General features: G+C 72.8%; 31 protein-coding genes and 2 pseudogenes (1 of these 33 running past the window's edge). 8 read left to right on the top strand and 25 right to left on the bottom strand.

Translation table 11 applies throughout. The features are described from left to right. From ACZ4VA_RS36310 to ureA, 5 genes and pseudogenes are all read right to left on the bottom strand, one after another. Window positions 1-440: pseudogene (locus tag ACZ4VA_RS36310) on the bottom strand (citramalate synthase); the annotation flags it as partial. A gap of 464 nt (window positions 441-904) precedes the next feature. Next, window positions 905-1465 (bottom strand): TetR/AcrR family transcriptional regulator, encoded by a 561-nt coding sequence (locus tag ACZ4VA_RS36305; protein WP_355780988.1) that lies wholly within the window; start codon window positions 1463-1465, stop codon window positions 905-907. Window positions 1466-1545: 80 nt separating this feature from the next. Next, a complete protein-coding gene (locus tag ACZ4VA_RS36300) occupies window positions 1546-2583 on the bottom strand; it encodes an agmatine deiminase family protein (protein ID WP_356171725.1) in 1038 nt (345 codons plus the stop codon). Window positions 2584-2608: 25 nt separating this feature from the next. After that, window positions 2609-4312 (bottom strand): urease subunit alpha, encoded by a 1704-nt coding sequence (locus ACZ4VA_RS36295; RefSeq protein ID WP_356171722.1) that lies wholly within the window; start codon window positions 4310-4312, stop codon window positions 2609-2611. Further along, complete coding sequence (gene ureA / locus ACZ4VA_RS36290; RefSeq protein ID WP_356243746.1) at window positions 4309-5067, bottom strand: urease subunit gamma; 759 nt, start codon at window positions 5065-5067, stop codon at window positions 4309-4311. Before ureA ends, ACZ4VA_RS36295 begins: the two co-directional genes overlap by 4 nt. A gap of 167 nt (window positions 5068-5234) precedes the next feature. On the opposite strand from ureA, the gene ACZ4VA_RS36285 reads away from it, so the two are divergent. Continuing rightward, window positions 5235-6668: a cytosine permease gene (locus tag ACZ4VA_RS36285; RefSeq protein WP_388904032.1), complete on the top strand. Its 1434-nt coding sequence runs from the start codon at window positions 5235-5237 to the stop codon at window positions 6666-6668. 52 nt (window positions 6669-6720) lie between these two features. On the opposite strand, the gene ACZ4VA_RS36280 is transcribed toward ACZ4VA_RS36285, so the two are convergent. From ACZ4VA_RS36280 to ACZ4VA_RS36270, 3 genes are all read right to left on the bottom strand, one after another. After that, window positions 6721-7317, bottom strand: coding sequence for a hypothetical protein (locus ACZ4VA_RS36280; protein ID WP_356243752.1), 597 nt, complete (start codon window positions 7315-7317; stop codon window positions 6721-6723). 128 nt (window positions 7318-7445) lie between these two features. Continuing rightward, window positions 7446-8534 (bottom strand): branched-chain amino acid aminotransferase, encoded by a 1089-nt coding sequence (locus ACZ4VA_RS36275; protein WP_356171710.1) that lies wholly within the window; start codon window positions 8532-8534, stop codon window positions 7446-7448. A 251-nt stretch (window positions 8535-8785) separates the two neighbouring features. Further along, window positions 8786-9838: a 3-isopropylmalate dehydrogenase gene (locus ACZ4VA_RS36270; protein WP_355782000.1), complete on the bottom strand. Its 1053-nt coding sequence runs from the start codon at window positions 9836-9838 to the stop codon at window positions 8786-8788. A 153-nt stretch (window positions 9839-9991) separates the two neighbouring features. Between ACZ4VA_RS36270 and ACZ4VA_RS36265 the strand changes: the two genes are divergently transcribed. Continuing rightward, window positions 9992-11557 (top strand): purple acid phosphatase family protein, encoded by a 1566-nt coding sequence (locus ACZ4VA_RS36265; protein WP_356171707.1) that lies wholly within the window; start codon window positions 9992-9994, stop codon window positions 11555-11557. A gap of 100 nt (window positions 11558-11657) precedes the next feature. Here ACZ4VA_RS36265 and ACZ4VA_RS36260 read toward each other — a convergent pair whose 3' ends face one another. Both ACZ4VA_RS36260 and ACZ4VA_RS36255 read right to left on the bottom strand, forming a co-directional pair. Next, window positions 11658-11786 (bottom strand): hypothetical protein, encoded by a 129-nt coding sequence (locus tag ACZ4VA_RS36260; protein ID WP_344392558.1) that lies wholly within the window; start codon window positions 11784-11786, stop codon window positions 11658-11660. Window positions 11787-12052: 266 nt separating this feature from the next. Beyond that, a complete protein-coding gene (locus ACZ4VA_RS36255) occupies window positions 12053-12952 on the bottom strand; it encodes a LysR family transcriptional regulator (RefSeq protein ID WP_356171704.1) in 900 nt (299 codons plus the stop codon). Between the two features lie 101 nt (window positions 12953-13053). Between ACZ4VA_RS36255 and ACZ4VA_RS36250 the strand changes: the two genes are divergently transcribed. Next, window positions 13054-14094 carry a zinc-binding dehydrogenase gene (locus ACZ4VA_RS36250; RefSeq protein WP_452924489.1) on the top strand — a complete coding sequence of 347 codons (1041 nt, stop codon included), beginning with the start codon at window positions 13054-13056 and terminating at the stop codon, window positions 14092-14094. Between the two features lie 7 nt (window positions 14095-14101). Here the strand turns inward: ACZ4VA_RS36250 and ACZ4VA_RS36245 are convergent, their stop codons facing one another. From ACZ4VA_RS36245 to ACZ4VA_RS36235, 3 genes are all read right to left on the bottom strand, one after another. Then, the gene (locus ACZ4VA_RS36245; protein WP_452924492.1) at window positions 14102-14641 is read right to left on the bottom strand and encodes a GNAT family N-acetyltransferase; all 540 of its coding nucleotides are present in this window, start codon (window positions 14639-14641) and stop codon (window positions 14102-14104) included. A 106-nt stretch (window positions 14642-14747) separates the two neighbouring features. Then, window positions 14748-16379: an L-glutamate gamma-semialdehyde dehydrogenase gene (gene pruA, locus ACZ4VA_RS36240; RefSeq protein WP_356171700.1), complete on the bottom strand. Its 1632-nt coding sequence runs from the start codon at window positions 16377-16379 to the stop codon at window positions 14748-14750. Window positions 16380-16415: 36 nt separating this feature from the next. Beyond that, complete coding sequence (locus tag ACZ4VA_RS36235; RefSeq protein WP_355792243.1) at window positions 16416-17342, bottom strand: proline dehydrogenase family protein; 927 nt, start codon at window positions 17340-17342, stop codon at window positions 16416-16418. Between the two features lie 169 nt (window positions 17343-17511). Between ACZ4VA_RS36235 and ACZ4VA_RS36230 the strand changes: the two genes are divergently transcribed. Then, window positions 17512-18807, top strand: coding sequence for a PucR family transcriptional regulator (locus ACZ4VA_RS36230; protein WP_388904041.1), 1296 nt, complete (start codon window positions 17512-17514; stop codon window positions 18805-18807). Between the two features lie 45 nt (window positions 18808-18852). Here the strand turns inward: ACZ4VA_RS36230 and ACZ4VA_RS36225 are convergent, their stop codons facing one another. Further along, a complete protein-coding gene (locus ACZ4VA_RS36225; protein WP_355794068.1) occupies window positions 18853-19443 on the bottom strand; it encodes a TetR/AcrR family transcriptional regulator in 591 nt (196 codons plus the stop codon). A 122-nt stretch (window positions 19444-19565) separates the two neighbouring features. Between ACZ4VA_RS36225 and ACZ4VA_RS36220 the strand changes: the two genes are divergently transcribed. Both ACZ4VA_RS36220 and ACZ4VA_RS36215 read left to right on the top strand, forming a co-directional pair. Further along, window positions 19566-21116, top strand: coding sequence for an MFS transporter (locus ACZ4VA_RS36220; RefSeq protein WP_468084111.1), 1551 nt, complete (start codon window positions 19566-19568; stop codon window positions 21114-21116). A gap of 507 nt (window positions 21117-21623) precedes the next feature. Beyond that, complete coding sequence (locus ACZ4VA_RS36215) at window positions 21624-24638, top strand: helix-turn-helix transcriptional regulator (RefSeq protein ID WP_468084109.1); 3015 nt, start codon at window positions 21624-21626, stop codon at window positions 24636-24638. 103 nt (window positions 24639-24741) lie between these two features. Here ACZ4VA_RS36215 and serA read toward each other — a convergent pair whose 3' ends face one another. The 6 genes from serA to ACZ4VA_RS36185 all read right to left on the bottom strand — a co-directional run bounded on the left by serA (window position 24742) and on the right by ACZ4VA_RS36185 (window position 34861). Further along, entirely contained in the window at window positions 24742-26331 is a 1590-nt protein-coding gene (serA, locus tag ACZ4VA_RS36210; protein ID WP_355781018.1) for a phosphoglycerate dehydrogenase, read from the bottom strand. Window positions 26332-26661: 330 nt separating this feature from the next. Then, complete coding sequence (gene ilvC / locus ACZ4VA_RS36205; protein WP_121406125.1) at window positions 26662-27663, bottom strand: ketol-acid reductoisomerase; 1002 nt, start codon at window positions 27661-27663, stop codon at window positions 26662-26664. Window positions 27664-27825: 162 nt separating this feature from the next. Further along, window positions 27826-28350, bottom strand: coding sequence for an acetolactate synthase small subunit (gene ilvN / locus ACZ4VA_RS36200; RefSeq protein WP_355781014.1), 525 nt, complete (start codon window positions 28348-28350; stop codon window positions 27826-27828). A 26-nt stretch (window positions 28351-28376) separates the two neighbouring features. Continuing rightward, complete coding sequence (locus ACZ4VA_RS36195; RefSeq protein ID WP_355781011.1) at window positions 28377-30248, bottom strand: acetolactate synthase large subunit; 1872 nt, start codon at window positions 30246-30248, stop codon at window positions 28377-28379. A gap of 240 nt (window positions 30249-30488) precedes the next feature. After that, on the bottom strand, window positions 30489-33515 hold the full coding sequence (locus ACZ4VA_RS36190) for an EAL domain-containing protein (protein WP_356171687.1): 3027 nt from the start codon (window positions 33513-33515) through the stop codon (window positions 30489-30491). A 404-nt stretch (window positions 33516-33919) separates the two neighbouring features. After that, window positions 33920-34861 carry a 2-hydroxyacid dehydrogenase gene (locus ACZ4VA_RS36185; protein WP_355783438.1) on the bottom strand — a complete coding sequence of 314 codons (942 nt, stop codon included), beginning with the start codon at window positions 34859-34861 and terminating at the stop codon, window positions 33920-33922. A 74-nt stretch (window positions 34862-34935) separates the two neighbouring features. Here ACZ4VA_RS36185 and ACZ4VA_RS36180 point away from each other — a divergent pair, with 74 nt between their 5' ends. Together ACZ4VA_RS36180 and ACZ4VA_RS36175 are read left to right on the top strand one after the other, a co-directional pair. Continuing rightward, complete coding sequence (locus ACZ4VA_RS36180) at window positions 34936-35934, top strand: aldo/keto reductase (RefSeq protein WP_355783435.1); 999 nt, start codon at window positions 34936-34938, stop codon at window positions 35932-35934. 89 nt (window positions 35935-36023) lie between these two features. Further along, window positions 36024-37193, top strand: coding sequence for a PQQ-dependent sugar dehydrogenase (locus tag ACZ4VA_RS36175; RefSeq protein ID WP_355783432.1), 1170 nt, complete (start codon window positions 36024-36026; stop codon window positions 37191-37193). Window positions 37194-37388: 195 nt separating this feature from the next. Here the strand turns inward: ACZ4VA_RS36175 and ACZ4VA_RS36170 are convergent, their stop codons facing one another. The 5 genes and pseudogenes from ACZ4VA_RS36170 to ACZ4VA_RS36150 form a co-directional block, all read right to left on the bottom strand. Continuing rightward, the gene (locus ACZ4VA_RS36170) at window positions 37389-37832 is read right to left on the bottom strand and encodes a DUF6191 domain-containing protein (protein WP_356171731.1); all 444 of its coding nucleotides are present in this window, start codon (window positions 37830-37832) and stop codon (window positions 37389-37391) included. Window positions 37833-37864: 32 nt separating this feature from the next. Then, window positions 37865-40942, bottom strand: a complete 3078-nt coding sequence (locus ACZ4VA_RS36165; protein ID WP_468084104.1) for a helix-turn-helix transcriptional regulator — start codon at window positions 40940-40942, stop codon at window positions 37865-37867. A gap of 191 nt (window positions 40943-41133) precedes the next feature. Beyond that, complete coding sequence (locus ACZ4VA_RS36160; RefSeq protein WP_356171677.1) at window positions 41134-41331, bottom strand: hypothetical protein; 198 nt, start codon at window positions 41329-41331, stop codon at window positions 41134-41136. A 188-nt stretch (window positions 41332-41519) separates the two neighbouring features. Further along, window positions 41520-42107 carry a hypothetical protein gene (locus ACZ4VA_RS36155; protein WP_356171674.1) on the bottom strand — a complete coding sequence of 196 codons (588 nt, stop codon included), beginning with the start codon at window positions 42105-42107 and terminating at the stop codon, window positions 41520-41522. Between the two features lie 98 nt (window positions 42108-42205). Continuing rightward, a pseudogene (locus tag ACZ4VA_RS36150) lies at window positions 42206-44330 on the bottom strand (MMPL family transporter) (it continues 129 nt past the right edge of the window).

Genomic DNA, 44330 nt, shown 5'->3' with positions numbered 1-44330 from the left:
CGCCGCCCCTGCGCGACCAGATGGGAGACGGTGTCGCGCACCATCTCCAGGTTCTCCTCCAGGGTGGTGCGCAGCGCCAGCTCGACATGCCGGTCATGGGACTTCGCGACGAGGGTGATCACCGGGGCGCCGGAGTCGAGCAGCGCCTGGACCTGGGGGTCCTCGGCGGCCTTCGCGTGGGCCCGGCGGGTGGCGCCGAAGGCGACGAGCTGGGCGTGCCGGAAGTCGATCTCCTGGCGGGCGCGGGCGAAGAACTCGGTGTCCCGGGGGTTGGCGCCGGGCCAGCCGCCCTCGATGAAGCCGACGCCGAAGTCGTCCAGGTGCCGTGCGATGGCCAGCTTGTCCGCGACCGTGAGGTTGATGCCCTCACGCTGCGCGCCGTCGCGCAGCGTCGTGTCGAAGACGTGGAACGAATCGTCGAGCTCGCTGGTTTCGGTCATGGTCTGTGGCTCCTGTGAGAAAACTCGGTCTACCGGAATGACCGGCTCCACCGTCCCCCAATGATCCCTCGCGCTCTCTTCCCGGCTTGTGGTGGGCCAGGAAAACGAAAAACCCCTCGCGGGTGCGAGAGGTCTGCGCGCGGGTCGAGACGACGGTGCCCGCCCGTACGTGGTGGTACGTGGCGGTCACTGCGGACCGGCGCGCCTGCTGCCAATAATCATGGCGAACGAGAGCACGGTGGCAGTCTGGCACAACGGGGCCCCTGTGCTCACCGGCGTCTCAGGATGCGAGCCGGGCGTCCCGTCCGGAGGGCGGCTTCCGGCCATCACCGGCCGGCGTCCGGCGCCTGCGCCCAGGCGAGGCCCCGCCTCCCGGCGTCCGCCCTGCCTCCCCGAGACTGCCCTGCCGGGACCCGGCCTGCCGAGAACCGGCCACCCCCTGTCCGCCCTGCCGAGGACCCGCCTCAGGACTCCCGACCGGCCGAGCCGTCCCCGAGGGAGTCGTCCAGGAACTCCCGGACATGGGAAAGGACCTGTCCGCGGTCCGTCCCGCGCAGGCCGATGGCCACGTGGATGGAGAAACCGTCGAGCAGGGACCGCAGCCGGGCGGCGAAGCGGTCCGGGTCGACCCGGCGGAACTCGCCGCGCGAGACACCCTCGGCGAGCAGCGCCACCAGGTCGCGGTGCCAGGCGCCCTCGATGGCGGACTGCCGGTCGCGGGCCTCCTCGTCGGCGTTCTGCGAGCGGTTCCAGACCTCCAGCCAGAGCGTCCAGTGCGGGTCGCGGTGGCCGTCGGGCACGTACAGGTCGACGTACGCGTCCAGGCGCTCGCGGGCCGTCCCGCGCGCGGCGAGCAGCCGGCCGCGCTCGGCGCCGAGCCGCCCCTCGCTCCATTCCAGGGTGCGCAGCAGCAGCTCGTCCTTGGAGTGGAAGTAGTAGAGGAGGTGGCCGCTGCTCATGCCGACCTCGCGGCCGAGCGCCGCCATGGTGAGCTTCTCCAGACCGCGCTCGGCGATCATGTCCATGGCGGCCGCCAGCACGTCCTCGCGCGGAGGGGCGTTCCTCCTCCGCGGTGTGCGGCTCTCGGCCACGCGCGTCTCCCGGGTCAGGTCCTCGGCTGCTGCTGGGTGATGCAGTGGATGCCACCGCCCCCGGAGAAGATCGTACGGGCGTCCACCAGGGTGACCGTCCGCTCGGGGAACAGCCGCCGGAAGATGCCGGCGGCGATCTCGTCGCGCGGGTCGTCGAAGCCGCACAGCACCACGCCGCCGTTGCAGAGGTAGTGGTTGATGTACGAGTAGTCGGCCCAGTGACCGTCGGCCTCCAGCACGGTCGGGGCGGGCACCTCCACGACCTCCAGGCGGCGGCCGCGGGCGTCGGTCTGTCCCCTGAGCAGCCCGATGATCTCCTTGCTGACCTCGTGGTCGGGGTGCGCCGGGTCCGGCTGCGCGTGCGCCACGACGACGCCGGGCCGCGCGAAGGCGGCGACGATGTCGACGTGCCCGAGGGTGCCGAAGCCGTACGGGGGATAGTCGCCGGTCAGGCCGCGCGGCAGCCAGATCGCCTTGCGGGTGCCGAGCAGGGCGTGGATCTCGGCCTCGACCTGCTCGCGCGTCCAGTGCGGATTGCGCTCGGGGCCCAGCTGCACGGTCTCCGTGAGGAGCACGGTCCCCTCGCCGTCGACGTGGATCGCGCCGCCCTCGTTGACCAGTTCCGAGGCGTACGTGCGCGCCCCGGCGAGATCCGAGACGTACGCGGCGATCTTGCCGTCGTGCTCCCAGCGGGCCCAGTCCTGGGCGCCCCAGCCGTTGAACGTCCAGTCCACGGCGGCCAGTCGGCCCTTCCCGTCGGTGAGGAAGGTGGGGCCGATGTCGCGCATCCAGGCGTCGTCGAGGTCCCGCTCGACCAACTCGATCCCGGCTCCCAGGAGTTCGCGCGCCCCGGCCGTCTGGCCCGGTCCGCACACCATCGTCACGGGTTCGAAGCGGCGTACGGCACGCGCCACTTCGGCCCACGCCCGGCGGGCCCCGGCCAGGTCGTCCGGGTCGTCGAAGGTGGGGTTGGGGCCCGGCCACGCCATCCAGGTGCGCTCGTGCGGGGTCCACTCGGCGGGCATGCGGAAGCCGTCGGCGGCAGCAGACATGGGGGGTCCTTAGAGGCTGTGTCGATTACAGGAAGTACAGGCGATTGAGGGAGACGGAGTCGGCCGGTTCGGAGCGCAGCGGGTCCCCGTCGAGGGTGACCAGGCCGGTGCGCTGGTCGACGTCGACGGCTCCGGTACGGGAGTTGAGGCGCAGGTCGGCGGGGCCGATGCCGCGGGTGCCGCGCACGGCGACGCGGCGGCGGCGGGTCGGCATGGTGTCGTGGCCCAGGTCGAGCGCGGCCTGCGCGACGAACGCCACCGAGATCTCCGCGGGCGTCGCGCCGTGCGCCCCGAACTGCGGTCCCAGTACGAGGGGTTCGCAGGTGTCGGTGGCCGCGTTCGGGTCGCCGACGACCCCGTACGCGGGGAACCCGGACTTGAGGACGAGCTGCGGTTTGGCGCCGAAGTACTCGGGCCGCCACAGGACGATGTCGGCGAGCTTGCCGACCTCGATGGAGCCGACCTCGTGGGAGAGACCGTGCGCGATGGCCGGGTTGACGGTCAGCTTGGCCATGTAGCGCAGCACGCGCGCGTTGTCGTCGCCGGTGTCGCCCGAGCCGTCCAGCGGTCCCAGTTCGGCCTTCATCTTCCCGGCCATCGCGAAGGTGCGGCGGACGGTCTCGCCGGCCCGGCCCATGCCCTGCGCGTCGGACGAGGTGATGCCGATCGCGCCGAGGTCGTGCAGGACGTCCTCGGCGCCCATCGTCCCGGCCCTGATCCGGTCGCGGGCCATCGCGGCGTCGCCGGGCAGGTCGGTCTTCAGGTCGTGGACGGAGACGATCATCCCGTAGTGCTCGGCGACCGCGTCCCGGCCGAAGGGCAGGGTCGGGTTGGTGGAGGAGCCGATGACGTTCGGGACGCCCGCCATCTTCAGGACGTTCGGCACGTGGCCGCCGCCGCAGCCCTCGATGTGGAAGGCGTGGATGGTGCGCCCGTCCAGGACGCGCAGGGTGTCCTCGACGGAGAGGCACTCGTTCAGTCCGTCGCTGTGCAGGGCCACCTGGACGTCGTGCTCCTCGGCGACCCGCAGGGCGGTGTCGAGCGCGCGGGTGTGGGCGCCCATGTCCTCGTGGACCTTGAAACCGCTCGCGCCTCCCTCGGCCAGCGCCTCCACGAGCGGGGCCGGGTCGGAGGACGAACCCCGGCCGAGGAAGCCGATGTTCACCGGCCAGGCGTCGAAGGCACCGAAGGCGTGCCGCAGGGCCCAGGGCGAGTTGACGCCGACGCCCCACACCGGCCCGAACTCCTGGCCGATGATCGTGGTGACGCCGGAGGCGAGGGAGGCCTCCATGATGCGCGGCGACAGGAGGTGGACGTGCGTGTCGACGGCGCCGGCGGTGGCGATCAGCCCCTCGCCGGACACGATGGACGTGCCGGTGCCGACGACGACGTCGACCCCGTCGAGGGTGTCCGGGTTGCCCGCGCGCCCGATCGAGCAGATCCGGCCCTCGCGGATGCCGATGGAGACCTTGCGGATCCCCTGGACGGCGTCGATCACGACGACGTTGCTGATCACGACGTCGCAGGTGTCGCGGACGGCGGCGGCCTTCAGGTGCAGTCCGTCGCGGGCGGTCTTGCCGAAGCCGGCCAGGAACTCGTCCCCGTACTTCTGGGCGTCGCTCTCCACCCGGACCGTCAGCCCGGAGTCGCCGAGCCGGATCCGGTCCCCGGCCCGCGGGCCGTGGGTCGCGGCGTACGCGTAGGGGTCGACCCGGGTCGTGTCGCTCATCGTCCGCCTCCGTCGTGCGCGGGGCCCGCCTCGGGGCCGCTGTCGCCGTCCGTGCCGTCACGCGGGGCCGTGCCGGACCCGCCCGCTCCCAGGTAGCCGCAGGCGGCGGCCCTGCGCAGGGCCTCCCGCCTGGCTCCGGGCGCGTCCAGCGGCCCGTCGACCAGCCCGGCGAAGCCGATCGCGATCCGCTCGCCGCCGATCGGCAGCAGCCCGACCTCGACGCTCTCGCCGGGACCGAACCGCACCGAGGAGCCCGCGGGCACCGCGAGCCGCATGCCGTAGGCCGCGGACCGGTCGAAGTCCAGCCGCGGGTTGACCTCGAAGAAGTGGAAGTGCGAGGTGACGGAGACCGGGACCGTCGCGGTGTTGGTGACGGTGAGCCGGACGACGGCCTCGGGGTCGCCGTGCGCGGGTCCCGGGAGCAGCGCGCCCGGGGCGTCCCCGCCGAGTCCTCCGCCGATCGGGTCGCCGACCACCGCGAGCCGGGAGCCGTCGTCGAAGACGGCCTCCACGTGCACCTCGGTGACGACGTCGGCGACCCCCGGCAGGACGTCGTCGGGACCGAGCACCGCGCGGGCCGCCGCGATGGCCTCGGCGAGACGCCGCCCGTCCCGCGCCGCCTCGCAGACGGTGTCGGCGATGAGGGCGGTCGCCTCGGGGACGTTGAGCCTGAGGCCGCGGGCCCGGCGGGCCCGCGCCAGTTCGGCGGCCCCGAAGAGCAGCAGCCGGTCACGCTCGGTGGGAGTCAGTCTCACGACGCGACACCTCCTTGCCTTCCACCAGTTAGAGCAACACTCTAACCACAGCCTAACGGTGAGATTCACGGGACGGAAACATTGACGTGCCCGCCGGGACAGGTCACATTGAACGCCGCTCAAACTTTCAGGTGTGCACGCAGGCGGCCGATCGAAGGAGACCAGCCATGCCGATAGAACAGCGCGGAGTCGACACCGTCCCGGACGAGGAACGCACCAGCGGGCCCCGCGACCTCGTCTCGATCCTGCTCGGGTCCAACCTGTGCCTCGGAGTGATCATCTTCGGCTGGCTGCCGCCGTCCTTCGGCCTGGACTGGTGGGCGTCCGTCAGCTCGATCGTGGCCGGCACCGTCGTCGGCACCGCGGTCACCGCCCCGCTCGCGCTGGTCTCCCTGCGCACCGCGACGAACCTCTCGACCTCCTCCGGCGCCCAGTTCGGCGTCCGCGGCCGGCTGGTCGGCTCGGTCGTCGGCCTGCTGCTCGCCCTCGGCTACACCGCGCTGACCGTCTGGATCGGCGGCGACGTGATGGTGAGCGTGCTGCACCGGCTCCTCGGACTGCCGGCCACGGGAGTCTCGTACGCGGTGGTGTACGCGCTCCTCGCCACGGCGACGGTGGCGGGCGCGGTGTACGGCTACCGCGTACTCCTCGCGATGTCCCGGGTGCTGGCGATCGGCATGACCGCGCTGCTGGTCCTCGGCGTGATCGCGTACGCCCCGCACTTCACCACCTCCGCGCTCCCGGAGACCGGCGGGTACCTGCTCGGCTCGTTCTGGCCGACGTGGCTGCTGGCGGCGGTCGCGGCGGGCCTGTCCGGGCCCATCGCGTTCATCACCCTCCTCGGGGACTACACCCGCTACATCTCCCCCGTCCGCCACAGCTCCCGCTCGGTCCTGCACGCCACCTGGCTCGGCCTGCTCGCCGGCCTCTTGGTCCCGCAGCTCTTCGGCACCTTCACGGCGTACGCGGCCCGCGCCGCCCTCGACTACGCGGGCCCGCTCGTCGCCGCCTCGCCCGGCTGGTACCTCGTCCCGCTGCTGCTCGCCGCGTCCGCCGGCTCGGTCGGCAACGCGGGCCTGATGCTGTACTCCATGGGCCTGGACCTCGACGCGATCCTCCCGCGGGCCTCCCGCGCCCGGGCCACCGTCACGGTCGCCGTCGTCGCCACCGCCTGCGTGTTCGTCGGCCACTACGCGTCCAGCGCCCAGGACGCGATGACGTCCTTCGTCCTGCTGCTCACCGCGATCGGCACGCCGTGGGCGGTGATCACCCTGATCGGCTTCGTCCGCTGCGGCGGGGTCTACGACCCGGACGCGCTCCAGGTCTTCAACCGCCGCGCCAAGGGCGGCGTCTACTGGTACCGCGGCGGCTGGCACGTCCCGGCCACCGTCTCCTGGGCGCTCGGCGCCTGCGTCGGCCTGCTGGCGGTCTCCCTCCCCTCGTACGAGGGCCCGCTGCTGTCCCTGACCGGCGGGGTGGACTGCAGCTTCCTGCTGTCGGGAGCGGTCGGCGGCGCCCTCTACCTCGCCCTGCCCCGGCGCACGTCCGCCGCGCCCGCCCCCGCGGACACGGAGCGCGAGGAGGCCCCACTGTCGTCGTGACGGGCCGGGACCGCGCCCCCGGATCCCGCACCACCGCGTACGGCGGCGACGGTCAGAGCCCCCGGCCGACCCCGCGGGGCTTGCGGGGCGCCTTGCCCCACGGTCCGGCGGGCCGTTCCCGCCGGACCCCGGCCACGAATTCGGCACGGGTCGGAACGGACCGTGCCCCCGGCCGCAGGACCGACTCCGCGTCCCACGGTTCGGCATGCGCCCATCCGAACGCGGAGACGATCTCGGCGAAGACCGGTGCGAAGTCCGCACCGGTCAGGTCCGGCATCCGATGGCGCAGCCCTCGCACCCGGGCGGTGAAGGCGGCGGGCAGCGGCACGTGGTACGCCTCCAGGTAGTGCGCGAAGTCCGCGCGCCACACCCACACGCCGTCGGTCACCAGCGAGGAGCACCCGGACGTGTGCCGGTGGACCTCTCCGGTCAGGACGTCGACGCCCGCCTCCATGACGTGCGTGAGGCCGTGGCCCGTGTCGAGATACTCCACGATCCGCGCTTCGTCCGGCTCGCCGGTCGTCCGCACCTGCGCCCTCAGCGGTCCCGCAGCCACCTCGCCCCGGAAACCGAAGTCGTCGAAGAAGCCGAGCAGCCTCAGCACGCGCGCCCCCTCCGGCGTCTTCGGGCAGATGATCGAGGCGAGCATACGCAGGCTCGGCGGGGGCCGGTGCGGGACCGCGGCCGCCCGGCGGGGCGGGCCGGTGCCTGCCGGCCGGGAGACGCGGGAAGCCCGGCTCGTGACGGGCCGGGCTTCGCGCGGGGGTGGGATCGGGATCAGCCCAGGGGGTGCATCCAGCCGTGCTTGTCCTCGCTGATGCCGCGCTGGATGTCGAGGAGCGCCTCGCGCAGCCGCAGGGTGACCTCGCCCGGCCGGCCGCCCGACTGCTGCCACTCGGTGCCGGTCCGCTTGACCGTGCCGACCGGGGTGATCACGGCGGCGGTGCCGCAGGCGAAGACCTCGGTGAGGGTGCCGTTCTCCGTGTCGCGCTGCCACTGGTCGATGGAGACGCGGCCCTCCTCCGCCCCGTAGCCGAGGTCGCGGGCGACGGTGAGCAGCGAGTCACGGGTGACGCCGGCCAGCAGCGAGCCGGTCAGCTCGGGCGTGACGATCCGGTCGCCGTACACGAAGTACAGGTTCATGCCGCCGAGCTCCTCGACCCACTTGTGCTCCACGGCGTCGAGGTAGGCGACCTGGTCGCAGCCCTTGGCGGCGGCCTCGGCCTGCGCGAGCAGCGACGCGGCGTAGTTGCCGCCGGTCTTGGCGTCGCCCATGCCGCCGGGGACGGCGCGGACGCGGTCCTCGGAGAGCCAGATCGAGACGGGCCGCACGCCGCCGGCGAAGTACGCGCCGGCGGGCGAGGCGATGACCAGGAACAGGTACTCGTTGGCGGGCTTCACCCCGAGGCCGACCTCGGTCGCGATCATGAAGGGCCGCAGGTAGAGGGACTCCTCGCCGCCGTGCGCCGGGACCCAGGAGCGGTCGTGCTGCACCAGGACGTCACAGGCCTCGATGAACGTCTCGACGGGCAGCTCGGGCATGCCGAGCCGGCGGGCGGACGCCTGGAAGCGCCGCGCGTTCATCTCGGGGCGGAAGGTGGCGACGGAACCATCGGGCTGGCGGTACGCCTTCAGGCCCTCGAAGATCTCCTGCGCGTAGTGCAGGGTCATGTTCGCCGGGTCGAGGGAGAGCGGGCCGTACGGGACGAGCTGGCCGTCGTGCCAGCCGCGGCCCTCGGTCCACCGGATCGTCACCATGTGGTCGGTGAAGTGGCGGCCGAACCCGGGGTTGGCCAGGATGGCCTCGCGCTCCGCCTCGGAGAGGGGGGCGGCCGAGGGCTTGAGCTCGATGGTGGGCGTCGTCATGAGTGGTTGTCCTTCACCGGTTGTGTGTGACGGGCCGCGCTCACGCCTGTACTGCCAGTGGCCAGTGCTAGGACGTCCGAGCATTCCCTCATTCCGCGGCTCCACGTTCGATTATCGCGTGTGGCGAGCCGTGGACGAAAAAGGTGTGAATGCGGCCCAGGGTTCGATGGTGGCACCCGGCGAGGGCATAAGAAAAGCCGCCGGGTGCGGATGCGACCCGGCGGCTCCTGTGGAAAGCGAGTGGCGCGGGGTCAGCCGGCTACTCGTACGGCGAGGGCGTCGCCGATCTCATCGGTGCTGCGGGCGGGCTTTCCGACGCGCTCGGCGAGGTCGGCGGCGACCGCTTCCTCGATCCGCGCGGCCTCGTTCTCGTAGCCGAGGTGGCGCAGCAGCAGGGCGACGGAGAGGACCGTGGCGCTGGGGTCGGCCTTGCCCTGGCCCGCGATGTCGGGCGCCGAACCGTGCACGGGCTCGAACATCGAGGGGTACGTGCCGCTCGGGTTGATGTTGCCCGAGGCGGCCACGCCGATGCCGCCGGAGACGGCCGCGGCCAGGTCGGTGATGATGTCGCCGAAGAGGTTGTCGGTGACGATCACGTCGAAGCGCTCGGGCTGCGTGACGAGGTAGATCGTCGCCGCGTCCACGTGCATGTACTCGGTGGTGACGTCGGGGAACTCCTCGGCCACCTTGTTGAAGACGTCCGTCCACAGGTGACCGGCGAAGGTGAGCACGTTGTTCTTGTGGATGAGCGCGAGCTTCTTGCGGGGGCGGGCCTGGGCGCGGGCGAAGGCGTCCCGGACGACCCGCTCGACACCGAAGGCCGTGTTGACGCTGACCTCGGTGGCGACCTCGTGCGGGGTGCCCTTGCGGATGGTGCCGCCGTTGCCGGTGTACGGGCCCTCGGTGCCCTCGCGGACGACGACGAAGTCGATCTCGGGCTCGCCCGCGAGCGGGGTGGCCACACCGGGCAGCAGCTTCGACGGACGCAGGTTCACGTGGTGGTCGAAGGCGAAGCGGAGCTTGAGCAGGAAGCCGCGCTCCAGGACACCGGAGGGGACCGAGGGGTCGCCGATCGCGCCGAGCAGGATCGCGTCGTGCTTCTGCAGGGCGTCGAGGTCGGCGTCGGTGAGGGTCTCACCGGTGGCGTGGTAGCGCCGGGCGCCGAAGTCGAACTCCTTGGTCTCCAGCTTCACATCCTGCGGGAGGACGGCGGAGAGGACCTTCAGTCCCTGGGCCACGACCTCCTGGCCGATGCCGTCACCGGGAATGACTGCGAGATTGAGGATGCGAGAGCTTGCCGACATGCGCAGCACCGTACTCCTTGTCCCATGGGATGACACGCGGTGTCCGCCATACGGACATCCCGAGCGTGTCCGGACGGGCGGCGGAACCATTCGTCAGACTCCGTTCACCCGTCCGTTTGGCGGTTGTTGGGAATTGCTGGGAAGTTCACCGGCATGGACACCCCTGACGTCGGCATACCGGAGCAGCTCGCGCGAGGCATGAGCATGGCCGAGCAGCACGAGTACCTGCGCACGCGGCTCACCCGGCGCCGGGCGCTGGTGTCGGCGGGCGCGTTCGCGGGCGCCGGGCTGCTGGCCGGCTGCACGCCGGGCACCGCGAGCCGGTCCCAGCCGGCGGGCGGTGCGCCGAGCCCGGCCACCAGCCGTTTCCCGGGCTCCGCCCTCGCGCCGTTCGGGCGCCATCTCGCCTTCGGCGCGGACCCCATGACGCAGATGCGGATCTCCTGGCAGGTGCCGTCCGCGGTCCGCAGGCCGTACGTCCGCGTGGGCCTGACGCCCTGGTCGCTGAGCCGGCGGATCGAGGCCGACCTGCGCGACCTGCACACACCGGGCGTGGAGGGGCAGCGGGCGGCGCTCGACCAGTACTACCTGCACGCGGCGCTCGACGGACTGCGCCCGGGGACGACGTACTACTACGGCGTCGGCCACGAGGGCTTCGACCCGGCGGACAAGAAGCACCACGGGACGGTCGCCCGCTTCCGCACGGCGCCCGCGCACCCGGAGAAGTTCGTGTTCACGGCCTTCGGCGACCAGGGCGTCACACCCGACGCCCTGGCCAACGACAAGGCGCTGCTGGGCCGCGGCCCGGCCTTCCACCTGCACGCGGGCGACATCTGCTACGCCGACGGCACCGGCCACGGCGAGAAGTCGGACATCTACGACCCCGCGGCCTGGGACCTGTTCCTGAAGCAGACCGAGACGGTGGCCGGGTCGGTGCCGTGGATGGTGACGACCGGGAACCACGACATGGAGGCCTGGTACTCGCCGAACGGCTACGGCGGCCAGTCCGCGCGCTGGGCGCTGCCCGACAACGGCTTCGACGCGAGGCGGGCGCCGGGCGTCTACTCCTTCGTCTACGGCAACGTCGGCATCGTCGCCCTGGACGCCAACGACGTGTCGTACGAGATTCCCGCCAACCTCGGCTATTCGGACGGCCGGCAGACCGCCTGGCTCGACCGGCGGCTCGGGGAACTGCGCGAGCGGACGGACTTCGTCGTCGTGTTCTTCCACCACTGCGCCTACTCGACGTCGACGCACGCCTCCGACGGCGGGGTCCGGGACACCTGGGTCCCGCTGTTCGCCAAGCACCAGGTGGACCTGGTGATCAACGGGCACAACCACGTCTACGAGCGGACCGACGCCATCAGGGGCGGCGCCGTGGGACGGCGGGTCCCGGTGGGCGCCTCGACCGATCCGACCCGCGACGGCATCGTCTACGTGACGGCGGGCGGCGCGGGCAAGAGCCTGTACGCCTTCCCGGACGGCGTGAAGGACAGCCACGAGAAGAAGGTGCGGGACCGCGAGTCCGTGGAGACCTTCCACTGGACGAAGGCGAAGCGGCGCAAGCGGGACACCGTCGAGTGGTCGCGGGTGCGCTACACCGGCTACTCGTTCCTCTCCGTGGAGGCGGAGGCCGGTGCGAGTCCTCGGCTCACCGTGTCCGCGCTGACGCAGGACGGGGAGCGGATCGACCACTTCGAGGTGCGGCGCGGGAAGTGACCGGCGCGGGCGCCGCACCGCGCGGTGCGGCGCGGGCCGTTGGCCTCGCGCCACCGCCGCCCGGGCGCGGCCCGCGCGACGGTGGGAGGGGCGGGGGGCCTCAGTGGCCCGTGGCCCCGCCGTTGTCCCGGCGGTCGAGGGCGCGCTGGAGTGCCGCGGCTGCGTTCTTGCGGTCGGAATCGCTGGTACGGGAAACGTGACGGACTCGGCGGACGGTCGTCTCGGCCATGACGGTCGGCTCCTTGCCTCCGGACGATGACGCCGGAAGTGGGGTGAGGGATACGAGACGCCGGAGGGGCGGGGAGCGGTGCCGCAGGGGTTGCCTGCTCGGGGCCCGGCTCACGACCGCCATTCGCTTGATCGAGCGAGACGTTCGGCTCCTACAAAGCTAGGCGAGGACGGCGCATCTGTCTCCACAATTACTCGGACTTCCTACTATCTGAGACGGCGAACTGCCCTCCACCGCTCTGACCTGCGGGGACGTGATCCGGGGGGTCATACCCGCCGGGGGTGCAGCGCTCGCAGCTCCCTGATCAGCGCGCGGACGGCGACGGTGCCGGCGAGCTCGGGCGTGGTGACGTACCCGACGGAACGCGTCGGCCGGTCCGGGCCGAGATCGGTGATCTCGACGGACAGCGGTGCACTCGTGAGGGAGAGCTCGGGCATGATCGCCATGCCGAGACCACTGCTCACCATGGAGAGCACCGCTCCGTCGTCCTCGGCCCGCACCGTCGCGCACGGGATCCAGTCCTGCGCCGCCCACCACGCGCGGGTGTACGACGAGCAGTTCTCGGTCCAGTCGACCAGCGGCAGCGAGCGCGGGCGCGGATGACCGGCCGGGTGGACGAGGGCGTACGGCTCCTCCAGGAGGACGTCGCCGACGAGTTCCGGCGGCACGGGCGCGCTCGTGCCGAGCGTGGCGATCCCGAGGTCCGCCCGTCCCTCGGCCACCTCGCCCGCCGTACCGGGCCCCACCTCGCGCACCACGCGGACGGTCGCCTCGATCCCGGGGTGCCGGGCCGCCAGCCTCTCCAGGGCAGGCGGCAGCAGATGCAGGGCGGCACTCCGGAAGGAGGCGACGCGCAGCGGCCCGGCGACGGTGTCGCCGCCGTCCGGCCCCGCCCCGGCACCACGCGCCTCGGCGGTGAGCGTCTCCAGCATCCGCAGGACCCGCCGGGCGTGGACGACGGCCCGCTCCCCCGCGGGTGTGGGCCGTGCCCCGTACCGGCCCCGCTCGAACAGCACGACGCCCACCTTGCGTTCGATACCGCGCACCGCGTGCGAGACGGCGGACTGGGTCGTGCCGAGCGTCCCGGCCGCCGCCGAGAACCCGCCCTCCCGCGCGACGGCCACCAGGGTCCGCAGTTCCTGCGGGGCGAGGTCGGCTGCGGTCATCGGGGCTCCCACCTGCTCCTATGAGGACGGCTCATGGAAGGCGCCGTCGCATGAGCGCAACCCTCTGCCCGGGCCGCGCATTCCTTCCTAGCGTCATGCCCATGAACCCAACGCCCCTCGGCACCCCCGCGGTCGGAGCGCCGGCCTCCCCCGGCGGGACCGCGCTCACCGTCCAGCAGACCGCCCGTCCGACCGGATTCCCCACCGCGGACCACTTCCGCTTCGTCGAGTCGCCGGTGCCCCGGCCGGCCCCGGGCACCGCCCTGGTGGAGAACCTGTACTGGTCCGTCGACCCGTACCACCGCGAGATGATGGACGGCGACTTCACGCTCGGCGCCCCGCTGGAGGGCCGCACGCTCGGACGCGTGACCGAGTCCCGCGATCCGGCGCTCCCCGAGGGCGAGATCGTGTTCCACCGCCACGGCTGGCGCACCCATTCCGTCGTGCGCCCGGACGAGGCCAGACGGCTCCCGCGTCTCGACGGGGTCCCCCTGACCGCCCACCTGGGCCTGCTCGGCGGCACCGGCCTGACCGCGTACGTGGGACTGACCCGCGTGGCGCGGCTGCGCGAGGGCGAGGACCTGTTCGTCTCGGCCGCCGCGGGCGGGGTCGGCACGGCGACCGGACGGCTGGCCAGGCTGATGGGCGCCGGGCGCCTGGTGGGCAGCGCGGGAAGCGCCGCGAAGGTGCGCTACCTGAAGGAACAGGTCGGCTACGACGAGGCGTTCGACTACCGCACCGGACCGGTGGCGGACCTCCTGGCCGGCGCCGCGCCCGACGGCGTCGACGTGTTCGTGGACAACGTGGGAGGCGAGCACCTCGGGGCGGCCGTCGGCGCGCTGCGCCGGTACGGGCGGGTGGTGCGGGTGGGCACGGTCGGCCAGTACAACACCCCCGACGCCACGCTCGCGGTGTTCGACCACGCCGACGTGGTGGAGAAGAGCCTGCGCATCGAGGGCTTCCTGGTGCGCGATCACCTGCAACTCCAGGAGGAGCTGTACGAGTTCGCGGTGCCGGCGCTGCGGGACGGGCGGCTGGCCCTCGACGAGACGGTGGTGGACGGCTTCGGCCGGATCGTGGAGGCGTTCCTCGCGATGCTGCGCGGCGGCAACACCGGGAAGATGATCGTGCGCGGCGTCTGACGCACCGTCACAGCACGTCGCCGTCACGCCAGTCGAAGACCAGATCGTGCGCAGGGTCGAGCGGGCCGGCCGTGGCGTGCCGGACGAAGGTGGTGCCCTCCTCCTCCGCGAGCCGGACGACACCGGCCGGGCCGAGCGCGCAGATCCGGCCGGGCCAGACCTGCCAGCCGCGGGCCGCGTAGAGGCCGGCGCCCTCGTCGCTCGCGGAGAGCGCGCCGAGGTCGTAGGCACGGTCGACGATCCCCTCCAGGGCGCCCATGACCCGGCCGCCCAGGCCGGTCCGCCGGACGTCGGAGCGCACGCCGACCGCCTCGACGTATCCGACGCGCAGCGAGCGCCCGCGGTGCAGGACGCGCCGCTGGACCACGGAGCCGTGGGCGGCGAGGCCGCGCTCGTCGTGGACGAGGGCGTGCATGCCGCCGAGACCGTGGTCCCAGTCCTCGTCGCCGAAGTCGCCCTCGAAGGCGTCCTCCAGGAGGGCGCGGACGGCGCGGAGTTCGGCGGGGGCGAGTTCCGCCGTGTGAGCGGTACGCAGTCGGGTGGCCATCGCCCCAGTATTCCGGCCGCCGCGTCCCGCCGGGCGGCCCGGGGACGCACGCGGGCCGGGAACCGCCGTCGCTCGGCGGCCTCCCGGCCCGGAACCTCGCGGGAGGTCAGCCCATGTGCGGGTACGTGTAGTCGGTCGGCGGGACCAGCGTCTCCTTGATGGCGCGGGTCAGCGTCCAGCGCATCAGGTTCTGCGGGGCGCCGGCCTTGTCGTTGGTGCCGGAGGCACGGCCGCCGCCGAAGGGCTGCTGGCCGACCACGGCGCCGGTCGACTTGTCGTTGATGTAGAAGTTGCCCGCGGCGTAGCGGAGCTTGTCCATCGTGTACGCGGCCGCCGCACGGTCGTTGGAGACGACCGAGCCGGTGAGCGCGTAGTCCGACACCGACTCCATCTGGGTCAGCATCTCCTCGTACCGCTCGTCCTCGTAGACGTGCACGGCGAGGAACGGGCCGAAGTACTCCGTGCGGAAGACCTCGTTCTCCGGGTCGGAGCACTCGACGACGGTCGGGCGCACGAAGTAGCCGACCGAGTCGTCGTAGGAGCCGCCCGCGACGATCGTGCAGGCCGGGTCCGAGCCGGCGCGGTCGATGGCGGCCTTGTTCTTCGCGAACGACCGCTCGTCGATGACGGCGCCCATGAAGTTGGTGAGGTCGGTGACGTCACCCATGGTCAGGCCGTCGACCTCGGCCGCGAACTCCTCCTTGAAGCCGGAGTTCCAGATGGAGGCGGGGATGTACGCGCGGGAGGTCGCGGAGCACTTCTGGCCCTGGTACTCGAAGGCACCGCGGGTCAGGGCGGTCTTGAGGACGGCGCGGTCGGCGCTCGGGTGCGCGACCAGGAAGTCCTTGCCGCCGGTCTCGCCGACCAGACGGGGGTACGAGCGGTACTTCTCGATGTTGTTGCCGACCGTCTTCCACAGGTACTGGAAGGTCTTGGTCGAGCCGGTGAAGTGGATGCCCGCGAGGTCGCGGTGCTCCAGGGCGACCTCGGAGACCGCGATGCCGTCGCCGGTGACGAGGTTGATGACGCCCTTGGGCAGGCCCGCCTCCTCCAGGAGCTGCATGAGCAGCACGGCGGCGTGGGTCTGCGTCGGGGACGGCTTCCAGACCACGACGTTGCCCATGAGCGCGGGCGCGGTGGGCAGGTTGGCCGCGATGGCGCTGAAGTTGAACGGCGTGATCGCGTAGACGAAGCCCTCCAGCGGGCGGTGGTCCATGCGGTTCCACACGCCCGGGGAGTTGGCCGGGGGCTGCTCGGCCAGGATGTTGCGGGCGTAGTGGACGTTGAAGCGCCAGAAGTCGACGAGCTCGCAGGGACAGTCGATCTCGGCCTGCTGGGCGGTCTTGGACTGGCCGAGCATGGTGGAGGCGGCGAGGGTCTCGCGCCAGGGGCCGGACAGCAGCTCGGCGGCGCGCAGGATGATCGCGGCACGGTCGTCGAAGGACATCGCGCGCCAGGCCGGGGCGGCGGCGAGGGCGGCGTCGATCGCGTCCTGCGCGTCCTGCGCCGTGGCGTTGGCGCCGGTGCCGAGGACGGCCTTGTGGTTGTGCGGCTGCACGACCTCGAAGCGCTCACCGCCACCGAGCCGCTTCTCGCCGCCGATGGTCATCGGCAGCTCGATGGGGTTCTCGGCCAGCTCCTTGAGCTTGGCCTCCAGACGGGCGCGCTCCGGGGAGCCGGGGGCGTAGCCGTGCACCGGCTCGTTGACGGGGGTGGGGACCTGGGTCACAGCGTCCATGGTTTCCGTAACTCCTTAGTGAGCGGTGGTTCGGGCTCAGCCCTTGGTAAGGATCGAACGCGCGAAGAACAGGAGGTTGGCCGGCTTCTCCGCGAGGCGCCGCATGAAGTAGCCGTACCAGTCGGTGCCGTACGCGGTGTAGACACGCATCCGGTGCCCCTCGGCGGCGAGCCGCAGGTGCTCCTCGCCGCGGATGCCGTAGAGCATCTGGAACTCGTACTCGTCGAGCTTGCGGCCGGCGAGCCGGGCGAGCTCCTGGGCGATGGAGATCAGCCGGGGGTCGTGGGACCCGATCATCGGGTAGCCGTCGCCCTGCATCAGGGTGCGCAGGACACGGACGTACGCCTTGTCGATCTCGGCCTTGTCCTGGTACGCGACCTCGGCGGGCTCCTTGTAGGCGCCCTTCACCAGCCGCACCCGGCTGCCGTTCGCGGCGAGGCGGCGGGCGTCGGCCTCGGTGCGGAAGAGGTAGGCCTGGATGACGCAGCCGGTCTGCGGGAAGTCCTTCCGCAGCTCCTCGTGGATGGCGAACATCGAGTCGAGGGTGGTGTGGTCCTCGGCGTCCAGGGTGACCGTGGTGCCGATGGCGGCGGCGGCCTCGACGACCGGGCGCACGTTGGCGAGCGCCAGCTCGTGCCCGCCCTCCAGCGCCTGGCCGAACATCGACAGCTTGACGGACATCTCGGCGCGGGTGCCGAGCTCCAGGCGCGCGAGGTGCTCGATCAGCTCCAGGTAGGCGTCCCGGGCGGCGGCGGCCTGCTCGCGGGTGGTGATGTCCTCGCCGACGACGTCGAGGGTGACCTCCAGGCCCTTCCCGACGGCGTCCTGCACGATCGGCACGACCTGGTCGACCGTCTCACCGGCGATGAAGCGGGCCACCACCTGCTTGGTGCCGGGGGCCGCCGACACGAAGCGGCGCATCCTGTCGCTGCGCGACGCGGCGAGAATCACGGGACCCAGCACGGGGCACCTCCACGGAAAGTACGGACGGCCGCGGGCCCCGGGCGGGGACGCCCGGGTACGGCACGGAGAACCACCGTGAAACCTAAGGATCCCCCCGATCCTCGGCCATCGACAGCTGTCACGCATCCGTGCCCCGGATCTCAGACATCTGTATGAAGGCTCCGGGGGAATGAGGGAGAATGCCCGTGTGACGGGCGATTTCAAGGCGGGCCGGCCGGCCGGACGCGGCGAGTACCAGGAGCTGGTGGACGAGATCTCCGCGCTCCTCGGCGCCCCCGCGACGCTGGAGAACCGCGACTTCGAGCTGATCGCCTTCGGCACGTACGACAGCGAGAGCGACTTCGACGAGGCCGCCCTCGACCCCGTGCGCACCCGCTCGATCCTCACCCGCCGCTCGACGCCGGCGGTCCGTTCCTGGTTCGAGGGCTTCGGCATCGCCCGGGCGACGGGCCCGGTCCGCATCCCGCCGGCGCCGGAGGCCGGCGTCCACCGCGGACGCGTCTGCCTGCCGGTACGCCATCGGGGGGTCGTCCTCGGTTACGTGTGGCTCCTGGACGGCGATCCGGGGCCGACGGCGGCGCAGCTGACCGCCGCCATGGAGGTCGCCGCCCGCATCGGGGCGCTGCTCGCCGACGAGGCACAGGCGGGCGCGGACCTCACCCGGGAGCTGCGGGCGGTCCTCACCGCCGAACGGGGCTGGCAGCGGGACATGGCGGTGGCCGAGCTGCGCACCGCGCTCGGCCCGCGCGGGGACGGCCTGCACACGGTCGTGTGTGTCGCCCCGTGGCCCTCCGCCGACCCGGACGACGCCCCGTCCGTGCGTACGGTGCCGGGGGCGACCGCGCTGTGCACGGTGCCCTGGGGGGCGACGGGGCAGAGCCTCGCGCTGCTGATGCGGCTGCGGTCGCCGGAGGTGCTGACACCGGCGCTGACGGCGGCCACGCGTTTCGTCCGGGAGGCGGCGGGCGCGGGGGCTCCGGCGGCCGGGCGCCTCGCGGGAACGGCCGGACCCCACGACCTCGGAGGCATCGGGGGCACCGGGGGCACCGCAGGGGTCGTGGCGGCCGGGGTCGCCGGGGCGCGCGCCGGACTCACCGAACTGGGCGCCGCGTGGCAGGAGGCGTCGGCCGCCGCCCGGGCCGTACTGGCCGAGCCGCGTCTCGGCCCGGTCGCCGAGTGGGCGTCCATCGGCCCCTTCCGGCTCCTGACCTCGCTCCCCCCGGGCGCCGCCCAGGACCCTGCCGTCCGCACCCTGCTGACCCCCGCCCACCGCGAACTCGCCCGCACCGCCGAGGTGTTCCTCGACTGCGCGGGCCAGGCGGGACGCACCGCGGCGGCGCTGGGCATCCACCGGCAGACCCTGTACTACCGCCTGTCCCGGGTCGAACAGCTCACGGGCCTCGACCTGGACGACGGCGAGGACCGCCTGCTGCTGCACATGGCCCTCAAGGGGACCCGCCTGTAGACGGCGCGTCCGGCATCCCCGCGGCCGTGCCGCACGCGGGCGGCGTCAGCCGGCCGTCTTCGCCGACGCCTCGATCACCCGCCGCAGGCCCTCCGTGAGATGCGAGGCGTCCGTCGCGGAGTCGGGGTCGAAGAGCCACTGCACGCACAGGCCGTTGAGCAGGGTCTGGTAGAAACCGCCGACCGTGCGCAGCGTCTCGTCGTCCACGTCGGACTCCCGGCCGCCCATGAGCAGCGGGACGAGACCCCGGCGCCCCTCGTCCTGGGCCTTCACCAACTGCTCGCGCACCCCGGGCAGCCGGCCGTCGTCGGTGATCACCTCGAAGGTCAGCATCCAGACGGGGCGGGCTTCGCGGAAGGACCGGGTGATGTTCGCCCAGACCTCCTGGAAGCGCTCCAGGGAACCCGGCTCCCCCACCGTGCCGTCCCCGCCGAAACCGTCGAAGCCCTCGCCCAGGTTCGCGATCAGGTCGACGTAGGCCTCCGCGAGGAGCGCGTCCTTCGAGCCGTAGTGGTAGCCGATGGACGCCAGGTTCGTGCCCGACTCCCGGACGATGTCGCGGGCCGTGGTGCGCACGAACCCCTTCTCCAGCAGGCAGCGCTTGGCGCCGTCGAGCAGATCCTCACGGTGTCCCATAAAGGCGAGCGTACCCCGATCCAGACATGCGTCCCATACGGTCGTCCCATACAGGCGTCTCTGACACCCGTACTATACAAACGTTCTAGACAAGCGTTTAAGACGCCCGTACAGTCCCTGCCATGACGCACTCGACGAGCCCCGCCCCCACGCCCGGCCCCCGCGCCGGCCGCCGCGAATGGACCGCCCTCGGCGTCCTGATGCTTCCGCTGCTCCTGGTCTCGATGGACGTCTCGGTCCTCTACTTCGCGATCCCCGCGATCAGCGCGGACCTGGAGCCGAGCGGCACCCAGCAGCTGTGGATCTTCGACATCTACGCGTTCGTGCTCGCCGGGCTCCTCATGACGATGGGCTCGCTGGGCGACCGGATCGGACGCCGTCGGCTGCTGCTGTGCGGCGCCGCCGCCTTCGGGGCGGCCTCCGTGCTCGCCGCGTACGCGGACAGCGCCGGGACCCTGATCGCGGCCCGCGCCCTCCTCGGTGTCGGCGGCGCGACCCTGATGCCGTCGACGATGGCGATCATCCGCACGATGTTCACCGACCCCGGCCAGCGCGCGAAGGCCGTCGGCCTGTGGTCCGGCGTGATGACCGGCGGGATCGCGCTCGGCTCGGTGATGAGCGGTGTCCTCGTCCAGTACTTCTGGTGGGGCTCGGTCTTCCTGGTCAACCTGCCCGCGATGGTGCTGCTGCTGGTCCTCGGCCCGGTCCTGCTGCCCGAGTCCAGGAACCCCCGGCCCGGCCGCTTCGACCTGCTGAGCGTGCCGCTGTCGATGGCGGCCGTGCTGCCCCTGATCTACGGCGTCAAGGAGATCCCCTCCGAGGGCTGGCAGCCGCGGTACGTGGTCTGCGTCGCCGTCGGCCTGCTCTTCACCTCGCTCTTCGCACACCGCCAGCGCACCGCCGAATCCCCCCTGATCCCACCGGAGTTGTTCCGCGGACGCGGTTTCGCGCCGGCGGTCGTCCTCAACCTGGTCTCCTCGTTCGGGATGATGGGATCGGCGTTCTTCACGACCCAGTACCTCCAGTCCGTGCTCGGCAAGAGCTCCATGGAGGCCGCCCTGTGGGCGCTGCTGCCGACGGTGCTGGTCGGCGTCGCCGCCCCGGTCGCCGCGCAGTTGGTGCAGAAGGGCGTGGACCGCGCCCATGTCGTCGCCGGCGGCTTCGCCGTGGCCGCGTGCGGTTACGGCCTGCTCGTCCTCGCCGGTACGGACTCGCTGTGGCTGGTGCTGGCCGGCGCGGGCGTCCTCGCCTCCGGGATCGTCACCGTGATGTCCCAGATGATGGACCTCGCCCTCGGCACGGTCCCCGTCGGCAACGCGGGCACCGCGTCCTCCCTGCTGGAGACGGGCGCGGAGTTCGGCGGCGCGCTGGGTATGGCGGTCCTCGGCTCCATCGGCACCGCCGTCTACCGCCACGAGATGCCGTCCACCACCCCGGCCGCGGCCCGCGAGACCCTCGGCGGCGCGTTGGACACCGCCCGCCGGCTGCCGGACGGCGCGGGCGACGCCCTGACGACGGCCGCCCGCGAGGCGTTCACCAGCGGCATGAACGCCGCCGCCGTCGCCGGAGCGCTGCTCCTCCTGGCGGCAGCGACCCTGGCCACCACCACCCTCCGCCGCCTCCCCACCCCGACCCCGACCCCGACCCCCACTCCGGAAAAATCCCTGACCTGACGCCCGACACAGAGCCCCGGGACGGCACCGGCAGCGCGGGCACGGGGCACCCCACCGAGAAAACCCAACCCGTCCGGCGCCCAGGAACTCCGCCCCCCGGCCAAGACCCTCCAGCCCGTCCAACGCCCAGGACCTACGTCCTTGGCCGAGAACACCCAGCCCGTCCGGCGCTTGAGGACAAGGCCGTCCAGGCCGAAGTGGGGGGCCGGGGGCGCAGCCCCTGGACGACACCAGCAACCCCGGTGCACAAGGCACCCCGGCCGAGAACACCCAGCCCGTCCGGCGCTTGAGGACAAGACCGTCCAGGCCGAAGCGGGGGTCCGGGGGCGCAGCCCCTGGACGACACCAGCAACCCCGGCACACAAGGCACCCCGGCCGAGAACACCCAGCCCGTCCGGCGCTTGAGGACAAGGCCGTCCAGGCCGAAGTGGGGGGCCGGGGGCGCAGCCCCCGGAGGGCAGCCTTATTGCAGGGTGCCGTGTCACCCCCGCATGCCAGGATGGACCCGTGGCACAGACATTCGGTACGCCGTTCATCGGCCGGTCAGACGAACTGTCCCGGCTCACCGGCGTGCTGGACCGCGCCAGAACCGGCGACCCCCGCGCCGTACTGCTGGCGGGCGACGCCGGCGTCGGCAAGACCCGCGTCCTGACGGAGGCCGCCGCACACGCCGCCGCCACCGGCACGACCGTCCTCACCGGCCACTGCGTGGACCTGGGCGACGTCGGCCTGCCGTATCTGCCGTTCACCGAGATCCTCGGGGTGCTCGCCGCCGACGAGCGGTTCGCGCCCGCGCTCGCGGCGCACCCCGCCGTCGACCGGCTGCTCGGCAGCGGGGCCGACGGCGCCTCGGACGCGGGCGGCCGGCTGCGCCTGTTCGAGGGCGTGGCCGGCCTGCTGGGCGACGTCGCCGCGATCACCCCGGTCCTCCTGGTCCTGGAGGACCTGCACTGGGCGGACCAGTCCTCCCGCGACCTGCTGCGCTTCCTGCTCAGCCGCGGCCTGCCCCAGCTCCCCCACACCCGCGGCCCGGCGGCACCGGGGACTGCCGGGACCAGCGCCCCCGCCCGGCGCCTCGCCGTCTTCGCCTCGTACCGCGCCGACGACCTGCACCGCCGCCACCCGCTGCGCCCCCTGCTCGCCGAGCTGGTCCGGCTGCCCGCCGTCGACCGCCTGGAGCTGCGCCCGATGCGCGACGCGGAGGTGGCCACCCTGGTGCGCGCCCTCAACACCGGCCCGGTGCCGGACACCACGGTCCGCCGCATCGTCGAGCGCGCCGAGGGCAACGCGTTCTACGCGGAGGAACTGCTCGCCGCCACCGCCGACGCCGTACCCGGTTCCTCGGACCCGGCAGCGGACGCCATGCCCAGCGGCCTGGCCGACGTCCTGCTCATCCGCTTCGAGCAACTGCCCGCCACCGCCCAGCAGGTACTGCGCACCGCCGCCGTGGCCGGCCGCCGCGTGGAGCACGAGCTGCTGCGCGACGCCGTCCAACTGCCCGAGGAGGAACTGGAGTCGGCGCTCCGCGAGGCCGTCGGCAGACAGCTCCTCGTCCCGGCCGAACAGGACACGTACACCTTCCGGCACGCCCTCATCCGCGAGGCGGTCTACGCCGACCTGCTGCCGGGTGAACGGGTGCGGCTGCACCGGGCGTTCGCCCGTCTGCTGGCCGGCCGCGGCGACCCGGCGAAGAGCGCGGCCGAGCGCGCCCACCACTCGCGGGAGAGCCACGACCTCGCCGACGCCCTGCGCGCGTCCCTGGAGGCCGCCGACCACGCGGCCGGCGTCGGCGCGCCCGCCGAGGAGCTGCGCCACCTGGAGGCCGCCCTCGACCTGTGGCCCGCCGTGGCGCCCACCGCCCGGCCGGAGGACAGCCTCGACACCGTCACCCTGACCCTGCGCGCCTCGGCCGCCGCAGCCCACGCCGGCGAGAGCCACCGGGCGGTGACCCTGACCCGGGCCGCGCTCGCGCGGGCGGGCTCGGACGCCGACTCCGAACTGGCCGTGCGCGTCCGCTACACCCTCGCGGGCAACCTGATCCGCGTCGACCGGCTGAAGGCCGCGTTCACGTACAGCAGCGAGGCGCTGGCCATGATCCCCGCCGAGCCGCCGTCGCGCACCTGGGTCTGGGCCGCGGCGACCCACGCCATGGCCGCCCGCTACATGGGCCACGACGAGGACGCCCAGCGCGTCGCCCGGCAGGCCCTGCGCGTCGCGGAGGACCTCGGACTCCCCGACGCGCAGGCGGACTTGACGATCTCACTGGTCGGGCTCGAAGGACACAACCGCCGCACTCCGCAGGGCCGCCTGAGGCTGGCGGAGGCCCGCGGACTGGCCCGGCGCGCGGGCAACGTCCCGGTGGAGATGCGGGCCCTGTTCAACCTCGCGGTCGGCTGCTACGAGTCGGGCGACCTGGACGAGTGCCTGACCTGGCTCTCCGACGGACTCGACCGCGCGGGCCGCTCCGGTCTGCTGTCCTCGCCGTACGCGCTGGAACTGCGTTATCTGCAGTCCCTGCTGTTCTACACGCTGGGCCGCTGGGACGAGTGCGCCCGCGCGGCCGCCGCCGACGCCGGGCGGCTGCCCGCCGCCGCCGGCTTCGCGACCGGCCCGGCGCTCTACGTGGCACTCGCGCGCGGCGACCACACGGCGGCCGACCGCGCGCTCGCCCTGCTCGACGGCCCCTTCGACTGGATGGCCACGCTCGTCGCGGGCATCGTGCTGACCGACGCCGCGGCGCTGCGCGGTGACGCGGAGGCGGCCGTCGCCCGGGTCCGTACGACGATCACCACGCTGGCGGGCGAGGCCGGGGCCGAACGGCCGGACGTCGCGGTGCACCTGGCCGGGCTCGCCCTGGCCGCGGTCGCCGACCGGGCCGAGCAGCTGCGGACGACCGGCGACCTGACCGAGCTGGGCCGGTGGACGGACACGGCGGACGAGCTGGTCGAGCTGGCCCGGGCCACCGCCTCCAAGGGCGAGGACGGCTCACGGCAGGGCCCGGAAGGGCTCGCCTGGCTCGCCCGCGCCGAGGCGGAGTGGACCCGCGCCCGCACCGGTCCCGACGTCGCCGCGTGGGAGAAGGCCGTCGCCGCCTTCGCGTACGGCGACCCGTACGAGCTGGCGCGGTGCCGGCGGCGGCTCGCGGAGGCGCTGCTGACGGCGGACCGCCGCGAGGAGGCCGCCGAGCAGATCCGCGCCGCGCACGAGACGGCCGAACGGCTCGGTGCCGTGCCCCTGTGCGAGGACCTGGACGCCCTGGCCCGGCGCGGCCGGCTCGCCCAGGCCGGACCCGCCGCGCAGGACGGCGCCGTCCTGACCGCCCGGGAGTACGACGTGCTGCGGCTGCTGGCCCTCGGCCGCACCAACCGCCAGATCGGCGAGGAGCTGTTCATCAGCGGCAAGACGGCGAGCGTCCACGTCTCGAACATCCTCGCCAAGCTGGGCGCGGCCGGGCGCACGGAGGCCGTCGCCATCGCCTACCGGCAGGGCCTGATCGAGCCGGAGCGCACCGCGTCCCCCTGACGTCCGCCCGGGCACAAGCGAAGGGCCGGATCACCCGAAGGTGACCCGGCCCTCGGCTCGCGCGGCCCGTACTCCCGTACGGCGCGTGGCGGCCTGGTGCGACTCAGACGAGGTTGACCGAGCGGGCCGACGTGGCGCCGATCTCGTCGGCGACCTCGGTGAGGACGGTCTGCGGGACCGTGTCGTCGACCGTGAGGACCGCGAGGGCCTCCCCGCCGACGGCGGCACGGGCGACCTGCATGCCCGCGATGTTGATACCGGCCTCGCCGAAGACGCGGCCGACGGTGCCGACGACACCGGGACGGTCCTCGTAGCGCAGCACGACCATGTGGTCGGCGAGCGCGAGGTCCACGTCGTAGTCACCGACGGCGACGATCTTCTGGAGGTGCTTGGGGCCGGCCAGCGTGCCGGAGACCGCCACCTCCTGGCCGTCACTGAGCGTGCCGCGGACGGTGACCACGTTGCGGTGGTCCGGGGACTCGGAGCTGGTCGTCAGACGCACCTCGACGCCGCGCTCCTGCGCGAACAGCGGGGCGTTCACGTACGACACGGTCTCGTCGACGACGTCCTCGAACACGCCCTTGAGCGCGGAGAGTTCGAGCACCTTCACGTCGTGCTGGGTGATCTCGCCGTACACCTCGACGTCGAGGCGGACGGCGACCTCACCGGCGAGGGCGGTGAAGATGCGGCCCAGCTTCTCGGCGAGCGGCAGGCCGGGCTTGACGTCCTCGGCGATGACGCCGCCCTGCACGTTCACCGCGTCCGGCACGAGCTCACCGGCGAGGGCGAGGCGCACGGAGCGGGCGACGGCGATGCCGGCCTTCTCCTGGGCCTCGTCGGTGGAGGCGCCAAGGTGCGGGGTGCAGACGACCTGGTCGAGCTCGAAGAGCGGGGAGTCCGTGCAGGGCTCCTTGGCGTACACGTCGAGGCCGGCGCCGGCGACGCGGCCCTCCTTGAGCGCCGAGTACAGCGCCTCCTCGTCGACGATCCCGCCGCGCGCGGCGTTCACGATGCGCACCGAGGGCTTGACCTTGTGGAGCGCCTCGTCGCCGATCAGGCCGAGCGTCTCGGGGGTCTTCGGGAGGTGGACGGTGATGAAGTCGGCGACCTCCAGCAGCTCGTCCAGCGACAGGACCTTCACGCCCATCTGGGCGGCGCGCGCGGGCTGCACGTACGGGTCGTAGGCGACGACCTTCATGCCGAACGCGGACATGCGCTGGGCGACCAGCGCGCCGATGCGGCCGAGGCCGACGACGCCGAGGGTCTTCTCGGCGAGCTCGACGCCCGTGTACTTGCTCCGCTTCCACTCGCCGTTCTTCAGGGCGGTGTTGGCCTGCGGGATGTGGCGCGCGGTGGCGAGCAGGAGGCCGCAGGCCAGCTCGGCGGCGGTCACGATGTTCGAGGTGGGGGCGTTGACGACCATCACGCCGGCCTTGGTGGCGGCGGAGACGTCGACGTTGTCCAGGCCGACGCCGGCTCGCGCGACGACCTTGAGCTTCTTCGCGGCGGCGACGGCCTCCGCGTCGACCTTGGTGGCCGACCGGATCAGGATCGCGTCCACGTCGGCGATCGCGGGCAGCAGCTCGGCGCGGTCCGCGCCGTTGCACTGGCGGATCTCGAAGTCCGGGCCCAGGGCGTCCACGGTCGCGGGCGACAGCTCTTCAGCGATGAGTACGACAGGTTTCGAGCTCACGTGAGTCCTCACAAGTCCAATGCGGACGGCCGTCCCGACGGCCGCATGCGGTGGAGGGTTGTCGGCGGCCCCGGGGAGTGCTGGTGGCGTCCCGCGCCGAGTGGCGTGGGGGCGTGCCTTCACTTCCTCGGTGTCGCTTGAGCCGCGTGGAAGACGCACGACGCTGTGGGCCTGACGCGTTTGTTGTGCAGCAGTCTAGTGCCGCTGCGGGGGCCGTCTTGCGCCTCCGCGTAAGGATCACCCGGACGAGGCTGGCCTCAGTGGACAACAGCGTTACCCCGGGTTCGGCGACGGGCCGGAACAGTACGCTCCGGCCCGCCGTCCCGAGGCTTACGCCTCGTCGTCGTTGACCCAGCTCATGAGCTTGCGCAGCTCCTTGCCGGTGGTCTCCAGGAGGTGGTTCTCGTCCTGGGTCTTGTACTCGTTGTACTTCTTCAGGCCGCCGTGGTACTCGTCCATCCACTGCTGGGCGAACGTGCCGTCCTGGATCTCGGCGAGGACCTTCTTCATCTCCGCCTTGGTGGCGTCGGTGATGATCCGCGGGCCGGTGATGTAGTCGCCCCACTCGGCGGTCTCGGAGACCGACCAGCGCATCTTCTCCAGGCCGCCCTCGTACATGAGGTCGACGATGAGCTTCAGCTCGTGGAGGCACTCGAAGTACGCGATCTCCGGCTGGTAGCCGGCCTCGGTCAGCGTCTCGAAGCCCGCCTTGACCAGCGCGGCGGTACCACCGCAGAGGACGGCCTGCTCACCGAACAGGTCGGTCTCGGTCTCCTCGGTGAACGTCGTCTTGATGACGCCGGCGCGGGTGCCGCCGATGCCCTTGGCGTACGAGAGCGCCAGCGCGAAGGCGTTGCCCGTCGCGTCCTGCTCGACGGCCGCGATGCAGGGGACGCCGCGGCCTTCCTCGTACTGGCGGCGCACCAGGTGGCCCGGGCCCTTGGGGGCGACCATGCAGACGTCGATGCCGGCCGGGGGCTTGATGAAGCCGAAGCGGATGTTCAGGCCGTGGCCGAAGAACAGCGCGTCGCCGTCGTTCAGGTTGTCCTTGATGGACTCCTCGTAGACCTGGGCCTGGATCGGGTCCGGCACCAGGATCATGATGACGTCGGCCTCGGCCGCCGCCTCCGACGGCGTCACCACGCGCAGGCCCTGCTCCTCGGCCTTGGCCTTGGACTTCGAGCCCTCGTGCAGACCGACGCGGACGTCGACACCCGAGTCACGGAGCGACAGCGCGTGGGCGTGGCCCTGGCTGCCGTAACCGATGACCGCGACCTTGCGGTTCTGGATGATGGACAGGTCGGCATCGTCGTCGTAGAACAGCTCGGCCACTGGGGTTCTCCTCGTTTGCGGTATTGCTGGTTCTGCTTGCCACCGTACGGCGGGCGGGGGAAGGGAAGTCTTCGGGTCTCGGAATACGGGCGGTCCGCGGCTGCGGACCGTCCGTTTCCGGTCGTGCCGTGGCCGGGGACGATCGGTCCCCGGCCGAGAGCGTCAGGCGGAGCGGTCGAGCGCGCGCAGTGAACGGTCGGTGATGGAGCGGGCGCCCCGGCCGATGGCGATCGTGCCGGACTGGACCAGCTCCTTGATGCCGTACGGCTCCAGCATCTTGAGCATGGCCTCCAGCTTGTCGCTGCCGCCGGTGGCCTCGATGGTGACGGCCTCCGGGGAGACGTCGACGGTCTTGGCGCGGAACAGCTGGACGATCTCGATGATCTGCGAGCGCGTCTCGTTGTCCGCGCGCACCTTCACCAGAACGAGTTCCCGCTGAACGGCGGAACCCGGCTCCAGTTCGACGATCTTCAGGACGTTGACGAGCTTGTTGAGCTGCTTCGTCACCTGCTCCAGCGGCAGGTCGGCGACGCTCACCACGATGGTGATGCGGGAGATGTCGGGGTGCTCGGTGACACCGACCGCGAGCGAGTCGATGTTGAAGCCGCGACGCGAGAACAGGGCGGTGATCCGGGCGAGGACACCGGGCTTGTTCTCGACCAGGACGGAGAGCGTGTGCTTGGTCATGGGTGGCGTTCCTTCTCCTGCGGCTCTCAGTCGTCTTCGTTGTCGCCGAAGTCGGGGCGGACGTCCCGGGCGGCCATGATCTCGTCGTTCGAGGTGCCGGCGGCGACCATCGGCCACACCATCGCGTCCTCGTGGACGATGAAGTCCACGACGACCGGGCGGTCGTTGATGGAGTTCGCCTCCTCGATGACCTTGTCGAGGTCGTCCGGGGACTCGCAGCGGATCGCGTGGCAGCCCATGGCCTCCGACAGCTTCACGAAGTCGGGGACGCGGGTGCCGGCGCTGGGCTCCCTGCCGCTGGCCCCGGGGCCGGAGTGCAGCACGGTGTTGGAGTACCGCTGGTTGTAGAAGAGGGTCTGCCACTGTCGGACCATCCCGAGGGCGCCGTTGTTGATGATGGCGACCTTGATCGGGATGTTGTTCAGGGCGCAGGTGGTGAGTTCCTGGTTGGTCATCTGGAAGCAGCCGTCGCCGTCGATCGCCCAGACCGTCCGGTCCGGGACCCCGGCCTTGGCACCCATCGCGGCCGGGACCGCGTAGCCCATCGTCCCGGCGCCGCCCGAGTTCAGCCAGGTCGCGGGCTGCTCGTACTGGACGTAGTGCGCGGCCCACATCTGGTGCTGGCCGACGCCCGCCGCGAAGATCGTGCCCTGCGGGGCGAGTTGACCGATGCGCTCGATGACCTGCTGCGGCGACAGCGAGCCGTTCTCGGGCTGCTCGTAGCCCAGCGGGTACGTCTCGCGCCAGCGGTCGAGGTCCTTCCACCAGGCCGCGTACTTCGACCGGGCGGCCTCGCCCAGGTGGCCGTCGCTGTGCTCCTTCTGGACGGCCTGGACGAGGTCGGCGATGACCTCGCGGGCGTCACCGACGATCGGCACGTCGGCGGCGCGGTTCTTGCCGATCTCCGCCGGGTCGATGTCGGCGTGGACGATCTTGGCGAACGGGGCGAAGCTGTCCAGCTTGCCGGTGACACGGTCGTCGAAGCGGGCTCCGAGGGCGACGATCAGGTCGGCCTTCTGCAGCGCGGTGACGGCGGTGACCGCACCGTGCATGCCCGGCATCCCCACGTGCAGCGGGTGGCTGTCGGGGAATGCGCCGAGCGCCATCAGGGTGGTGGTGACGGGCGCTCCGGTGAGTTCGGCGAGGACCTTCAGCTCCGCGGTGGCCCGCGCCTTCAGGACGCCGCCGCCGACGTACAGGACCGGCCGCTTGGCGGCGGTGATCAGCTTCGCGGCCTCGCGGATCTGCTTGGCGTGCGGCTTGGTCACCGGCCGGTAGCCCGGCAGGTCCTGGGTGGGCGGCCAGCTGAAGGTGGTCTTCGCCTGGAGGGCGTCCTTGGCGATGTCGACGAGGACGGGACCGGGCCGGCCGGTGGAGGCGATGTGGAAGGCCTCCGCGATCGTCCGCGGGATGTCCTCGGCCTTGGTCACCAGGAAGTTGTGCTTGGTGATCGGCATCGTGATGCCGACGATGTCCGCCTCCTGGAAGGCGTCCGTGCCGATCGCCTTGGAGGCGACCTGGCCGGTGATGGCGACCATCGGCACGGAGTCCATGTGGGCGTCGGCGATCGGCGTGACCAGGTTGGTGGCGCCGGGGCCGGAGGTCGCCATGCAGACGCCGACCCGGCCGGTGGCCTGGGCGTAACCGGTGGCCGCGTGGCCCGCGCCCTGCTCGTGCCGGACGAGCACGTGCCGCACACGCGTCGAGTCCATCAGCGGGTCGTACGCCGGGAGGATCGCACCGCCGGGAATGCCGAATACCGTGTCGGCCCCGACCTCCTCGAGAGAGCGGATGAGGGACTGCGCGCCCGTCACGTGCTCGGGGGCGGACTGATGTCCTCCGGAACGGGGCCGCGGCTGCGGATGGTGGGCCCCGGTGGCCTGCTCGGTCATCGGCATTCTCTTCTCGATGCTGAGGGTTTTTGCGAGGTTTGTGCGGTGTACGTCTGCTGATGGAAAGGCGCCTGTGCAACAAAAAACCCCTCGTGCCGTGAGGCAAGCGAGGGGAGCGCGCCGGGTGCGGTCGCTGGGTGTCTCCGGATCGTCCTCCGGTGTTCCCCAGCTTCAGCCGACGCGCTTTCCAAGTACGAGAATTCGGGTGCGCATGGCATTGACCCTCCCCCCGGCACGCACCGACTGTCAAGTGGGTGGGACGGGAGTCTCATTATGTGAGCGCAGTGCCGTGCCGCCCCCGTAGACGGAGGGCATACCGCTCCCGTACATTCCCGCGCCGCCGCCGGCGAAAGCGGGCTCGACCGGTCCGTGCGGCACCGGGTACTGACCGAGGGACAGCGCCCGGCGCAACCGGTACTCGTCGAGCGGTCCGGAGAAGGCCATGCCCTGCCCGTGGGTGCAGCCCATCGCGCGCAGGGCGATGACCTGCTCCGGCAGGTCCACGCCGTCGGCCACGGACTGCAGCCCGAGGTCGGTGGCGATGCGCAGCAGCCCGCTGGTGATCTTGTGCAGCCGCGCGGACTCGACGACACCCTCGACCAGCCCGCGGTCGAGCTTCAGTACGTCGACGGGGAGCCGGCGCAGCGCCGTGATGGCCGCGTAGCCGCTGCCGAAGCCGTCCAGCGCGATCCTGACCCCCATGCGCCGCAGCGCGTTCAGCCGGCGCTCCAGCTCGTCCAGGGAGACCCGGGGGTCCATGTCGGACAGCTCGACGACCAGGGCGCCCGAGGCGAGGCCGTGCCGGGTCAGCAGTGCCTCGACGGAGCCGACCGGCATGGAGCGGTCCAGCAGTCGGCGGGCGCTCATCCGCACGGCGACGGGGACGGACAGACCGGTGGCGGTGCGCTCGGCGGCCTGCTGGACGGCCTGCTCCAGCATCCAGCGGCCGAGTTCGGCGGTGCGGTCGTTGTCCTCGGACACCCGCAGGAACTCGGCCGGGGTGAAGAAGACGCCCTGGGAGGAGCGCCAGCGGGCCTGGGCGGCGACCGACGTGATCCGGCCGCTCTCCAGGGCCACGACGGGCTGGTGGAGCAGGGCGAACTCGCCGTCGTGCAGGGCGGCCCGCAGCCGGGTGGCCAGCTCGGCCTTGCGGACGACGTCCTGCTGCATCTGGGGCGCGTACAGCTCGACCCGGCCCTTGCCTGCGCCCTTGGCGCGGTACATGGCCAGGTCCGCGTTGCGCTGGAGCTCGCCCGCGCCGAGTCCCGGTTCGGCGAAGGCGACGCCGATGGAGGCGGCGACCCGGACATCGTTGCCGTCGATGGCGTACGGCTGGGACAGGGTGATCCTGAGCCGGTCGGCCAGCTCCATGATGTGCCGTTCGCGGGCGGAGCGGTCGCGGGCGCCGTCGCCGACGATGAGGGCGGCGAACTCGTCACCGCCGAGGCGCGCGGCCGTGTCGCCCTGCCGCACCGAGTCCTGGAGCCTGCGGGCGGCCTGGACGAGGAGTTCGTCGCCCGCCTGGTGGCCGATGGTGTCGTTCACCGCCTTGAAGCCGTCGAGGTCGATGAAGAGGACGGCGGTGCCGCGGTCGGTCGAGCGGCGGCCGGACAGGGCCTGCTGGACGCGCTTGGTGAACAGGGCGCGGTTGGGCAGGTCGGTGAGCGGGTCGTGCTCGGCGTTGTGCTGCAACTGCGCCTGGAGGCGGACCCGTTCGGTCACGTCACGGCTGTTGAAGATGAGGCCGCCGTGATGGCGGTTGACGGTGGACTCCACGTTGAGCCAGCCGCCGTCGCCGGACTTGAAGCGGCACTCGATGCGGGTGGTGGGCTCCTCGGTGTGGCTGGCGGCCAGGAAGCGGCGCACCTCGTGCACCACGCAGCCGAGGTCCTCGGGGTGGATGAGCGCGGCCAGTTCGGACCCGACGAGCTCCTCGGCGGGGCGTCCGTACACACCTGCGGCGGCCGGACTCACGTACCGGAGGATGCCGTTGGGGGCGGCGATCATGATGACGTCGCTGGAGCCCTGCACCAGGGAGCGGAAGTGGTTCTCCTTCTGCGCCAGTTCCTGGGTGAGGGTGATGTTGTCGAGCAGCATGATGCCCTGGCGCACGACGAGGGCGAGCACGACCGTGCCGCCGGTGATCAGTACGACGCGGTCGACGCTGTGGCCGTTCAGCACGTTGTAGAGGATGCCCAGCGTGCAGACGGCCGCGGCGAGGTAGGGCGTGAGCGCGGCCAGGGAGCCGGCGATGGGCCGGGTGGCCGGATAGCGTCCGCGCTCGCCGCCGTGCGCGGGTCCCGGCAGCGGGGTGTGCCCCGGGGACGGCGCCTGGCCCTGTGCGGGACCGTGGAGGGGGCTTCCGGGGCGCTGCCCGGGGACGTGCTCGTGCACCACGCGCGTGTGCCCCTCGCCGTCCGGGTGCCGGCCGTTGCGCAGGCCGACCCAGGGGGCGTAGGCGAGCAGCAGGGAGCCGGCGAACCAGCCCGCGTCGAGGAGTTGCCCCGAGCGGTAGTTGTTGTGCAGCAGGGGCGAGGTGAACAGGGCGTCGCACATGACGGTGAGGGCGAGGGCGCCGATGGCGGTGTTCACCGCGGACCGGTTGACCGCCGAGCGCCGGAAGTGCAGGGCGAGCACCATGCTGACGAGGGCGATGTCCAGGAGGGGGTACGCGAGCGAGAGCGCGGTGTGCGCGACGCTCGGCCCGTCCATCTTCGCCGCCTGCGCCAGCGCCAGGCTCCACGACAGGGTGAGCAGCGAGCCGCCGATCAGCCAGGCGTCCAGCGCCAGGCAGACCCAACCGGCCTTCGTCACGGGCCTCTTGGCGAGCACCAGGAGGCCCACGATGGCGGGCGGGGCGAAGCAGAGGAAGAACAGGTCGGCGTAGCTGGGGCTGGGTACGGGCATCCCGAGCACGACCTCGTACCACCCCCAGACCAGGTTGCCCAGCGCGGCCATCGCGGAGGACAGCGAGAACAGCAGCCACGCGGGGCGGAACCGGATGCGGCGCCTGCGGGCGTACAGGAAGCAGGAGACCGCGGCGGTGCCCGCCGCGGCGCTCAGTCCGAAGTCGCCCATGACGAGGGCGGCTCCGGGGGAACCCCAGCCGAGCGCGGACCCGACTCCGTACGCCGCGCAGACCAGGGCCAGGACGAGTTGCGACCGCAGGCCCGTCCCGCCGCCCGGTTCCGGCCGGCGGGTCAGCAGCGTCCCGAGGAGCCGCTGCGGGCGCAGCGCTCCGTCGAAGGCGGTGGGCGGCGGCGGGGAACTCACCGCGCCCACCCGGTCCGTGCCGCCGCGGGGTCCCGCTGGTCGCGGTGCGCGGGGTGCGTGTGCCTCCTGCGGCCGCTGTGCCTGCGGTGGTGGTGATGACCGCCGTGGCCGTGGCCGCGCCTGCGCGTCGCCGCCCGCCAGGGTCGCCGTCGGCGGCCCCGCCGCGTCGGATCGTTGGTCCATAGGCCGTGCATCGCCCGTCGCCCCCCTCGCAGTCTTGAACTCTTCGTCCCCGGCGCCGAACGGTGCACGGCGCAGCCCCTGTCGGGACGATACACCAGTCTCGTCACTCAGGGACATAGTTCCTCTACGCTCCGTGACGACCAGCACGAATGACCGTACGGAACGCGTTCGGGAGACTGCGGAGGGTGCCCGAACCGGACGGGGAGTGAACGGTACGCGGATTACCCGCCGGTTGTGAGCACTACGTTCTGAAGCGCCTCCCCGCGCGCGAACCGGTTCAACTGTGCGACCAGCAGGCGCTTGGCGCGTGGCAGGAACGCGGACGTGGGTCCGCCGACGTGCGGGCTGATGAGCAGGCCCGGCGCATGCCACAACGGGTGCCCCGGGGGCAGCGGTTCGGGGTCGGTGACGTCGAGCGCCGCGGTGATCCGGCCGCTCTCCAGTTCGGAGAGAAGGGCCTTGGTGTCCACGACGGGCCCGCGGGCGACGTTGACGAGCAGGGCGCCGTCCTTCATGCGGGCGAGGAAGTCGGCCCCGGCCAGGCCACGGGTGGTGTCGTTGAGCGGCGTGGACAGGATGACGACGTCCGCTTCGGGCAGCAGGGCGGGGAGTTCGGTGAGCGGGTGCACCGGACCGCGCTCCGTCGTGCGGGCGGAGCGTGCGACGCGCGCCACCCGCGCGAGCTCGAAGGGTGCGAGCCGGTCCTCGATCGCGGCGCCGATCGACCCGTACCCCACGATGAGGACGGACTTGTCGGCCAGGGCCGGGCGGAACCCGGAGCGCCACTCCTCCCGGTCCTGTCCCCGGACGAAGTCGGGGATGCCGCGGAGCGAGGCGAGGACGAGCGCCAGGGTGAGTTCGGCGGTGCTGGCCTCGTGCACCCCGCGGGCGTTGCACAGCCGCACGCCGGGACGCAGGTGCCGGAGGCCCGGCTCGACGTGGTCGATGCCCGCGGACAGGGTCTGCAGGGCCTGCACGGACGACATGCGGGGCAGCGGGCGTACGGAGACCTCGGCCCCCTTCATGTACGGCACCACGTAGAAGGCACACTCGGCGGGGTCCGCGGGAAAGTCCTGGTCACCGTTCCAGAAGCGGTAGTCGAGGCCTTCGGGGAGGCCGTCGATCTCGTCCGCGCCGAACGGGAGCCACACATCGGAAGTCATGGTCAGGAGGCTATGCGAAGGCCGCGCCGGTCCATTGGTTAGTTTGGGGTGCCAGAGAGGGAGGGTGCGGCCAGGTGGAGCGCAGGACGATCGGTGCGGCGACGCTCGATGTGGGGGCCGTCGGACTGGGGTGCATGCCGATGAACTGGGCGTACACCGGTTCACGGCAGCGGAGCGACGAGTCGCTGCGGACGGTGCACCGGGCCCTGGACCTCGGCTCGTCGCTGCTGGACACCGCCGACATGTACGGCCCGTTCACCAACGAGCTGTTGCTGGGACGGGTGTTGAGGGAGCGGCGCTCCGAGGCGTTCGTGTCCACCAAGGTCGGGCTGCTGGTGGGCGAGCAGCACATCGTGGCCAACGGCCGCCCCGGGTACGTGAGACGGGCCTGCGACGCCTCGCTGCGCCGATTGCAGACGGACGTGATCGATCTCTACCAACTGCACCGCGCGGACCCGGAGATACCGGTCGAGGAGACCTGGGGGGCCATGGCGGAACTGGTGTCCGCCGGGAAGGTGCGGGCGCTCGGGCTGTGCGCTGTGGGCGCGCGCTCCCGACGCCGTCCGGGCGCCCGGCTGCACGACGGGACGATCAGGCAACTGGAGCGGGTGCAACAGGTGTTCCCGGTGAGCGCGGTGCAGGCCGAGCTGTCGGTGTGGTCGCCGGAGGCGCTGGACGCGCTGCTGCCGTGGTGCGCGGCGCGCGGGGTGGGTTTCCTCGCCGCGATGCCGCTGGGCAACGGGTTCCTCACCGGGACGCTGACGCCCGGCGAGGGGTTCGAGCCGGACGACCTGCGCGCCCGGCACCCGCGGTTCACCGCCGAGATGATGGCCGCCAACCAGCCGATCGTCGTCGGGCTGCGCCGGATCGCCGAGCGGTACGGGGACGGGGTGACGCCCGCGCAGGTGGCGCTTGCCTGGGTTCTGGCGCAGGGCCCGCACGTGGTGCCGGTGCCCGGCGCCAAGCGGGAGCGGTGGGTGACGGAGAACGCGCGGGCGGCCGGGCTGCGGCTGTCGGCCGAGGATCTGGCGGCGGTGGCACGGCTTCCGGCGGCGCGCGGATCCTGGGACTGACCGGATCTCCCGGGCACCCGCCGCGGTGATCGGGAACCTGTGGCGCGTGAGCGGTGTATGAACAGTAGGACCACCGCGTCGAAGGGACCTTGATCGTGCAACGTCGAGCTGTGACGGCCGTGTTGGCCACGGCCGCGCTTCTGCTGACGGCCGGCTGCTCCTCCGACGACGGAGGAGGGCCGGACGCCGCCGGGAGCTCGGGGCCGGACAGGAAGACCCCGCCGGCCACGTCCTCCGGGGCGCCCCGGGAGACCACACCGCCCGCGAAGGGCTCGGTCGAGGTGGTGCGCACCGTCGCCGAGGGCCTGAAGTCCCCCTGGGGCCTGGCCCCCCTGCCCGACGGCGACCTGCTGGTCGCCTCGCGCGACGAGGGCACGATCACGCGGATCGACGCCAAGACCGGCGAGAAGTCGGAGCTGGGCAAGGTGCCCGGGGTGGCCGCGTCGGGCGAGGGGGGCCTCCTGGGGCTCGCGCTCTCCCCCGCGTACGCCTCGGACCACATGGTCTACGCGTACTTCACCACGGCGTCCGACAACCGTATCGCCCGTCTGCTGTACGAGGAGGAGAAGCCGGCCGGCGAGCAGCTGGGCGCCCCGGACACGATCCTGCGGGGCATCCCCAAGGGGGTCATCCACAACGGCGGCCGGATCGCCTTCGGCCCGGACCGGATGCTGTACGCGGGCACGGGCGAGACCGGGGACACGGGGCTGGCCCAGGACAAGAAGTCGCTGGGCGGCAAGATCCTGAGGATGACCCCGGAGGGCGAGCCGGCCCCGGGCAACCCCTTCGGCGACTCCGTCGTGTACTCGTACGGCCATCGCAACGTCCAGGGGCTGGCCTGGGACGACAAGCAGCGCCTGTGGGCGTCGGAGTTCGGGCAGGACACCTGGGACGAGCTGAACCACGTGGGGCCGGGCGACAACGACGGGTGGCCCGACGCCGAGGGCAAGGGCGACGACGCCAGGTTCGTGGACCCGGTCGCCCAGTGGCACACCGACGAGGCCTCCCCCAGCGGCATCGCCTACGCCGAGGGGTCGGTGTGGATGGCGGGCCTGCGCGGCCAGCGCCTGTGGCGGATCCCCTTGAAGGGGACCAAGGCGTCCGCCGAGCCCCAGGCGTTCCTGAAGGGCGAGTACGGCCGCCTGCGCACGGTGGTCTCCGCGGGCGGCGACCGGCTGTGGCTGGTCACGAGCGAGACGGACGGCCGCGGCTCCCCGAAGGGCGGCGACGACAAGATCCTGGAACTCGCGGTGAAGTAGGGCGCGCGGGCGAGCCGGCTCGCGGGGCGGCAGCCGGGCGGGTCAGCCCGCGCCGGGCGGTTGCCGCCTCGCCGGGCCCTGCGAGTACGCGCTGGGCGGCTCGGGCGTTTCCGGACCCTACGAGCTAACGCCGGACGGCTCCTGCACCGTCGGGCCCTGCAAGTACACGCTGGGCGGCTCGCTGGTTTCCGGGTCCTACGAACCCGCGCCGGGCGGTTCCTGCGCCGTCGGGCCCGGCGAGTGCGCGTCGGGCGGCTCGTGCGTTTCCGGGTTTTGCGAGCCCGCGCCGGGCGGCTCCTGCGCCGCCGGGCCCTTCGAGTGCGCGCTGGGCGGCCCGCTCGTTTTTGGGTCCTGCGATCCCTCGCGGGGCGGTTCGTGCGACGACGGGTCCCTGTGGTCCGCGTCGGGCGCGGCCGGGATCTCCGTGGCCGTGTCCTGCGACGCGGGGTCGTCCGCAGCCGTCTCCTCCGGCCGCGCGTCCGGTGCGGACGGCTGCGCGCGGACGACGACCTTGCCCGAGGTGAGGTCTATCGGGCCCCGCCCGGGGTCCCCGTCGTTCAGGTCGACGCGGGTCAGCTCCAGCCGCTTGCGCTCGTCGTCGGTGTGCTTGCGGCCCGGTGCGAACAACTCCTCGAACATGTTGAACACGGCGCCTCCCTCGGCCCGGATCCTTACAGCGTAGGTCCCCCGCCCATCGCCTGGGCGGCGGGCGTCTCCGGCGGGAACAGCCGCAGCCGGTGGGCAAGGGCGGCGGCCTCCCCGCGGCCCGAGACACCGAGCTTCGCGAGGATGTTCGACACGTGGACGCTGGCCGTCTTCGGCGAGATGAACAGCCGTTCGGCGATCTGGCGGTTGCTGCGGCCGGCGGCGACGAGACGCAGGACGTCCCGCTCACGGCTGGTGAGGCCGAGTGCCTCGACGGGGTCGGCGCAGGCACCGGCCGGCTCCGCGGGCCCGGCGGGAACGTGGGTCAGGGTGAGCCGGGCGCGCCGGGCGAGCAGGGCGACGGCGTCGGCGAGCGGCCGGGCACCGAGGTGTGCGGCGACCGCGCCGGCCAGCCGCAGCAGTTCGGTGGCGCGGGCCCGGTCGTCGTCGTCCGCGCCGGAGGCGAGCAGCGACTCGGCGAGGCGGTGGCGGACGCGGGCCAGGTCGTAGGGGCGGGCCAGGGGTTCGACGGCGGTGACCACGTCGGACCAGAGGTGCGGGGCCGCCGTCCCCTCGGCGCGCTGGAGTTCGGCGCGCACCCACTGCTCGTAGGCCCGCCAGATGGGCGCCCCGGTGGCGAGGGAGCGGGCGGCGGTGCGGATGCGGCCGAGGGCCTCGGCGCGGCCCCGCTCGGCCGGTGGCAGCCCGCGGAAGTCGGCCTCGGCCGTGGTGCCGGCCAGCAGCAGCGGCCAGCCGTAGCGCTGGGTGCCGGGCGGGAATCCGGCGTCGAGGGCCTCGTACAGCGCGGTGCGGGCGTCCTGGTGTCGGCCCTCACCGGCGGCCAGGCCGATGGCTATGCGCAGCAGTGGCAGGGAGTTCTGCGGCATCGGGTCGTGGCTGCCGTAGAACCCGCGGGCGGCGGCCAGATGGCGGCTCACGGCGGCCATCTCGCCCCGGGCGAGGGCGATATGGGCGAGCCGGGTGGAGGCGCCGCCGCGCGGTTTGGCGCTCTGCCCGGTGGTGTGGGCGTTCGTCGCCGCCTCGGTCGCCTCGTCCCAACGACCCAGCGAGTAGAGCGACTCGGAGAGGTTGGTCCACACCCAGGCCTCGGAGTCCAGCAGGCCCATCCGCCGGGTGAGCTGGATGCCCTCGCGCAGCACGGCGACGGACTCCTCGGACCGGCCGACGCCCTCCAGGACCGACGGCAGGTTCACATGGCTGCGGCCGACGACATGGGTGACGCCCCGCTCCACCACCCGGTCCCTGACCTCGTACATTTCGGCGAGTCCGGCCTCGGTGTCGCCCGCGTCGACCATCAGGCCGCCGTGGGTGAGCCGGGCGTTCAGCTCGATGTCGTCGGCGCCCACCATGCGCGCGTACTCGACGGCGCGCTGGGCGTCGGAGAGCGCGTCGGGGCCGGGGTCGTGGAGCATCGACCAGCCGGCGACCATGGCGAGCACCTCGGCGTGCACCTCCGAGGGCGGCAGACCGCGTACGAGGTCCTGGGCGGTGGCGAGTTCCTTCCAGCCGTCGCCGCGGGCCTGGCCCTGGACGAGGCGGGAGCGCTGGACCCAGAACCAGGCCGCGCGCAGCGGGTCCGGCTCGTCCTCCAGGAGGCGCAGCGCCCGCTTGGTGATCTTCATGGCGCGTTCGCGCTCCCCGCACAGACGCCCGGCGACGGCGGCCTCGGCCATCAGGTCGAGGTAGCGCAGCGGCGTGGTCGCCGGGTCGCAGCCGCAGGGAGGGTACACCTCGGTGTAGTCGACGGGGCGCAGTGCGGCCCGTACGGCCTCGGGGGCGACCTCCCACAGCTCCATCGCCCGCTCCAGCAGCCGCAGTTGCTCGGAGGGCGCGTGCCGGCGGCGGGCCTCCACCGCGGCGTGGAGGACGGCGGGCAGGGCCTTGGCGGCGTCGTGGGCGTGGTACCAGTAGCTGGCCAGGCGGGTGGCGCGCTCGTCGGCCGGGACCAGCTCGGGGCGGGCTTCGAGGGCTTCGGCGTACCGGCGGTTGAGGCGGGAGCGCTCGCCGGGCAGCAGGTCGTCGCTGACGGCCTCGCGGACCAGGGAGTGCCGGAAGCGGTAGCCGTCGCCGCCGGGGGCGGGCTGGAGGATGTTGGCGCCGACGACCGCTCGCAGGGCCTCGATCAGGTCGTCCTCGGCGAGCCGGGCGACGGCGGCGAGGAGCGGGTACTCGACGGTGGAGCCGCCCTCGGCGACGATCCGGGCGACCCGCTGGGCGTCCTCGGGCAGCCCCTCCACGCGGACGAGGAGCAGGTCGCGCAGGGAGTCGGTGAGTCCGGCGCAGCAGCCCTCGTGGGAGGCGACGGCGAGCTCCTCGACGAAGAAGGCGTTCCCGTCGGAGCGTTCGAAGATCTCGTCGACCTGGGCCGGGTCGGGTTCGTGGGCGAGGATGCCGGCGATCTGGCGGCCGACCTCGACGCGGTTGAACCGGCCCAGCTCGATGCGGCGGACCGTGCGGAGCCGGTCGAGCTCGGCCAGCAGGGGGCGCAGCGGGTGGCGGCGGTGGATGTCGTCGGCGCGGTAGGTGGCGACGACGACGAGGCGGCCGCTGCGCAACGTGCGGAAGAGGTAGGCCAGGAGGTGCCGGGTGGAGGCGTCGGCCCAGTGCAGGTCCTCCAGGACGAGGACGACCGTACGGCCCGCGGCGACGCGCTCCAGGAGCCGGGCGGTGAGCTCGAACAGGCGGGCCATGCCGTCCTCTTCGTGCCCGCGCCCGCGGGTGGCCTCGCCGAGTTCGGGCAGCAGCCGGGCCAGTTCGTCCTCCTGTCCCGCGGCCGCGGCGGCGAGTTCGCCGGGGAGTTCGCGGCGCAGGGCGCGCAGGGCGCTGGAGAACGGCGCGAAGGGGAGTCCGTCGGCGCCGATCTCGACGCAGCCGCCGATCGCGACGACGGCTCCCCCGGCGGCGGCCGCGGTGGCGAACTCCTCGATCAGGCGGGTCTTGCCGACGCCGGCCTCACCGCCGAGCAGCAGCGCCTGCGGCTCACCGGCGGCGGCACGGGCGAGTGCTTCGCGAAGGGCCTCCAGTTCGTCGGCTCGGCCGATGAACACCGGGCTGACAGACCTGGTTTCCACAGCGCCGAGCATCGCACAGGGGTCCGACAGAGCGGCATCGATTATCGGCGGCGCGGCCTCGGTCCGCCCCGTGCGCGAGGCGGCCGGAACGCTGCCGGGAGCCGGAACGGCCGTCGTCCCGGCAGCCTGGCCGGCTGCCGGGACGACGGTGTCGGAGGGAGGTGGGCCGACCCCCGTACGGCCTGCCTCCCCCGCCCCGGCGCTCACGCGGCGCGGGCGAACGGGTGCCGGCGGGGACGGTCCGTATGGGCCTGCCCTCCGGTGTCGTGCCGGGCCGACGCGTCGGCGGCGGCGCGGCGGGCGTTCCGGCGCCCGCGCAGGGCCTCGCGGACCATGCGGTGGTGGTCGGCCTGGCGGATCAGGTCGGCGGAGCGGGTCTGGTGGATCTCGTACTCGTACATCTCGTCTCCCCATGAAGAGCTGTCGGTCTCGGTCCTCGCTCGGTGCGATGCCTCAACTCTCGTCTCCCAGGGGGGTCCGCCACATCGGGAGAGTTCCGCATCTTGGACGCGGAAGGGGCCTTAGAACGGCCGTGGATGACTCACGGCGGCTCTAAGGCCCCTCAGGTCGTGCGGGGGGATACGGGGTCTCAGCCGGTGGAGGGCAGGCCGAGCAGGAGGTCGGAGTACTTGGCGACGGCCAGCAGCAGCCCCACGACGCCGAGTGCGACGCCCGCCCAGGCGACCGACTTGATCCAGGGCGCCTGCGGCCTGCCGGGGACCCCGAAGGCGGGGCGGGCCAGCACGACGACGCCGACGATCAGGGCGGCCAGCGCGAAGAGGCCGCCGATCAGCGCGGTGACCTGCCAGGCGTCGCCGTAGACCTCCTGGACCTGCTTGGCGACGCTCGCGGAGGACGAGGTCCGCAGCTGGCCGACGAGCGTCTCGCGCGCGGCGGCCACGGTGGCGACCCAGCTGCCGGTGAGCGAGACGATGCCGAGCCCGGCGGAGACGACCGCGGCGGCGCCCTGGCCCACGCCGGAGGAGCCCTGCGCGGCCGGCTCGTCGTCCTCCCGGGCCTCCCTGTCCTCGGCCTCGGCCTCGGCCCGCGCCGCGTCCTGCTCCTCGGCAGCGGTTTCCCCCGGCTCGCCGGCCTTGGTGACGACCACGGTCTTCTCGTCGCTCTGCGCCTCGGTGCCGGTCTCGGTCCCGGCCTCGTCAGCTGTCTTGGTTCCCATGCGTCGCACGGTACGGACGAAGTCTGAGAGGTTTCTTAACGTTGTCTGTGTCGGTGCATAACGATCGGCACATGAGGAGGCGTGCCCGCGCCTGCCCGTCAGCCGACGGCGTCGCTGACGTCCCGCGGCCGCTCGCTCTCCAGTACGCCGACCAGCGCGGCGTCGTCCTCGTGGCGCTTCCCGGGGATTTTCGCGCCGGCGCCGTGGACGGGACGGCACTCGGGGGGCTCGATGCTGATCCGCGGCAGGCGCCGGTCGAGCCAGCCCGGCAGCCACCAGTTGGCGCCGCCCAGCAGGTGCATCAGGGCGGGGACGAGCAGGGTGCGCAGGACGAACGCGTCGAGGGCGACGGCCGCCGCGAGGGCGATCCCGAACATCGCGATGACGCGGTCGCCGCTGAGCACGAAGGCGAGGAAGACCGAGATCATGATGACGGCGGCCGAGTTGATCACACGGCCGGTCTCGGCGAGCCCGACGCGCACGGCCCGCCGGTTGTCGCCGGTCTCCAGCCACTCCTCGTACATCCGGCTGACCAGGAACACCTGGTAGTCCATGGAGAGCCCGAAGAGCACCGAGACCATGATCACCGGCAGGAACGGCTCGATCGGCCCGGCCCTGCCCAGCCCCAGCAGCTCGCTGCCCCAGCCCCACTGGAAGACCGCGACCACCACGCCGAAGGCCGCGGCGACGGCGGCGACGTTCATGACGGCGGCCTTGAGCGGGATGCCCAGGGACCGGAAGGCGACCAGCAGCAGGACGCAGCCGAGCCCGATCACCACACCCACGAACAGCGGGAGTTTGCCGACGATGACGTCGGCGAAGTCGTCGTAGCTCGCCGTCACCCCGCCGACGTGCACGTCGAGCGAGGTGCCCGACTCGGCCCGCGGCAGCACCTCGTCGCGCAGCCGGTCGACGAGTTCGCTGGTCCGCTGGGACTGCGGGGCGGACTCCGGGACGACGGTCAGGTACGCGGTGCCCGAGCCGTACGTCACGGGGGCCACCGAGGCGACGCCCTCGGTGGACCTGAGGGTGGCGTCGAGGTTGTCGAGCGCCAGCCGGTCCGCAGCGCCGCCCACCGGGGTGACGAGGGTCAGGGGACCGTTCACGCCGGGTCCGAAACCGTCCCCGATGAGGTCGTAGGCCTGCCGTGTGGTCGACGACGTGGGGCCGTTGCCCTGGTCGGACGTGCCCAGGTGCAGGGAGAGCGTCGGCAGCGCTAGCAGCGCCATGACGGCCACCGCGAGGCTCCCCAGCAGCTTCGGGTGCCGCTCCACGAACGCGGACCAGCGGGCGGCGAGGCCGGCGGCGATCTCCGGTTCGGGTCCGTGTTCGGCCAGCCGCCGCCGCTCGCGCCGGCTCAGCGCGCGCGGCCCGATGAAGGACAGGAGGGCGGGCAGCAGGGTCACGGAGGCGGCGACCGTGAGGACCACGGTCAGGGAGGCCGCGATGGCCACCCCGTTGAGGAAGCCGAGCCGCAGGATGAGCATGCCGAGCAGGGCGATGCAGACGGTGGCGCCGGCGAAGACGACGGCCCGGCCGGTGGTGGCCACGGCGTTCTGCGCGGCCTCCGCGACCGGCAGGCCCCGTTTCAGCCCCCGCCGGTGCCGGGTCACGATGAACAGCGCAGTCGATGCCCACCCCGAGCCCGATCAGCATCCCCAGCATGGGGGCGAAGTCGGCGACGGTCATGGCGTGCCCGAGAAGCACGATCGCTGCGTACGCGGTGCCGACGCTGACGAGCGCGGTGGCGATGGGCAGCATGGAGGCGGCGAAGGAGCCGAAGGCGAGGAAGAGGACCACCGCCGCGACCAGGACGCCGATGACCTCGGCGAGGTGTCCGCCGGCCGGTTCGGTGGCCGCGACGGCGGTGCCGCCCAGTTCCACCTGGAGGCCCTCGGTCCCGGCCTCCTGGGCGGTGTCGACGACGGCCTTCGCCTCGGCCGGGTCGATGTCCTCGGCCCGGTCCTCGAAGGTGACCGCGGCGTACGCCGTGCGTCCGTCGGCGCTGATCTGCCCGCTGTGGCGTCCCTCGTACGGGCTGACGACCGAGGCGACACCGGGCAGGTCGGCGATCCGGTCCAGCGTGCGGGTCATCGTCTGCTCGACGTCGGCGGAGCGCACGGTGCCCGGCGCCGTGTGCCAGACCACGGTGTCGGCGTCGCCGCCGAGGCTCGGGAACCCCTCCTGGAGGAGCCGGGTCGCGCGGCCGGACTCGGTGCCGGG

Source organism: Streptomyces sp. NPDC028308 (genome assembly GCF_055565855.1).
Note: the sequence above shows the minus strand (reverse complement) of the source record. Positions and strands in the feature narration are given on the sequence as shown.

Bases quoted from the DNA above. Each gene is read 5' to 3' on its own strand.
- ACZ4VA_RS36305 (WP_355780988.1), bottom strand. From the start codon at position 1,465: ATGGACATGATCGCCGAGCGCGGTCTGGAGAAGCTCACCATGGCGGCG.
- ACZ4VA_RS36300 (WP_356171725.1), bottom strand. From the start codon at position 2,583: ATGTCTGCTGCCGCCGACGGCTTCCGCATGCCCGCCGAGTGGACCCCG.
- ACZ4VA_RS36295 (WP_356171722.1), bottom strand. From the start codon at position 4,312: ATGAGCGACACGACCCGGGTCGACCCCTACGCGTACGCCGCGACCCAC.
- ACZ4VA_RS36285 (WP_388904032.1), top strand. From the start codon at position 5,235: ATGCCGATAGAACAGCGCGGAGTCGACACCGTCCCGGACGAGGAACGC.
- ACZ4VA_RS36280 (WP_356243752.1), bottom strand. From the start codon at position 7,317: ATGCTCGCCTCGATCATCTGCCCGAAGACGCCGGAGGGGGCGCGCGTG.
- ACZ4VA_RS36275 (WP_356171710.1), bottom strand. From the start codon at position 8,534: ATGACGACGCCCACCATCGAGCTCAAGCCCTCGGCCGCCCCCCTCTCC.
- ACZ4VA_RS36270 (WP_355782000.1), bottom strand. From the start codon at position 9,838: ATGTCGGCAAGCTCTCGCATCCTCAATCTCGCAGTCATTCCCGGTGAC.
- ACZ4VA_RS36265 (WP_356171707.1), top strand. From the start codon at position 9,992: ATGGACACCCCTGACGTCGGCATACCGGAGCAGCTCGCGCGAGGCATG.
- ACZ4VA_RS36260 (WP_344392558.1), bottom strand. From the start codon at position 11,786: ATGGCCGAGACGACCGTCCGCCGAGTCCGTCACGTTTCCCGTACCAGC.
- ACZ4VA_RS36255 (WP_356171704.1), bottom strand. From the start codon at position 12,952: ATGACCGCAGCCGACCTCGCCCCGCAGGAACTGCGGACCCTGGTGGCC.
- ACZ4VA_RS36250 (WP_452924489.1), top strand. From the start codon at position 13,054: ATGAACCCAACGCCCCTCGGCACCCCCGCGGTCGGAGCGCCGGCCTCC.
- ACZ4VA_RS36245 (WP_452924492.1), bottom strand. From the start codon at position 14,641: ATGGCCACCCGACTGCGTACCGCTCACACGGCGGAACTCGCCCCCGCC.
- pruA (WP_356171700.1), bottom strand. From the start codon at position 16,379: ATGGACGCTGTGACCCAGGTCCCCACCCCCGTCAACGAGCCGGTGCAC.
- ACZ4VA_RS36230 (WP_388904041.1), top strand. From the start codon at position 17,512: ATGAGGGAGAATGCCCGTGTGACGGGCGATTTCAAGGCGGGCCGGCCG.
- ACZ4VA_RS36225 (WP_355794068.1), bottom strand. From the start codon at position 19,443: ATGGGACACCGTGAGGATCTGCTCGACGGCGCCAAGCGCTGCCTGCTG.
- ACZ4VA_RS36220 (WP_468084111.1), top strand. From the start codon at position 19,566: ATGACGCACTCGACGAGCCCCGCCCCCACGCCCGGCCCCCGCGCCGGC.
- ilvN (WP_355781014.1), bottom strand. From the start codon at position 28,350: ATGACCAAGCACACGCTCTCCGTCCTGGTCGAGAACAAGCCCGGTGTC.
- ACZ4VA_RS36195 (WP_355781011.1), bottom strand. From the start codon at position 30,248: ATGCCGATGACCGAGCAGGCCACCGGGGCCCACCATCCGCAGCCGCGG.
- ACZ4VA_RS36185 (WP_355783438.1), bottom strand. From the start codon at position 34,861: ATGACTTCCGATGTGTGGCTCCCGTTCGGCGCGGACGAGATCGACGGC.
- ACZ4VA_RS36170 (WP_356171731.1), bottom strand. From the start codon at position 37,832: ATGTTCGAGGAGTTGTTCGCACCGGGCCGCAAGCACACCGACGACGAG.
- ACZ4VA_RS36165 (WP_468084104.1), bottom strand. From the start codon at position 40,942: ATGCTCGGCGCTGTGGAAACCAGGTCTGTCAGCCCGGTGTTCATCGGC.
- ACZ4VA_RS36160 (WP_356171677.1), bottom strand. From the start codon at position 41,331: ATGTACGAGTACGAGATCCACCAGACCCGCTCCGCCGACCTGATCCGC.
- ACZ4VA_RS36155 (WP_356171674.1), bottom strand. From the start codon at position 42,107: ATGGGAACCAAGACAGCTGACGAGGCCGGGACCGAGACCGGCACCGAG.